The following is a 57,671-nucleotide window of genomic DNA, read 5'->3' on the forward strand; positions in this document are numbered from 1 at the left end:
TATATGAGACACTGCGAGCTTTCGCTCGAGTGTACCATACCTGTTATATGCTGAAGCATGACAGACATGGCTATTGCGGAGGCAGGACTCGAACCTGCGACCTCCGGGTTATGAGCCCGACGAGCTGCCAACTGCTCTACTCCGCGATAATATAAAAACCAGTTAAGGTTAAACTGCAAGCTGACGCTTGAGTGTACCATGTCTGTAATCGCTGAAGCGTCAACAGCCATGGCAATGGACCTTGCAGGACTCGAACCTGCGACCGAACGGTTATGAGCCGTTTGCTCTAACCAACTGAGCTAAAGGTCCTCGGATCCGTTTGTTTATTATAGCGGCGGAGGGGATCGAACCCCCGACCTCACGGGTATGAACCGTACGCTCTAGCCAGCTGAGCTACACCGCCATTTTATTACTAATCGGGAAGACAGGATTCGAACCTGCGACCCCTTGGTCCCAAACCAAGTGCTCTACCAAGCTGAGCTACTTCCCGAATGTAAAAGTGCACCCTAGAGGACTCGAACCTCTAACCGCCTGATTCGTAGTCAGGTACTCTATCCAATTGAGCTAAGGGTGCTTATTGTTGTGAATACCGAGGGCCGGAGTCGAACCGGCACGGAGAAAACTCTCCGCAGGATTTTAAGTCCTGTGCGTCTACCAATTCCGCCACCCCGGCTGAAGTGTACTTTGGTTAACCTGTGTCTATTCACAAGCGGAAGACGGGATTCGAACCCGCGACCCCCACCTTGGCAAGGTGATGTTCTACCACTGAACTACTTCCGCAACAAGGCAGATCAGTCTGCCCGAAAAAAATGCCGGCTAAAGGATTTGAACCCTCGACCCACTGATTACAAATCAGTTGCTCTACCAACTGAGCTAAGCCGGCTTAATGTTATGCGGATGGAGGGACTTGAACCCCCACGCCGTGAAGCGCTAGATCCTAAATCTAGTGCGTCTGCCAATTCCGCCACATCCGCATGTGGTATATATAAGATCACTCTTATATATGAGCCGTACAGGATTCGAACCTGTGACCCACTGATTAAAAGTCAGTTGCTCTACCAACTGAGCTAACGGCTCATGGATCTATGGAGGTTAACGGGCTCGAACCGCTGACCCTCTGCTTGTAAGGCAGATGCTCTCCCAACTGAGCTAAACCTCCAAATATCTCTGAAAATAAAAAAAGAGCTGCACGGCAACGTCCTGCTTTCACAAAGGGAAACCCTTCACTATCCTCGGCGCTGAGAAGCTTAACGGCTGTGTTCGAAATGGGAACAGGTGGATCCTTCTCGCCATCGCCACTATACAGTTTATTGCGTCGTGTTACCGCAGCAACTCTTATATCATACAAAGATATCGACCTAATGTCAACAACTTTTGTAAAAATAATTTAAACTTCTTTTCTCATCACTATTAATTTTCAGCAGGATCCTCATTCCAGTGCTTAGATAAAAAGCCTGCTCTTCCAGATCCAATACTATAACGCTTATAGTGGGCAGACTCTTTTTTGTAAAAGTCCTGATGGTACTCTTCAGCTGGATAAAAAGGTTTTGCTTCTTCGATAGTTGTAACGATTGGATCTTTGAATTTGCCACTTTCCTGCAATTCTTTTTTTGACTGTTCAGCTGCTTCTTTCTGTTCCTGACTATTATAAAAGATGACGGGTCTATAAGAGTCTCCTCTATCTGCAAACTGTCCACCTGCATCTGTCGGGTCGGTCTGTTTCCAGTATATCTGCACCAATTCCCTATAAGGCATTATTTCAGGGTCATATGTGATTTCTACTGCTTCAGTGTGACCGGTCGTGCCGGAAGTGACCATTCGATACGTCGGGTTTTCAACGTGGCCACCTGTATAGCCTGATACAACGGAATGGATACCGGGCTGCGAGTCAAAAGGCTTGACCATACACCAGAAACATCCTCCTGCAAATACTGCTTTTTCTAATTCTGCCATGCTGTTTCCTCCTGATTCTATTCATAGTCTAAGGTCGAAAATGTCTATTATGATTGTATCACACTGCCTCGTGAATCAAAGAAAAAGGGCTTGTCTACTATAAGATGCAGACGAGCCCTTCTATACTATTTAACATCAGTCTCAGATAGTTTTTCAGCTGAAAACCGACTTGATTCTGTAGACTTCAGCCAGTATACTCCTTACTTGATTTCTGTGACGCCGCCCATATACGGCACCAGTACGTCAGGAATTTTGATGCTGCCGTCAGCCTGCTGGTAATTTTCCAGAATTGCGGCTACTGTACGTCCGACTGCTAGTCCTGATCCATTCAGCGTGTGTACATATTCGATCTTATCGTCCTCTTCACGTCTATACCTGATCATCGCCCGTCTAGCCTGGAAAGATTCTGTATTAGAGCATGAGCTGATTTCCCGGTAGGTTTCCTGTGTTGGAATCCACACTTCTAGATCATATGTTTTAGCAGCGGCAAAGCCGGTATCTCCTGTAGATAGTAGAACAACTCGATATGCAAGTCCCAGCTTCTGCAGGATCGCTTCTGCATTTGCAGTCATCTTTTCTAGCTCGTCATAAGAGTTTTCCGGCTTAGCAAATTTGACCATTTCAACCTTATTGAACTGGTGGAGACGAATCAGTCCTCGAGTGTCTCTTCCAGCACTTCCCGCTTCGGAACGGAATGAAGGAGATAGAGCTGTAAAGTAGATCGGCAGATCTTTCTCGTCAAGAATCTCGTTCTGATAATAGTTAGTCAAAGGGACTTCTGCTGTTGGTATCAGCGTCAGTGGATGTCCGTCGATCTGAAAAACATCTTCCTTGAACTTAGGAAACTGACCTGTGCCATACAGAGCATCATCATTTGCAAGATAAGGTGGAATGACTTCTTCATATCCGTGTTCAGTCACATGCAAGTCGATCATAAAGTTGTAAAGGGCACGCTCCAGTCTGGCACCGAGTCCTTTGTAATACAGGAAGCGGCTTCGGGCCACTTTTGCTCCTCTTTCAAAATCAAGAATTTTCAAATCAGCACCTAAATCCCAATGGGCTTTCGGTTCGAAGTCGAATTCAGGCAGATCTCCCCACTTGCGGACTTCTTCGTTTGATTCTTCATCTTCACCGATAGGCAGAGATGGATGAGGTAAGTTAGGCAGTCCTGAAGCGATGGCCTGTGTCTTTTCTTCTAACTCATCCAGTTCAGCATCAATAGCTTTGATATCTGCTCCGACCTGCTTCATAGCCGCAATAGCCTCATCCGCATTTTCCTTGTTGCGTTTTTTCTGTGCGATCTGCTCAGATACATCGTTTCGTTCTTTCTTCAGTTTTTCAGATTTCTGGATCAGTTCTCTGCGACGCTCGTCCAGTTCTTTCAGTTCGTCGAGTTCAGACGGATTCACTCCTCGTGTCTGCAGACGTTCTTTTACTGCATCAAAATCATTTCGGATCAGCTTGATATCGATCATACCGTTTTCCTTCTTTCTTAATTTATTGTCAGATACAAAAAAAGCAGTTCTTCTATCCCTGTTATCAGGGACGAAAGAACTGCTTTTCGCGGTACCACCCAGCTTCAAAAAGACCGGTGTCTTTTTGCACTCTGCCAGGATAACGGTCTGTACCGAAATAACTTCAGCCTAAGCTTCGCTATTTTATATATGACGATGGATTCAGGGACAGTCAGGATCAGTTTCCACCACCCACTGACTCTCTAGACCTGCTGCTGCCCTTACTGATTCGTCTTCTTTCTGTTCATTAAGTTGTGTATCTATTCTACCTCAACAGCAGTTAGAAAATCAACTCCCATTACACGATTAGAAGCGGTCTCTCACTCCACTGAAGAAATCTCTCAGCCAAGTTGAAAAGACAGTGAAGAAACCTGCTCGTTCGACAGATTCAGCAGCAGCCACGTTAACCGTCTGCTGGGTTTCTCCATTCAGGAATTCAAGATCATCTGTATTGTCGATAACCAGTTGTCCTAGACTTTCTCCCACTGATACAGGCGCTTCGACTTCGCCATTCTCATTGACTACGTCGTCATTGGGTACGAAAGTATAAGAGTAGTCTTCCAAATCTGTCCCTTCAGGAAGATAGAAGCCGATAGACTCGGTCGTTACGAGGGAAATGTCTTCTTCCACTCCGTTACGTACAGTTATATTGTGTTCGTCATCCAGGTCCATTTCTGATTCAACGATTGTTGCATATTCATACTCACCGAAACCATAATCGAACAGTTTAGAAGTTTCTTCGAAACGCTGACCACGGTTCGTAAATCCGTCTCCCGCACCCATAACTACAGATACAAGTCGACGTCCATCTGCTTCCGCTGTCCCTGTAAATGTCGCTCCGGCAAAACTGGTCGTTCCAGTCTTCAGTCCGTCAACGTCCATCCGCTCATGTGTCAGGCCTTCCAGCATCCAGTTCCAGTTCAGCATATTGATCGCATCAGATGTGCCTTCTCTGAACGTCATACTTGGGATACTTGATGTTTCCAGAACTTCCGGATAATCAGCAATCAGACGCTGTGAAACAGTAGCGATGCCTTTAGCTGACATCACATTTTCAGCATCTTCATCACTTCCCGGGTAATGGTTGCCTTCAAGAAATGAGTTATTCAATCCAGTTGTATTATATAGCTGATACTCTTCAATTCCCCATGATTCAATCAGTTCTCTTGCACGGTCAACAAATGCCACTTCAGACCCTTCAATTTCTTCTGCCAGAGCAATAGTTGCGCCATTTGCAGAATAGATTGCCAGGGCTTCATACAGTTCCTGAACGGTATAAACGCCATTCTGATGCAGAGGGACATTGGATAATGCATAATTCTGACTGATGGCATGAGCATAATCACTGATTGTGACTTCGTCGTCCCAGTTCAGGTTTCCTGCTTCAATTTCTTCAAATAGAATATATTCAACCAGCATTTTAGTCATGGACGCAATTCCACGCTGGTCTTCCGCATTCTGGTCAAACAGGATCTGCGAAGTTTCAAAGTCGATCAGCAGTGCAGACTCCGCTTCAACAGACAGGTCGTTTTCTTCAGCACTTGCAGTGTAAGTTCCGACAACGGGCATAGCTAACGCAGCAATAAAAGAGGTTTTTAACAGTTTTTTCCAATCGATCATCATTTAAATAACTCCTAATTCATATAGTTTATTTTTGTCGTACTCGAAGTCATATAGGCATTTTTATTCAACATGTTTCATGGTACTCTTTCACTCTTGAAAAAACAACCGTATTTCATGAGAATTCATATTTTAGACATTCAATTGAAAACGAACCGTTAGAAAAGTCCTGGACCCTTCCGTTCATACCTTCCTATCTGCAGGACAATTGCTAAGAGTATTAGCGGTCAAGGTAAAAAAAGCAGTAAGGCAAGCTTACTGCTTTTGGCTCTCCTCATTTTCAAGAGGCAGGACAACCGTAAAGACTGTCCATCCATCTTTGACTTCTGCTGAAATTTTACCTTGATGCAGCTCTACAATGCTCTGGGCGATAGCTAGTCCCAGACCGGTTCCCGCTGTTTCCTGTGACCGCGAAGCTTCAGCCCGGTAGAAGCGTTCGAACAGCTGCTCGATGGCTTCTTCAGGGAGGGTCTCCCCATTGTTACTGACTGTTACCGTTACCGTATCCTCAGACCGGACTGCGTTGATGCAGATAAGGGTCCCGCCTTTCCCGTACTTCAGCGCATTCGATAGTAAATTGTGAAACACTCGGACGATCTTTTCCGTGTCACCGTGCATCATAATTGACTCTTCAGGTGTGCTCGTTCGTATTTCTCTTCCTTTTTTTACAGCTTCCAGCTCAAAATCGATGGCCATCTGTTCAATTAGCTGACCCATATCGAACCTGATGTACTCCAGTGGTGTGGTGGTCTGCCGGACAGTCGTATATTCAAAAAGGTCATCTACGAGAGCCTTCATCTGTTTGGCTTTCTTATAAGCTGTGTGTACATAATCAGTGGCCTGACTGGCTGAGGAAAACCGGCCTTCTTCTATCAGACCTAAATAACCGATAATTGATGTCAGCGGGGTCCGGATGTCATGACTGACATTCGTTATGAGCTCGTCTTTACTTTGTTCAATCCGGCGTTCTTCTTCCATCGCTTCCACTGTTGAGTCAACAAGGACGTGGATACTATCAACGACTTTCCCGATATCTCCGCTATACTTCCCTCTGATTCGATGTGTATAGTTCCCTTGTGCGATGTAATGCAGCTCTTTGATGATATGCTGCAGCTCATACTGATGGTAGCGTCGTTTAAGGCGCCAGTAGATAGCTACACCAGCCACAATGATAAGGAAAATAAAAACAAGTGGAGTCAGACCCCACAACTCCTGAGTCCGTATATCGTCGAACATATTTCCGAACAGCCAGAAATCTCCAAAGACTTCTGGAAGTGAAGTAACCAGCCAGCGGACAATTTCGAACACAGCGAAGTAACAAAGGAAAATAATCCCAGCTGTGACCACTGCTTCAAATGCCAGACGCAGACGTTCTTTGTTTGTTAACTGCACGTTCTTTGACCTCCGTTATCAGTTCTCGATTTTGTATCCTACACCCCAGACAGTCTTGACTACTTTTTCTCCACCGGTCGCTTTCTCGATTTTATCACGCAAATGACTCACGTGGACCATGACCGTCTTGGCAGGGACCAGGCTCTCTTGTTTCCATACCTTTTCAAAAATCTCATCGGCATTAAATACCCTGTTTGGATTCGTTGCCAGTAAGTGCAGGATACCGAATTCCAACGCAGTCAGCTGAACCGGCACACCATCGACCGTTTCGACCTGATGCTGATCTTTCCTGATGATCAGTGGACCAATTTCCAGTTCATCTGCATCTGTTTCTTTTGATCCGTATCCACTCCGCCTCATCAGTGACTTCACTCGGGCGAGCACTTCAAGAGGATTGAACGGTTTGACGACGTAATCATCTGCCCCGTTTGTCAGCCCACGGATCTTATCGATGTCGGCCGTCTTGGCACTCAGCATCAAAATGGGCAGTGACGACTCTTTCCGTATTTCCTTAACGACTTCCAGACCACTTTTCTTAGGCATCATCACATCCAGAATGAGACAGTCGATATCCAGGTGTTCTACCTTATTCAGCACATCCTGACCGTCGTATGCTTTTTCAACTTCAAACCCTTCATTTTTTATATATATTTCAAGCAAATCGCATATTTCTTTATCATCATCTGCCACTAAAATCCGCATAATGCCCACCCTCTCTTCAATCTCTTCTATATTTTATCACGTATTGTCCGGTCAACTCATAAAGAATTGTTTAAGGATTAAGAAAAGCTTCACATGTCGGTCAACCTAAACTAGATGTTAAATATGAATTCCTTCATAAACTAAAAAGCAGAGATTTCTCTCTGCTTTTTCTAGCTATTTCAACGCAGCAATGCGGCAATCGTTTTGGATACAAGTGTCGGCGCTACTTCAAAGCTGTATGTTTTCTCAAGACGCTCTGTAAACTTGTGTGAGTCCTTGCCAAACGGTCCGATGTCGACCACCGGAAGTCCCAGACTCTGCATCGCATCAAGAGGCAACTTATACTTCGTACCAAAACCGGGCATATTTTCTTTCAATGCATCGATTTCTCCCTTATTCTCCGGGGCAGAGGCATAGCTCAGATCCGATATATACGGGAAGAACTTCTTATACACTAGAGTGTAGTCGGATTCCGTTGTATTCACTGCTTCCGCTACAGCATCCAGGAGATTCTTTTCTTTGTCCGTATCGCCTTTGACATAGATATGTGGATAATAAGGCGGCGTAAAGTACACCACGATGACCGGCTCCTGATTCTTCCACATGGTCTGAAGCAGTTCGACTTCCTTCAAAGCGTATTCCCGTTCATCTACCGTATCGTCAATCAGCCATTTTTCTTTCTCACGGTCCAGAGTCTCCATTGCTTCCTGTCCCTGGTCAGCGACTACCTGTTTTTTCAGCTCATTGTACGTCATGACTTTAGGTATATAGGAGTACGGTTCAAACGCCCTGCCAGTCAGATCGCAGTACCGCTCGTACTGTGTGTTCAAGTCATTGATCACTGACTTAAAGGCTTCTTCGGCAACTTCCTTCATTTTTTGAAGGACTACATCCGGCGTCTGGCTATGCGTGGCGAAATTATAAAAGGCGTGAGCTGCTTTTGCAGTCTGAACAGAATACTCCGGCTTGAGATCCTGCTGCTTCAGGCTCATCGGCGGCAGCGTGCTTTCTCCTTCAACTGTATCTGACAGATCTGTATTCAAATTGATCCGTCGGGTCAGTTCAGCGACAAGCTGGTTCGGATCCAGTCCTTTAAATGCTTCACCGACATGCGTTTCCTTTCCGACAACATAAAAGGACGGCATGAGCTTCCCGACTGTTCCAATATACACATATTTATTTTTATCTCCAGGATACTCGGAAGTCATGTAATCTGTATTGATCAGTCCAGTCAGATTCAAGTTGTTTTCATCTCTCAAACGGACGATTTCAGGTACACACGACCGCATACCGGCTGAATTGGCTTCTTCATCACAAACCGCCGCAAACAGGATATTACCGGAAAAATCATCCAGGTTGCTTTCGATTTCTTCCATTAGAGTCATAATGATTGCATCGCCCGTTTTCATATCAAAAAGGCCACGCCCGAACAGGTAATCACCTGATTCCAGATCTTCACGCGCATCTTTCGGCAGAAGGTCTTTGCGTTCATGCAGCAGTTCAGTCAGCTCGTATGGCATGTGTGCGAAATTCTTCAGATCGCCGTAGTCAGAAATACCCACCGTATCTGTATGACCGATCAGTACAACTGTCTTATTATTCTCCGGATCTTTCTTTCCTCGAAGAAGGGCGATCACACTTTTTCTTCCCCACTTGTCGTGCGGAACGGGAACAAAAAAGAGGTCTTCTGGGTTATCTTTAAAATAATCCATCTGCTGGAAAAACAAGTGGACTTTCTCGGTCACTAACTGCTCCTCAATCGTTTCTGTCACACTGCGCTGTCTTGTTAGGTCTACTGCTATTTCTTCAATCCGTTGAGCTCTGCTTGACATTGAACTGCCTCCATTATATTCATTCTCTTTCTCTGGTATTTTCCTAAGTATAGTCCCGAATGTACCTTTACGCAATCCACTCCGCTGAATGTTTTGTGTCAGTTAATTCTCTTCCAGATAGTACACATATTCTTCAGTCTTATACACCTGACTTGTCACTATTCTGTTGCGTTCGTCCATTCCAATAGACACTTTTTCCCTGGACATCTGCTTTCCTCCCGTTGTCTCTTCAATAATTTCAATGGTGTCTTCTGCCACCGTAATTCTGAACAATTTGCCCTCTTCAAGTGCTGCCTTTGGTTTTTTCAACCCAAGCGTCAATACGCTGAGTACAATGTCTTTCACAGAAAAACGCGGGACTCTATATGCTGAATAGGTTTTTACTTCTGTCATGTTCTGATCTCCTCTTTAGCCATAACAACTGTTACATGTGGTAACAAAGTCAGTATCATCTTCGACTGATCAAACTCGAAAGAAGAGCCCAATTCATAATGAATTGAGCTGCCTTCTTTTTTTTCACTTAATTTTTTGTCATGTTCATAGCAACAGCAACCATCATGCCCACTCCGGTGCTGAATGAATCCTCATCTATTCCGAATTTCGGATGATGATGCGGGTATTCCATATCTTTCTCAGCATTCCCTGCTCCTATAAAGGCATAGGTACTGGGCACTAGGTCAGAAAAGGCTGAAAAATCCTCTCCACCCATTGCCAGAGGGAATTCAAAGACTGCTTCCCCGAAATGCTCTGTGGCGATTGCTCTGACCTGATCCGTTTTTTCATCGTCATTGACGACTGAGCTGTACCCTTTAGAATAAGTGTACTCATAGCCGGCTCCGTATACCTCGCAGACATTCTTCACGACTGCTTCGATCCGGTCTTCAACCATTTCTCTCGTTTCAGGAGTGATCGAGCGGACGCTTCCACCTAAAACCGCAGTATCCGGAATTATATTTTTTGCTGATCCAGCATGGAAATTGGTCGTTGAGATGACCAGTGAGTCCAATGGTGATGTCACTCGTGAAACCAGAGCCTGGAGCTGACTAATGATCTGTGCACCGATCAGAACAGGATCCACCGAGTTTTCCGGCTGGGATGCATGTCCCCCTTTTCCTTTGATCAGAATATCAAACTGGTCCGAGTTCGCCGTTACTGGGCCATTCAGAAGACCGATCTGACCTGTGGGAATCGGTGTAAACAGATGCTGGCCATAAATAAAGTCCAGATCATCAAACAGGCCTGTTCTGACCATATCGACCGCTCCCCCGGGCGGCGTTTCTTCAGCATGCTGGAAAATCAGGTAGACTTCGCCATGCAGGTCATCGATCTGATCGACCAGTACCTTAGCCGCGCCTAAAAGGATCGACGCATGTCCGTCGTGCCCACACGCATGCATGATATCTTTGTTTTCAGACACGAAGTCAATATCCGTACGTTCTTCATCTATAGGCAGCGCATCGATATCGGCACGCAGGCCGATCTTCTTACCAGGCTTAGTCCCTTTTATGATTCCCAGTACACTTGTTTCAGTCGGACGCGTCACCTCTATCTGACCGATTGACTGAAGTTCTTCTTCAATATAAGCACTAGTCCAGTACTCTTCAAATGAAAGTTCCGGATGCTTGTGCATCGTGCGTCTCCAGTTAAATACATCTGCCATGACTTTCTCGATTTGTTCGTTCATCATACTCATCCCCAATATTGTATTTCTCCTACTATATCATACATTCGGCCAAGTCGCTTTTGGCCACAAAAATCATTGCTTACTTTTTCCTGTCTACTCACTGACTGGATAAGCATAGAATACGAACCGCTCAGGTGCACTCCCCAGATAATTGAACGGGTAGCAAGTCGACACAACCAGAACTTCCTCCCCCATCTCCCCAACGACCGAGGTATCATCCGCATCGACGATTTTTGTATCTCTTATTTCATATGTGTAGTCGCCATAAGGCATTTCTACTATAAATTCGTCTCCTATTTCAAGCTCTGCAAAATTACGGAAGACGGTATCACGATGGCCCGATAGAACGATCTGCTCGCCTTGTCCTGGAAAGACAGTACTCGACATATGGCCCACACCTAAATCCAGCGCATCCGGATCAGTTCCTTCAACTATCCCGATACTCCGGTCGATCTTAGGGACATGCAGTACGCCGATGGCTTCATGGGTCTGGGCTGAAAAAGACTCGGCCGGGTTCTCGTCATCCGGATCGACTTTTTCACGCATAGTCTGTACCGCCTGTTCAGCTTCCGCCATGGTAACCGACTGCATCTGATTCTGCTGGTAAAGCGAGTAGCCAAACCACATCATCAAAGCCACTCCTACTGCTATCAATCCATTTGCCAGCCATTTCATGATACCCCTCCTTCTTATGTAAAACAGGGAAAAGCGAAGAGAGTCATTTCCTCTTCGCTTCCCTATTAAATTATGCTTATTTTACCTTATTTTTTCTTACGAAGAAAGTGCATACCTAAACCAGAAGCCATTCCAGCCAGTCCGATCAGTCCAATCGTCCAAACTGCAGTAGCTGTCTAGGACAGGCGTTTCCCTTAATCAATTCCGCCCATTTCCCCTACCAGGAGAAGTTGGATTGTTAGGCCCTATATCACCAGGATGGTTTGGAAAAACAGGGTGTTCCTTGTCTTTATTTCCTGGTCTGTTACCTGGATGTTCAGGAAATACTGGATGATTTCCTTTATTCTTCCCAGGATGAACCGGATGGACTGGGTGAGAAGGTTCTTCGTCCACAGTTCCTTGAGTGAACACGCCGTAGATTGAGAATCCTGGAACGATAACTGAAATCGTATTGTCTGTTACCTCTCCACCGACATTTTCCCAGATACTCTCTTCTTCATTGTAATAATAGATAGTGACGTCTTCTTCTACAAAATCATTATCAATGCCTAAAGTCAATACGAAATCACCTTCGTAATCTTCTTCTCCTTCAGGTAGGATCAGCTCAACATCAATAATGTCTCCTGCAGCTGTCAACAGTTGCCCTTCTTCATTTACAAGTTCAGGTACAGTTTCTCCATCAAGGATATTGACAATGATCGACGTTCCTAATGGAAGATCACTAGGCATGGTGATTGAAATTAATTGTCCATCAACAACAATAGTCTGTCCTGGTAAAACTTCTACTTCTTCACCTTCATTAATCACTACCGCATCATCTTCGTGATCTACATCTCCCATATCATTGACCAAAGTAAGATTTCCGAACACTGATGGATCCTGGAAGCCCTGTCCAGTCAGGTCGTTCCAAGCAGCAGCTGCCTGACGAGCACCATCTACTCCATCATTGATCTGCATATCAAAACCAAGCGTGTGTCCTGCTTGGGGGGTGATATATTTCCAAGGAATAGCCATTTCTACAACATAACCGGAACCAAGTACTCGAGCCGCTGAATCGAATCCGTCACTGTATGCACTCGGGTTGAATGTTGCAAAGTTTTCATAGTTGACACGGTACTGACCGACACCATCAATATAGCTCAATGTTGGCTCACCTGTTTCGTTGATAAATGCTTCTACTGAATCCTGTTCCCAAGGATTCTCTGCCGAAACATCTAGATTACCATCTGCAACTTGGAATAAAACATACAAGTTGTTTTCATCCCATAGCGCACGTCCTGTTCCTCTTGCCCCTTGCCATGCTGTCTGGAATCTTGAGATATTCATTACAGGTGCATCATTCCAGATGTCATCAATTTCTGCATTAACAACAGGAGTACCATATACGGCATAACTGCTGTTAGCTTCAATTTCAGCCTCTTCATAATTTTCAAGGAACCCATCTGGATCAACTACTGCATAATAAGCAGGTTTGGCTTGAAGACGCCCGTCAAACAATAACGGGAACCGTTCAGAACGCCAGCTGTTCGCATCGTTCAATCCCCAGAATGTGACGCGGTTTATTGAATCAGAATGTTCTCTAAAAATTTGGAATAGGCGAGCATATACATAGCCTTGGCGATTCCATTCAGATTCAACATACTCGTTTTCTGTTAAAGTCGTTACATCCAACTCAGTAATACCGATTTCGATATCAAGCTGTTCGAAACGTTCGATAGATTGTTTGACAAGATCCGGGTTAAGATTGATGTTATAGTGCCCCTGCATACCGACTCCACTGATCAGCTTACGCTCTTCTTCAGGATTTTCGGCAGCCCATCTGTCATTAATATCTCTAATCATGTAATACATGGTTCGCGCTTTACCTTGAATATGATCGTTATAATCATTGTAGTAAAGAACCATCTCTGGCATTCCGAGTTCGTCAGCTACTTGTCGGGCATAGCTGAAGGCTTCATAAATATAGTCTGGTCCTAATGCACGTAACCAGCCAGTATCTCTTAACTGGGCTTCCCAGTTTTCCGGATTGCCCCAGTCTCCTGCAAGTGCTTCATTTACTACATCCCAACTATATACACTATCTTCAAAATTTGTCATAACTTCTCTGATGTGACGCTGCATGTTCTCGCGTGCTTCCGCTTCCGGTAAAGGAGAACCATTAGCATCACTATGCAGCCACTCCGGAGACTGCTGATGCCATACTAGGACGTGTCCATGAAGAAGGAAACCTTCCTCTGAAATACGTTCAACCAGACGGTTCTGATCAGCGAAATCAAATTCGCGGGCCGAGTCATAAGCATAATCAGGCTTCATAGCATTTTCAGTAGTAACTAAATTATGGTGATGGTCTAGGAGCGTCAGACGATCCCCTTCCATTTCAGCCATATTTATAGCATTACCGATTAGGAAATCATCTGCATAAACATCTTTAATTGGTGCAAGATCAAGCTGAACGTCAGCAGGTTCAGAATCAAGTTCAACGAAATTGACGTCATCGATATAGAAATCTGCAAGGCTTCCTCCACCGGTTTCAACATAAATAGTGACGTAACCACCTCCAAGAGAAGAATAACGATAGGTTCCTTGAAGGTGTACCCAGCCGTCATCAGCACTCATAGTGGTTGAAGCAACCGTATTGTAACTAGCCACATCCCCCTGATTCACTTGGGTTGAGAGTCTGAACGTTGTAGAGGCTTCTGCATCTGTTTTCACACGGGCAGAAATCTGATACTCTTGACCAAGATTGATGTAGTCCTCAACACGAAGGGCTGGACCATTCCAATCTTGTGTACGTCCAGTTGTCAGCAAACTATACTGTCCGCCTTCTGTATAATTATCTGCATCCGTTACAGTCACTGTTTCGTTATCGCCTCTAGCTGTAAATCCATTTAATTCGCCATTCTCAAAGTCAATAAAGGTGAACACTTCAGCCGCTGGAGCATCTGGATCTGGCTCTTCATCTTCCAACGGTGTCTGATTTTCATCCCACTCAACTACAATTTCAGTAATGTAGAATGGTACAGCAGCACCAGCTTCATTAGACTGAGCTCTAAAACGAGTGTAGTCAGGATTGTTAAATACAAATGTATCTTCCAGTACAAATTCTTCTCCTGCTACAAAAGCCGCTTGCGCTAATAATGGATAATCCTCTTCTGGAACCTGAAGCCACGCTTCTGCTCCTGAAGGAACAGCGACTTCTGGATCGACATATCCACGAATGGTTACATTATATTCATAACCGTATTCCATACCCATTTCTGCAAAACTAAAGTCAACGCCGTTCCAGTTAGCTGTACGGTTTTCTACACGAAGCGCGCCTTGATTGTCGTTAAACCCTGGCAGATGCTGGAATGTTGGACCTGCGCTGGCCGCAGCTTGCGTATTTTCTGTGAAATCATTTGAGAAAAGAACAGATAATTCTGATTCTGGGCTCTCTTCATCGGATGAGTTCTCATCCGATGCATCATCGTCATCTTCAACTGGGTCTTCCGGTGTAGTCGGATCGTCTGTATCAGCATCCTCATCATCTTCTACAGGATCTTCATTCTCTGATGGAGCATCGGTTGTGATCAGTACGTTAGTGACCGCAAACTCCATGCCAATTCCAGCTTCATTTGTTTTAATACGAAAAGCCTCATCGTTTTCTCCGAACGCAGTATAACTTGCTTCTAGTTCAAAAACGCCTGTTTCAGCAGTCGGATTGGTCAACCAAGTATATCCGTTAACCGTTTCAATATTCACTGAAGTGTCTTCGGGAATCTCTTCCCCCTCAGCAATATATCCTGAAACTTGGATCGAATATTTCAGTCCTTCTTCCAGACCGATTTCATCAAAGGAGATATCGATTCCATCGTAATCATTAACTCTATTAGTCACCCAAACGCCTGATTCAACTTCTCCATTAATCTCAAAGTCATTAAACCATTCGAGCACGGCATCTCCACTTGAGACAAGTGCCGGGTCGGCATCTGGATTTTCTGAAAAATCATTCTCATAGACGACGACTTGTTCTGGTTCGCTGGTTAGTTCATTGTCTGCTTCCTGTGCCAAAGCTGTTGTGGCTGTAGCAAAGACGGGGGCGACCAGCAGCGCACTCATCATTCCATTTGCTAATTTAAATTTAGTGCTGTTCTCCATACGTGTCCTCCTTATTCTTTCTGACTATTCGACTGTCTGCTCATTATTTATGTAATGAGACAACTAACGAAACAATAATGATTCCTAAGAATCGTCAGACTTTCTCACCGCCTTCTCCTCAATCTCTTAGCGATTAAACACTAAACGCTTACAATAATAATACTTTTACTAGAAACCGTTTACAATAGTTAATTTGTTTAACCAACAAATTAACATGAAAGTCATACTAAAATCGCTTTTTTGTAACATCATTGCAACATTAGAGCGGTTTTTACTACTGTTTGTTTAAAAAGAAGCCGCAGCACTAGGCTACGACTTCTCTTATCCATTTACTAACAGCACTTTTAGTGTGTACTCCGGTCAAACGGTTTGTATTTTTACCTTTATAAAAAAGAAGAACGGTCGGAGTCGACTGAACGGCAAAAGCTTCTGCCCAGTCCGGATTGTCTATGGTTTTAACTTCGGCAATAATAATAGATTCGTCAAATGCCTCTCTGACCTGTTCCAAGCTATGAGCCATTGCCTGACAACTGCCGCAGAAATCACTAGTAAACTGGACCAGGACAACTGTAGCGGACTGAATCGTCTCGTAAAAATTTTCTTCATTTAATGTAATCGGCATAGTCACTCCATCTTCTCTTTCTGCTTCTGTTTAGTCAGGTCACTTTTCTTTACAGTGATTCCTGACCCAAGATACGTTTCATTTTCACTGTCGGGATTTCTTCTGATTGTAAAATGATCGGGTACTTTATCTACTCCGCCTTTTACAAATGGATTGCATCTAAGAATGCGCGCGATTCCCATAACTGATCCTTTAGCGGCTCCATGTTTTTCAAGAGCTTGAACGGTGTAGTGTGAACACGTCGGGTAATAGCGGCAGCTAGGCTGAAATAACGGTGATATGACTTTCTGATAGGTTCTGACCAATGCGAGCAGCAGTTTTTTCATGTGTATGCTCTCCTTTTATCTTTCTACTTTGGTAGTATAGCAAAAACACTTACTTTTTAAAAGTCCACTTATTTATTCCAATATAAAAAAAGCTACCCTGACTAGCTCAGCCAGGGTAGTGAGAGTATAATTATTCTGCTTCCAGAATGTCGTCTACTGTTCGTGTCACGTAACGTGCACCTTTGATTTTAGTATAGAGCGGATCGCCTTTAACGGTGAACATGTCTTGTGCAATAATCTGTTCCATTGCTGCCTGGACCTCTTCCTTAGTCAGTCCTGTTCTCGGCTGATCTACTGCAATGACTCGGTTTTTACCTTCTCCTGTTTCAAAACGCAATTCTAGGTTCATACTCATGGGTGTGCCTCCTGTTTTAGTTTAGTTGATTATAGTGAGTAGCGGTATTCTTCGATGACAAGTGTATGTGAGACCGGCAGATCCGTTACTGAATCAAGTGCCTGAGTGAATGCTGTGACTTGTTCTTCAGATAGAGACTGATGAGCCCCGGCAAAACTTCTGCGGACGAGCTTTTCGTTCTCAACATCTTCCAGAAATACATCGACTTTACTTGCGGACCAAATTTTATTCATTGTTGTTTCCTCCTTAGTTGATTGTGTAAGGTGATCACTGCTTACACTAGTAATAACGAAAGAAGAATCGGAAGTGTTACCTTGAAATTAAAAAAAATCTCAAGTCAGCTGGTGGGCCGGCTCAAGATTTTCAATTCATTCAATTATTATTGAGATCTAGTCGATGACGAGCATATTCTGATCGTCGAACTGCCATGTGTCAGCATAAGCTAGTTCCCAGTAGTAGCCGTCAGGATCAGCAAAGTATCCGCTGTATCCTCCCCATGATACGATCCTGGGAGTTTTGACAATTTCCCCTCCAGCAGCCTCTACTTTATTCATCACTTCGTCCACTTCTTCTTTTGATTTCATGTTACAGGCGAGTGTGATCCCGCTGAACTGACCAGCAGCTGATTCTGGCGGACTTTCTTCATTAATATCTCTAGCCAGCTCATCTATCGGGTAGAGTTCCAGCTTGCTTCCTTCATTATTGAAGAAAACGATCGCAGGCTCTTCGGCGGTCTCTGGCGTGCTGAATCCAATTTCTTTATAAAATGCAAGGGACTTTCTCAAGTCTTTGACTCCTAGGCAAATCAAATTGATACGATTCATCTGAATTCTCCTTTTTCGATTAACTGATTCACTTCCTGGTAACAGAAACACCCGGTCAGATGGTCATTGACCAGTCCGGCTGACTGCATATACGCATAGCAGATGGTCGGACCCACAAAACTGAATCCATCCTTCTTCATCTCCCGGCTCATCATACGGCTTTCTTCTGTTTGTGATGGCACCTCACTAAGGCAAGTCCAGTGATTGATGATCGGCTGATTGTCCACAAAACTCCAGATATAGGAAGAAAAAGAGCCATATTGTTCAACGACAGCCTGATACGCCTTAGCATTTTTCACCACACTTCTTATTTTCAGCCGGTTCCGAATGATTCCTTCGTTCTGAAGCAGCTCCTCGATTTTTTCATCTGAATAGCCGGCAATGGTGGATGGATCGAACTGGTCAAAGGCTTCTTTATACTGTTTGCGTCGTTTCAGGATTGTCAGCCAGCTCAACCCGGCCTGAGCTCCTTCCAGACACAGCAGCTCAAACAACTCCCTGTCATCTTTCATCGGCCGTCCCCACTCATGATCATGGTAGTCGAGGTAGACTTGATCTTCAGTCACCCAGCCACATCTCTCCATGCTTACTCCCCCCGTCAGTCTTATGGTGATACTCATTTTACTGTTCTGTCTTCTTCATTATTATAACGTAAACGCGACCAGCTATGGGACTGAAAATCTCCGTTCCAGTCTGAATTTATTCAACGAACTGGAATATCTATGAGCATTTTCTACCTATTCAGTCGCTGAACTGATAAGAGGTGTCTTCCTGATCTTTTAGTTCGAAATATGAAAAAATCCCAATGAACATCAGGTAGATGATCAGCGTCAGAACATACGCGATAAATGTAAACAGTCTGAACCCTGTCCCAATCATGACTACTTCAACAAGCATCGTCAGGATTAGAGGAATCGTTATTTTAGCTACATCAGCTTTGAATCCATTTTTAATTTCTTCCCAGCTCCGGTCCTCGTCCTCACTCTGGTCACCGAAGTAGTAGTCCGATGCAGCCTCTCCAATTTCCCAGGCACCATAGGCCAACAGAATATAGGCAAACAAGCCGTCGTCATTAATGTGTAAGAAGAGAGATACGACACCTGCTACAAATAAAACTGTACCGGTTACTGCCGTCTTCATTGTCTCTCTATTCATAAAATCCTTCTCCCTTTATATTTTCGTTTCCATTTACTATACTAAAGTATAGAGTAACTCTATAGTCAAGGAGGAGAGATGAAATGGCTAAAAAAACAGCCTACCTCACCACCGGCCGATTTGCTGAGCTGGTTGGAGTATCCAAACACACCCTCTTTTTTTATGATGAAAAAGGATTATTTAAACCAGCCTATATTAAGGAAAATGGTTATCGTTATTATTCATTGAAACAGGTCGAGACATTTTCAGTCATCTCTGCTTTAAAGGAGATTGGGGTACCTTTGGAAAATATCAAAGAATTTTTAGATGCCCGTTCTCCAGAACGCTTTTCCCAGTTGCTTGAGAAGGAAACGGATGCCCTGAAAGCGAAAATAGACCGGTTAAGTCAACTTCAGAGAGCAATGGTGGAAAAGAAACGGGTGACAGACGATACACTTGCCGGGAACAGCACAAGTTATACAATTGAAAATCTGCCAACTAGACATATGCTGATAACAAAACTTGAAAATGTCCTGGATACCCGCGCCTACTATCAGGCATACACCAGACACTATGACTTGCTGGATAAAAAAACGTCTCAGATGACATTCCTGGAAGGACTGATTGTTCCGATTGACGAAATAAGGCAGTTTAAACAAGGATACAGTGGCTTTCTGTACACGGAAGTCAGTAATCAGTCAGACAGTACATTTACTTTGCCTGGAGGGAAATATCTGACGGGCTTTTTCCAGGGTAACGATGATGCTGTGCTGGAAGGCTACTCTCTTATGCTGACCTATGCAGAAAAACAGGACCTGAAACTCGGATGTTATTTTATAGAAGATCTGGCATTGGATGAGCTCTCTTTTAAATCTTATGATGACTATGTCTATAAACTCTCACTTCAGCTTCAATAGCAGTAACCTTTGACGCCAAAAAAGCACTCAGTCCTAAATAGGCTGAGTGCTTTTGACATGTACCCCTTATTCTGGAGATGACTGTGTGTTCATGAAACGTTCCAGGAACTCTTTCAGTCGTGGTGCTTTAGGGTTGTACAGGATTTCTGATGGCGGTCCATCCTCAATGATTTTACCTCCATCGAAGAAGGCAATACGGTCTGCCACTTCTTTGGCGAAGTCCATTTCATGTGTAATCAGAAGCATAGATGTGTCGCCCTGATCCGCGATGTCCTTGATAACGTCCAGCACCTCACCAACGAGTTCCGGGTCTAATGCGGATGTCGGTTCATCGAAAATCAGCACTTTAGGATTCATGACCAGCGCTCTGGCTATCGCCACACGCTGCTTCTGACCACCGGACAGCTGCGCTGGATAGCTGTCCGCTTTATCAAGCAGCCCAACTTTGTCCAGCATTTCTTCCGCAGCTTTCTTTGCTTCTTTTTTATCTCTACCCTGAACAGTCACAGGAGCTTCCATTACATTTTCCAGAACGGTCATGTGAGGGAAAAGATGGAAGTGCTGGAAGACCATTCCAATGTTTGAACGGACCTTTCTCAAATGCTCCGTGCTCGCTGGTTTCAGGTCACCATTATCATCCTGTTCGTGCCACAGGTAATCACCTTCGACTTCGATCGTCCCATCAGTGATTTCCTCCAGTGTCATCAGCAATCGCGCAAAGGTTGTTTTACCTGAACCAGACGGACCGATCAGCGCGACTTTTTCTCCTGGCTGGATTTCAAAATCGATGCCGTCCAGTACCTGAAGATCATCGAAATATTTAGTTACATTGTTATATCTTACAATTGGTTCACTCATTCTCTTTCTCCTTCCATTAATAACGTTCGGTTACTCGTATTTCCAGCTGTCTAAGAGCGACGGATGCTGGATAACTGAGCAGCAGGAAGAGTACCCCTACAATAGTCAGTGGTTCTGTGTATCTGAATGTACCTGCTCCTATATTCTGAGCGGTCTGAAGTATTTCTACCAAGGTAATGGCCGACAGAAGCGGGGTTTCCTTGAACATAGTAATAAAGTAGTTTCCGATAACCGGCAATACAGGCGGTATAGCCTGAGGCAGGATAATACGTGTCCATGTTTTTCTTGTATCAAAGTTAAGTGCAGTCGCCACTTCCCATTGACCTGGACCTACTGATTCTATCCCACTTCTGTAGACTTCTGAAAGGTAAGTACTGTAGTGCAGCCCCAGACCGATAACACCCGCCGTGAACGGCTCAAGTGAAAGTCCAAATTGAGGAAAGACATAAAAGATGAAATACAGCTGAACCAGCAGAGGTGTATTTCTGATGAATTTCACAATTCCATCAGCAACGTTAGAAATAATTTTATTATTCGACCTGATCATGAGTGTCCATATTAGTCCAACAACTAACGCTAATACAAAGCCGACTAGTGTAGCACTGATCGTCACCCATAAGGCAGAAGCGATATCCGGTAAGACCTCGAAGGCATAATTCCAATCCCACATAATCTCTTACATCCTCCCTTCTGTCATTTTGCGCTCCAGCATTTTCATTCCTTTTGTCATAGGCCAAGCTATAACAAAATAGATCACTAGCAGCGCAGTGAATATCTGTGTTGTCTGCAGCGTTGTGGCATTCAGTACATTTGCCTGATACGTCAGATCAGTCAATGTAATCAGCGCCACTAGGGAAGTACTTTTGAACAGCTCGATCAGCTGGTTCCCCAGATTCGGCAGCATCAGGATAAATGCCTGAGGGATAATGATTCGTCTCATGCGCTGTACGCGAGTGAAGTTGAGTGCGATACTTGCTTCCGTCTGACCTTTATCAACTGACTGGATCCCACTTCGTACAACTTCTGATGTGTAGGCTCCGTAGTTAAGTCCAATCGCCAGAACAGCAGCAGTCAGTGCAGACATCGTCAGCCCAAACATAGGTAAAACAAAATAGATCCAGAACAACTGGACCAGCAGCGACGTCCCCCTGAACACTTCGACATAGATTGCTACAATGAATCGTATAAATTTATTCTTTGAAAGTCTCATCAGCCCGCCTATAAACCCAAGCACTAACGCCAGGATAGCAGCCAGAACAGTCGTCAGCAATGTGATGACCAGCCCTTGCCCGAGCAGTGAAACAATCAGCTCCCAAAAACTCATGAATGTCCACTCCCTTTCGTCCTCATCTTGTTTCTTCTACTTTATAGTGCGTCTTCAACCGTTGCATCTCCGGGAAGATCTTCTTCGGTGAAACCGAACTCCTGAATGATTTCCAGCAGTTCACCAGATTCTTTCAAGTTTTCCAGCTCTTCATTGAAGGCATTAATAAAATCTTCATCTGTATCTCTGAATACAGTTGCACCATAGTTGATGACTTCTTCTCCATCAATGATCGGCTGGGTAAAGTCATCTACACGCTCAATGGAGTCATCGGCTGCTGTATCCAAGATCGATTGCAGAGACGGTCCAGTCGCCGTAATGACATCGGCACGACCAGCCTGAAGAGCAGCAAGTGCTGATGGCATATCCGGTACTGTTACGATACGTCCCTCAGGTACCCCGACATCCAGCAGAAAGTCGTACTCTACCGTCCCTGAAGGCACGGCAACAACAGCATCATCATTTTCAGCAATGTCTTCATATGAATGTAAATCTAACGGATTTCCAGCTTCCACTGCAATGGCCTGTCCGATCGTATATTCCGGATTGGCAAACTGAATGTGATCAGCTGAAGCACGTCCGGGGGTAATGAACATACCTGCTGTTACCATGTCAAAGCGCTCAGCCTGAAGTCCTGGTATCAATGAAGCAAATTCTGTCAGTACCCCGTTCATTTCTGTGACACCAAGGTTTTCCATAATCTGTCGGGCAATTTCTACTGAGGAACCCGTCAACTCTCCTTCAGCTGTCTGGTAAGCATAAGGCTGTTCATTTGCAAATCCTACCGTAACTTCTCCTTCGCGCTGCACACGCTCAAGAGTTGTTTCGTCTTCTCCTGCTCCGAACAGCTGACATCCGCTCAGTATTGTTACGGTAGAAAGAGCTACTAATGACAGCAAACCTTTTCTTTTAATTCCTTTCATTCCCTCTTTCCTCCTATTCTTTAATCACTCTTTTCAATTCTCGTTGTAAACAGTACTGATTTCTTATCAGTAGCCTTGTCTGTTTTTGCCTGATATATAAAGATGTAATAAGTAAAGTAATGATTAATATTCCAGACACAGATTTAGCCATTTTTACATGAGACACACATCTACAGTAACAAAGATAATTTATAAAGGTCAAATCAAACGCATAGTGACAAGTCAAAACTGAAAACAAGGGAAATACTTTCAAAAAACGGCTCGTTTTAAAACAATATTGTCAATTCTAATCAAATTCTTAGAAAACACTAGACTCAATATAAGTAACCGATAACATTACCTTAGATATAACACTGTAAAGGTGAATGGTTTTACACTACTTAAATGTTTTGGTACATTGAATAGTGGAGCGTAGGCAGAAGACAACAGTTGTTTTCTGACCAGCGACGTATTGTCGTCAAACTTTAAAACAAATTAAAATACAAGGAGGACAACTTGTTGACTACTAAGGTAGAAATACAAAATCTGACGAAAATTTTCGGAAAGAAAGAACGTCAGGCACTTGAATTAGTAAAGAAAGGTCATTCAAAAGAGGACATTCTTGAAAAGACAGGCGCAACCGTTGGTGTAAACAAAGCCAGCTTTAAAGTAGAACAAGGTGAAATATTTGTCATTATGGGATTATCCGGTAGTGGTAAATCGACACTGGTTCGTATGCTGAACAGACTGATCGAACCGACTGAAGGGAACATCCTGATCGATGGGGATGACATTGCCAAGATGGACAAAGAGCAATTGAGAAAAGTCCGTCGTGAAAAAGTATCCATGGTATTCCAGAATTTCGGATTATTCCCGCACCGCACGATACTGGAAAATACTGAGTATGGACTGGAAGTTCAAGGGGTGGACAAGGCAGAACGTCAGGAGAAAGCTGAACGTGCACTGGATAATGCCGGTCTTCTCCCATATAAAGACCAGCGCCCTAATCAGCTGTCCGGTGGAATGCAACAGCGTGTCGGACTGGCACGTGCCCTTGCAAATGATCCTGAAATCCTGCTGATGGACGAAGCGTTCTCAGCACTTGACCCGCTGATCCGACGTGACATGCAGGATGAACTGCTGGAAATGCAGGATACCATGCATAAGACGATTATCTTTATTACACATGACTTGAACGAATCTCTCCGCATCGGTGACCGTATCGCCATCATGAAAGACGGAGAAGTCGTACAGGTAGGGACAGGTGAAGAGATCCTGACAAATCCTGCCAATGAATACGTGGAACGTTTCGTTGAAGATGTCGACCGTTCTAAAGTACTGACAGCAGAAAACATCATGGAACGTCCACAAACTCTTCGTATTAAGCAAAGCGGCCCGCGTGTGGCTATGCAGCGTATGAAGGCCGATAATTTATCCAGCATGCTTGTTGTCGATAAAGACCACGTGCTGAAAGGCTACGTTACTGATGAAGATATCCTGGAAGCAGTGAAACAGGACAAGAAAGATCTTCAGGAAATCGTCCGCACAGATATTCCTAAAGTGCACAAAGAAACATTGATTCATGAATTGTACGATGTCATTCACAATAGTCAGACTCCAGTAGCCATTGTTGATGGAGAAGACAAGTTGCTTGGTATCGTTGTCCGAGGACTCGTCCTTGGCGCACTCGTAAAAGACCGAGAGGAGGAACCAGTAGATGAACAGTAGTATATTAGATCAGATCCCCCGCTTACCCGTATCGGAATGGATGTCCGATATCATAACCTGGCTGACACAGAACCTGTCGTGGTTCTTTGGAGCTATACGTGATGGTGGCGCATGGCTGATGGATGGCATAACAGATTTGCTTCTATTTATTCCGCCTGTCCTATTCATCCTTCTGCTTGTGGCTCTTGCATTCTTTGCCGGCCGTAAGAAATTCGGCCTGCCCGTCTTTACTCTTCTAGGGCTGCTTTACATCCATAACCAGGGATTGTGGGAACCATTGATGTACACGATCACACTAGTACTCGTTGCCAGTCTGTTATCCATACTGATTGGTGTGCCTGTTGGAATCTGGATGGCTAAAAGCCGCACAGCCAATTGGATCATTACACCAATTCTTGATTTTATGCAGACAATGCCGGCATTCGTATACCTCATTCCAGCCGTAGCCTTTTTCGGAATCGGTATGGTACCAGGTGTATTCTCAGCTGTCATTTTCGCCCTGCCACCAACTGTCCGCTTCACGAACCTGGGTATCCGTCAGGTTCCGGATGAAATGATTGAAGCGTCAGAATCTTTTGGTAGTACCGGCTCACAGCGTCTGTTCAAAGTTGAACTACCGCTGGCTAAACCGACTATTATGGCAGGTATAAACCAGACTGTGCTTCTTGCACTCTCAATGGTTGTTATTGCCTCAATGATCGGAGCACCTGGATTAGGTGAACGCGTCATCAACGCCCTACAGCGTGCTCAAGTTGGACCTGGTTTCGTAGCCGGATTCGCATTAGTGGTACTGGCAATCATTCTCGACCGCGTCCTGCAAGGGTTCAACAAATCAGATAATTAATTATAAGCAATATAATTGATATACTCACAAATATGAAGGAGAGATTTATTTTGGATATGACATGGAAAAAGTTTGGACTTACAGCAGCATCTGCATCAGTATTATTTTTAGCAGCATGTGAAACTGACGGAGACACTGCAGACAACGGTGAAGAAATCGAAACAGTTGTCGATGGCGATGAAATAACTTTATCTTATGTAAGCTGGGATTCAGAAATCGCTTCAACACACGTCGTTGGAGAAGTACTTGAAGATTTAGGATACGACGTTACTTTGACTGCTCTTGACAATGCAATCATGTGGGAAGCAGTCGCTTCTGGAGACGCAGACGGAATGGTTGCTGCATGGCTGCCTGGTACTCACGAAGCACAATTTGATGAGTATTCAGACAGAATGGAACACCTAGGAACAAACCTTGAAGGGGCCGTAATTGGATTAGTCGTTCCTGAATATATGGATGTTGATTCTATTGCTGATCTTTCAGATGAAGCGGGTCAGACAATTACAGGAATCGAAGCAGGTGCTGGTGTTGTCGCTGCAGCTGAACAAGCTTTAGAGGATTACGAAAATCTTGACGGATGGAACGTACAGACATCTTCTTCAGGTGCAATGGTCCAGGAACTGACTACTGCATACCAGAACGAGGATGAAATTATCGTAACTGGATGGTCTCCTCACTGGAAGTTCTCTTCTTATGACTTGAAATATCTTGAAGATCCAGAAGGTTCTTTCGGAGAAGCTGAAACAATCGATACTTTTGTACGTGAAGGGCTATCTGAAGACCTACCAGAAGCTTATCAGTTACTTGATAATTTCTACTGGGAAACAGACCACATGGAAGAAGTCATGCTTGAAATCCAGGAAGGTGCAGAACCTGAAGATGCTGCCCGCAACTGGGTCGACAACAATTCGGATCTTGTATCTGAATGGATTGAAGGAATCGGCGAATAATCTGATCCTTTAACCTTGTATCTGATGTAATGCGCAATTAAAGGCAGGTAATAAACGGGCTGACCGTTTATTACCTGCCTTTTTCCTTTCTTTAATTCGTTTCTAAATAATTCAGTGCATAACGGACGTGCAGTTCAGTCGCATAAGCCAGACCTCTTTCATCTATATCGAATTGCTCATGATGATGGCCGTACCAGGTATCCGGATCATCCAGATTCCTGGTCCCTACCCTGGCATAGACCCCTGGTGCTTCTGCAAGGAAATCAGCGAAGTCATCTGCACCCAGACTTTTCGGCTGACTGGTGATGACCTGATCTGCTCCAACGATATCTGCTGCCACCCTTGCCGCACGTGCTGCCGGTTCTTCAGCATTGATCAGCGGCGCTGCGGCATCATAGTTTTCAAACGTTATCGAGGCCCTGTGGGATTCAGCCACATGCTTTGCAACGCGCTCAACTGCTTCCAGTACAAACTGTCTCGTCTCATGACTGAATGTACGCACAGTTCCTTCCAGTTCAGCGTGATTGGCTACAATATTATAACGTGTCCCTGCATTCAATACCCCGACCGCGACGACCGCATTATCCAGAGGGCTGATCTCCCTTCCTACGATACTCTGGAGCTCAACGGTTATGGCAGCCGCAGCCAGCAAGGCATCCACCCCTTTGTCCGGCTGAGCAGCATGTGCACTTTTTCCCTGAACATTGATTTTGAAAATATCGCATGACGCATTCGTCGCTCCAGGAACGGATACGATCCTTCCGACCGGCACACTGGAATCCAAATGGAGACCGAATACCTGATCAGTGTTTTCAACGAATCCCCCTTTAACAAACTGACGGGCACCTGCCCCTATTTCTTCAGCCTGCTGAAAAGCCAATTTGACTGTGCCTGAAAAGTGAGCTGCCTGTTTTTTAAGGATTTTCGCTGCACCAAGAAGGGCTGCCGTATGTCCGTCATGACCACATGCATGATGCAGTCCAGAATTTTTCGATTTATATGGCTTGTCTTTGGCATCTTCCAGCTCCAGCGCATCAATGTCTGCACGGAGAAGAATCGTTTTCCCTGGCCCTTTCTGCCCTACAATCGTTCCGATCGCACCCGTTTCTCCTACTGATTCGTATGGGATGCCAAGTTTATCCAGCTCTTCTTTGATTCGTCTGATTGTTTCGTACTCTTTTAAGCTCGCCTCAGGATACTGGTGGAAGTAGCGTCTCAGTGCGATGACCTCATCTGCTCCGGCCTGCACGTCTTCTCTGATTGATGTTTCCGTTAATACACTGCTCATTTTATCCTTCCTTTCAATTAGTAAGGCAACGATCTTCAATACGCTCGTTATCTATTGTGATTAATCCCATGCCGGTACGGATGACCCTTTGGACGTTTCTTCAATGACTTCTTTTGTATCTTCTGCCTGATACGCTTCAACTACTTTCTGATAGGCTTCATTATCGGCATCTTCTTCTCTTGCAACAATGATATTGACGTAAGGATCGGACTGCTCATTAACCGGCTCCAAGAAGATGGCATCCTCTGTCGGTACAAATCCTGCATCCACAGCCATTCCTGAATTGATAATCGATGCGGTCACGTCCTGCAGCGCTCTGGCTGTCTGAGCTGCATCAAGTTCCTGTATATCCAGATTCAGCGGATTGTCTGTGATGTCACTGACAGTAGGTGTCGTTCCGGCTTCCGGATCAACAGTGATGAACCCAGCTGTCTGAAGCAGCAGGAGTGCTCGTCCACCATTAGTCACGTCATTTGGAATTGCAACTGTATCGTTTTCGCTAAGGTCATCTACATCAGTCAGCTTGTCGGAATAAATACCTAAAGGTGCGATCACTGTGTCTCCAATCGGTACCAGCGTTGTGCCACTGTCTTCGTTGAACGATTCAAGAAACAACTTATGCTGGAAAGCATTCAGATCGATTTCTCCTTGTGCAAGGGCTGTATTCGGCTGGGCATAATCTGTGAATCTTACCAGTTCGACAGTCAGTCCTTCTTCCCTTTCCAGTTTTTCAATCACGAAATCCCAGACATCATTATTCTCTCCGACGACACCGATCGATACTGTTTCAGATTCTGTTTCTCCTGTAACAGCTCCACATGCTGATAAAACAGCAACGATAAGTCCTAAACCTAAAGTGATGATTGATTTTTTAAATGTTTGCATTGTTGTTATCCCCTTTTTCTATTGTTTTTTAATGGCTTGTTTTCTTGACGAGATAATTCCCTATGACCTGACTGATCATGACAATAACCAGAATCGCTAATGTGGCTACGATCGTGACATCCGTCTGGAATCGATTGTACCCTCTGGCTATAGCCAGGTTGCCTAAGCCCCCGGCTCCGATTGCCCCAGCCATAGCGGTCAGTCCAATCAGATTAATAATCGTTACTGAAGAAACGCGGATGATCGATGGCAGGCCTTCTTTCAGATAAACACGGATGATGATCTCAAATGGCGAAGACCCCATGGCTTCCGCTGCTTCAACAACTCCCGGATCAACTTCCAGCAAAGCGTTCTGCACCTGTCTGGAATAGAACGGAACAGTCCCCACAACTAAAGGAACAATGGCTGCAGTGGTACCAATCGATGTGCCTACCAGCAGTCGGGTAAATGGAGCGATTAATGCCAGCATGATGATGAACGGCACAGACCTGAAAGCATTGACTCCTCTTTCAAGAAAGTCATAGAGTTTTATGTTTTCCAGAATTCCCCCTGTTTCAGTCACCACTAAGATAATTCCCAGCACTACTCCGAGTAGTCCTGCAATAAGGGCTGTCACTCCAACCATGTAGAGCGTCTCCCAGATACTGTCGATGATTTCTGACTGGATACTGAGGGAGTGGGCAAAAAAAGTTTCAAACCAGTTGATCATTTGTCTTCCTCCTTAACTTATTTTCGTTCTTCTGAGTGGAATGACTGTATGCGATGTATCAATCAGATCCACTTTGACCTGCTTGGACTCCAGATAGGCAATCGCTTTGTCACGCTGATGCTTATCTCCATTCAGTACAACAATCAGATTACCGATCGGTGTCTCCTGAAGGATCTCGACATTTCCGAACAGGATATTTGTTGTCACACCAAACTGAGCATATAGACTGGCAATCAGCGGTGTGCTGGTGCTCTCTCCAACATAAGTAATTCGAGCCAGACTGTCATTGGCATGCAGGTCAAGCAGAGACGGATGCTTCCTGATTTTCTCCAGCGCCTGGTCGGCATGAGTCGCGGTATTGATGAATTCATTTGTCAGCTTGGCTTTAGGAGCAGTGAAGACCGATACCAGATCACCACTTTCAATGACCCGTCCGTCATCCATAACAGCTACCTTGTTACATATTTCTTTGACTACCTGCATTTCGTGTGTGATGATCACAATCGTCAGGTCCAGCTTCTTATTCAATCGTTTAAGCAGCTCCAGGATCGAGCCAGTTGTTTTAGGATCCAGTGCGCTGGTGGCTTCATCACACAGGAGAACTTCAGGATCATTAGCCAGAGCACGCGCAATGGCTACGCGCTGTTTCTGTCCCCCAGACAGCTGAGAAGGATACGCCTGCTTTTTATCTGCCAGACCGACCAGTTCAAGCAGTTCATCGACTCTCTGTCCTATTTCCTCCTTGGTCAATTCTGATCCTTTCAGTGGGTAAGCCACATTTCCTGCAACCGTTCTGGCCCGCATCAAGTTAAAATGCTGAAAGATCATACCAATCTTTTTCCGCGCTGTCCTCAATTCTTTAGGACTAAGCACCGACAATTCCTGATTTTTGACGATTACTTGACCGGCAGTTGGCCGCTGCAGTAAATTGATGGTCCGTACCAGAGTACTTTTTCCAGCCCCACTGTATCCGACGATGCCATAAATATCCCCCTTTTCGACAGTCAGCGATACCTCCTGAACCGCCTTTACGGTCTGTTCTTTATCCTCAAAAGTCACATCTATATTTTTCAGCTCAATCATCTGTCTCCCCCTCTTTATTTCAAAAAAAACGTCCGTCCCCAAGACCAGGTTAAACTGATCTTAAGGACGGACGAAAAGCCCGTGTTACCACCTTGATTCAAACCAGCCTTACGACTGATTCCTTTAAAAGCACCCCATGAAGGCGATGCTTCGGCGCTGTAGTGGGCGCACCCATGGCAGCCTTATGTCTGATGTTCTGCTCATCCGACACTCGGTACCCTGCTTCGAGTCCATTTTCCACTTGCTCAAGCAAACCTGCTCTCACCTGCCCAGGCTCTCTGTTGTTGCTGTCTTGTAAGTGTACTTTACTCTTCATTGCAGTATATAGCTATTTAATTGTATAAAAAAACGTCCTTAAAAAAATCTTTATCCAAAGACTCTTTTAAGGACGACTCATAATTAATGATTATCGTGTTACCACCTTATTTTGCATGACCGTCTCCAGTCATGCCTCTGCCAGTGCACAGGGCATTTTCATTGATTCACTACTCCTGTAGACTGCGTCACTGTAACGGGTGAACCCGTAGCACGCTTACCCGACCGGGATCACCTGCTCCAATTCCAAGACCATTTTCCATTTATTCTTTCTTACCTGCTCCCACCACTACAGGCTCTCTGAGAAGACGTCCTAAATGTACTTTTCTTTTCACACTGTTTTCTTCTGTTATTCTCATTTTCAAGAACTTGATTATTACTATACTTACTTCATAATCCTTTGTCAAATCTTTTTTGAACTTTTATTTTTTTCCTTGAGTCAGCAGTTTCGGAGCCGTTGCATAAATCGCCGCTGCTCCAAGTGGCGCTGTGACGATGATAGAAAGGACAGCCAAAGCAAGGATCGTTGCACCCTGGCTTGCACCCATAGCCAATGGAATACCACCCATAGCAGCCTGAACAGTAGCTTTAGGTGTATAGGCGATCATGCAGAATAGTCTTTCTTTGTTGTTCAGTTCTGTATTCATTGTGGCAATCCAGACGCCGATACTCCGTCCAATTAGTCCCAACGCAATGATCATCAGCCCTATTATCCCCGCTTCCAGCGCTACCTCGATATTCACTTCTGCTCCGACTAGTGCAAACAGTAGGATCTGAAGGAATATCCATAAGCCAGCCAGAGACTGAGTAAAGTGAGCCGTGTGCTCTGGAATACGTTCCAGCAGGATAAAGCCAAGTGTCATGACTCCCAGCAGACTAGCAATGCCGACATACTCGCCCAATTCAACAAACAAGATAGCTGCAGCCAAGAGCAGCAGCAACTTTTCAACGTATTTCTTATCGAACTGTTTGAACAGGAAAGTAGCTAGAAAGGCGATTACTACCCCACCCAGTACACCAGCAATAATACTGAACGGAATGGAGGCCAGTTCAAAAGCAATTGAGGTACCCTGGCTGCTTGTGCCTAACCCCAGAAAAAAAGTGAACAGAGTAATCGCAAATACATCATCAATTGATGTCCCGGCAAGAAGCAGGGTCGGGACCTGTTTGTCTTCCCCGTATTCTTTTTCCTTCAGATCCAGCATGCTCGGGACAACCACTGCCGGTGAAACAGCAGCAATAATAAACCCCAGCATGCCTGCTTCAGCAAATGAGAAGTTGAGCAGATAATAGGCAAGGGCAGTAATCGTGATTCCTTCGAGAATACAGGGAATACTGCCGATCTTCAAGGCGATCATGCCGACTTGTCTGATCTGGTTTTTCTTGATCCCCAGTCCCGCTCTGAGCAGGATAATGATCAGAGCAAAGGTTCTTATATCTTGAGAAACGGTCAGCAGATCACCGTCCAGCCAGTTCAGGACATATGGCCCAAGTGCCACTCCAACGAGGAGCATCCCAATTAATGGCGGAAGTTTAGCCTTAGAAACCAACTTCCCTCCGATGTATCCAAATAACAGCAGTAGTCCAATTCCAGTCAGCATGTTTTGTTACTCCTTCTTATGTACGAGAAGAGAGTGATCTCTTCCCTTTCTTCGCTTCAGTGGATCGTTCCACCAATTTCTTTAATATCTTCTTTACCTTGATACATGACGATCGCTTCGATCCCCGCCGTCAGTGCCCGGATAATATCTTCCAGATGCATAGAGGGCAGATTTGGCTTGTCTACGACCTGCTCCGGTATAAACGGCACATGAACAAACCCACCCGTTTTATCAGGAAAGTACCGATCTAGAGTGAAGAGCACCTGATACATGATGTGATTGCATACAAATGTTCCAGCGCTATTTGATACACTCGCCGGGACACCGGCCTGCCTCATTTTCTCCACCATGGCTTTGACAGGAAGCGTGCTGAAATACGCTGCCGGTCCATCTGACTGAATCGGTTCGTCGATCGGCTGATTGCTCTTATTATCTGGAATTCGGGCGTCGTCTATATTGATTGCTACACGTTCGGGTGTGACACTGGAACGTCCTCCAGCCTGTCCGACACAGAGTATCACATCCGGATCAGCTTCTTTAATTTTCTCTTTCAATGCTTCTGCAGAGTTGTGAAACACCGTCGGCAGTTCCATTGTGATGATTTCAGCTCCAGCAATTTCGGAACTCAATCGCCAGACTGCTTCGTATGCCGGATTTATATTCTCTCCTCCAAAAGGGTCAAAACCCGTCACTAAAATTTTCATATCATCATTCCTCTCAAATCTGACTATTCTGATACCTATTTTTAATATTTTAAAAGCCGGTAATGCCATTTATCTGGACTATAACCTTTTATCTCTTATTGATATGCTGAAGTGATAGTCGTCTACCGATATTTTACCATGCCTAAGTTGGCTCCGATAGGCATATTGCCCAGGCTTTCCTGCTCTAGTTAACCCAAGGGAATTAATAATACCAGTAGTACTATATGGTCTTTTTAGTTTATATAAGATGAAAAGCCAATTCTTCGGCATTTTTTGTCTTAGTGTGTCTATACTGTTCAAACTCGCCGACCGGCACAATTGTTCCTACTTAAAACTTTAGAAATATCAAAAAAGACAGCCGGCAATCGTGTCGGCTGTCTCCGCTTTTTATCTAATTAATAGCGCGTGCGTCTATCCGGATCGATACGTTTCCATTGAACCGTTGTATCCATATTTTCCAATTTGACTACTTGTGTACACTGATACGTGCGGTACCATGACTTGATGTTAGGGGTCATGCTGTTGATGACTCGCTCAATGTTTGCCCCTTTAGGTGTATTCCAGTTTTCCGGAAAAGATAAGTTGATAACTGCTTTACCCTGCTGATGGACTACATTGTACTTCCCTTTCAAGGACCCGGCTTCTCCTGAAGGAACGATCTCGAACTCACCATAAATCGGTCGGCCTTCTTTGACTTCCTGATGATTAGGGAATGCCGGCTCGAAGGTTACTTCTACAGGATTCGTTTCATGTTCAACTGTAATGCGTTTAAGTTTATACAAATCATTTTTCGTTGTTTCATAAAGATAGGTGTTATGCTCACCTCTAGCGATGCCATCCTCATCGATTTCTACCTGCTCCAAAGTATAACTTCCAGCTTCATTAAAGTTCGTCACGACCGAATCAGTCGAGAATTCGACATAATAACGCGCCTGAAAGTCTTTTGGAAAGGCAAACGGATCAATTTCAACTACCTGCCCATCGATCGACAGGAATATTTCAGTGTCTCTCTTTCGGGCGAAATCAAAATTATACAGGAAAAAGAGCGGCATGGAATGAGGCTCCTGGATGTGATTCCCTACAGACGGCAGCCAGGTCAATGGTTTAGTTTCCTTGTCAACTCTTTCATCGACATAGAGTACGATGCGGCGGCCCAGCTTGTCATTGAATACAAAGCCGGCATCCAGCTGACCGTTGGCATGTTCAAAATAGCCTTCATCAAACTCCACTGTGTACCGTTCCTTCAGACCCTTTCCACCGATAGACAAAATCTCTTCTTCCTCTGAGATAGTCAACGTGTCCTGTACATAAGAATCTCTGTAGCCATCTGTACGCCAGGCAAGGACTCGGAAACCTTCCCCGTATGGTTCTCCGTTAATATAATGCAGTTCAAACGCCTCATATTCACTATCCGGATTTTTATGAAAATGAATCATAGCCATTTTTTTAATGGGTGATAATCTGAATCTAAATGGTACATATGCTTTGCCTTTTTTCATTCTTTCACCTTCTTTAAAATTTTCTAGTTTCAGTTCAGCTTATAGTTTTCCACTTATCAATCTATAGAGATAATTCAATGATACACTATTTTTTCATATCTGTAAGCAATTTTGACTGAAAGAACAACATTTTTGAAAGTGTTCTCATATTATATAAAGAAACAGGCTGCCCACATTGAAGCTTTATGGACAGCCTTCAGACTAAATTTTATTAAGAGGTAACAGAAACTACCGTGTATGTGGTATCAGCTAAAGCTTCTTTGAGCTTCTCTTCAGATACTTCTGTGTGGGAAACGATTTCTGCTTCTTTGGCATCCAGATTTACTTGCACTTCCTGAACCCCTTCTACCTGTGTGAATGCAGCTTTTACTGAATTCGCACAGCCATTGCAGTTCATGCCTTCTACTATTGCTGTATATTTCATAAATAATCTCTCCTTCAAATTTATACGATTTACTGATTAATTAGCCTGTGTCGCCTGAGTCCAAGTTGGTGCAAACTTTTTAAGTCTCAAGGCGTTCAGCAGAACTGAAACAGAACTGAAACTCATAGCAGCTGCCGCAAATACCGGATTGAGAAGTGGACCACCCAGCAGGAACAACAGACCCATAGCAATCGGAATACCAATTACGTTATAGGCGAAAGCCCAGAACAAGTTCTGCTTGATATTCTTCAATGTTTCCTTACTTAGTTCAATAGCCGTCAGCACTTCTTTTACATCGCTTCTCATCAGAACGACATCGGCAGACTCTACAGCAACATCCGTTCCAGAACCGATTGCAATACCGATATCGGCCTGAGCCAGCGCCGGTGCATCATTGATACCATCCCCGACCATGGCTACTTTCTTTCCTTCATCCTGAAGTTTTTTCACCTCATTGGCTTTGTCTTCCGGAAGCACATCACTCAGTACACGGTCGATACCGGCAAGTTGAGCCACTGCATTAGCGGTACGGGTATTGTCACCTGTGATCATCGCTACTTCGATTCCTTGCTTCTGAAGTAACTGGACTGTTTTAACACTATTTTCTTTTAGTGTATCTGCGACAGCGATAATCCCTGCAATCTTTCCGTTGACTGCCAGATACATCGGTGTTTTTCCTTCATCCGCAAAAGTATCTGCCTGTGCTTCAATCTGATTATACTCGAAAGACTGTTCCGTCATCAATTTTTTGTTCCCGAAATAAAGGCGTATACCGTCCACTTCAGCTGTCAGTCCCTGACCCGGAATGGCTTCAAAATCAGTCGCCTCCTGCAGCTTCAAGTTCTTTTCTTTTGCTTCCTTAACTATTGCTTCACCTAATGGATGCTCACTGCCTTTTTCTGCAGAAGCTGCCAAAGCTAACAGGTCTTCTTCTGACCAGTCAGTGCCTTCAGTAACGAAGACATCCGTCACAACAGGTTTCCCTTCAGTTAGTGTCCCCGTCTTGTCGAAGACGATGGTCTGGACATTATGAATCGTTTCCAGTGCATCCCCGCTTTTGATCAGTACCCCGTGTTCTGCTCCTTTACCTGTACCGACCATGATGGCAGTCGGTGTCGCCAGACCCAAAGCACATGGACAGGCAATAACCAGAACGGAAATCAGAATAGTCAGAGCAAAAATGAAGCTCTGGCCAGCTACAAGCCATACCAACCCGGAAATGAGAGCCAGGACCATAACGATCGGTACAAAATAGCCCGTAATAACGTCAGCAAGTTTGGCAATAGGCGCTTTTGACCCTTGAGCTTCTTCGACCAGCTGTATGATCTGGGACAAGGTGGTATCTTTTCCGACTTTAGTTGCACGGTAATCAATCGATCCGTTCTTATTCATGCTGGCACCGATGATGTCGTCCCCTTCACTCTTTTCAACTGGCATGCTCTCCCCTGTCAGCATGGATTCATCTACGGCTGTCCGCCCTTTTATGATCACACCATCTACAGGCATTTTCTCTCCCGGACGAACGCGGACAATATCTCCTGGAGAGACGCTTTCGACCGCCACTTCCTCTTCTTCGCCATTATGAACGATGCGGGCTGTCTTCGGTGCCAGATCCATCAGCTTCTGGATTGCCTCAGACATTCTCCCTTTGGAACGCTCTTCCAGATACTTGCCTAGTGTATGAAAAGCCAGAATCACAGCGGCTGTTTCATAGTACAGCATCATCGCCAGATCTGCTCCATCCACTATGATTGCATAAGTGGCAGCTACACTATATACGAAGGCAGCTACCGTCCCAAGCGAGATCAGGGAGTTCATGTTAGGGTGTCCTTTAGATAAGGTTTTGAACCCTTGCTCAAAATACGAACGACCCAGCCACATCACAGGAATCGTCAAGATCAGTTGAAGCAGAGCGTAAGGAATCGGATTAGCCATGTGATCGATCGGTCCTGGAAGCATGATGCCGATCATCGGAGCCATTGATACGTAAAAAAGTGGCACGGTAAAAATAGCAGTCCAGATGACTCGACGCTTGAGCACCTCTTCTTTCGACTCGCTCGCTTCTTCTGTAGGTCCGTCTACCTCTACTTCATCCTCTTCTTTCGGGATAGCTTTGTATCCCGTCTGATTGATCGCATCTGCTATGTCTCTCACAGAAAGTCTAAGTGGATTGTATGTGACATTCAATTTTTCTGAGGCAAGATTGACTGATGCTGAAGCCATCCCTTCAAGTTTTGATGCCGTTTTTTCTACGGTCGCAGAACATGAGGCACAGGTCATCCCTTCGATATTAAAGGTTGCGTTGACAGCCTGAGGCATGACTACAGTATAACCCGATGCATCAATCTCCCGCTCCAGTTCTTTCGGATCAAAGCTTGTTTCATCTACTTTAACAGTCAGTTTTTCGGAAGCCAGATTGACTGATGCTTCGACGACGCCTGAGACCTTTCCAGCCGTCTTCTCTACAGTCGAGGCACATGATGCACAAGTCATGCCTTCGACCGGATATGATTTTGAATCCATTATTTTCTCCTCCTGATTCGGTTGTGTGCTTAATGAAACGAGTGCAACTATCCAGTTGACTGATTTCTCGCTCACTCTTTTAACTGCATGTACACTGGCCGGGAATGCATCCACAGGCTACCACTTCAGGAGCATTCTCTTTTTTCATTTGAATAATATTTTCCAGCGATTCCAGGTCCCCAATGCTAAGTGTACTGCTCTCAATCATCATTTCGATAAGTTCGCCTACTTTTCTAGTACAGACCTGATTCAATAGATGCCCTGATGCTTCCTTCAGACTTTCATCTTCTGTAACAGCTGGCGAGTAGTCGTATTGACGACCGTTCTGCGCCGTTGTCAGCATCCCTTTTTTCACCAGACGTCCAATAAGAGTCTTTGTAGTGGCCAGTTTCCAGTCTTTCTTTTCATTGAGGATACGGCTGATTTCCTTGCTTGTAATGGGATGCGTCGTCCAGACGACTCTCATTACTTCCCATTCTGACGGGGAAATTTGTGTGTCCTTCATCTTATCCCTCCTATGATTACAATTGTAAACGTCGGTTTATATAAATAGTTTACATCTGTAATCGGTAGATGTCAAGATATATTTTTCCTCTATTATTATCTCCAGCAGCTGATCTGTTTTCAGATATATAATGTCCAGAGATTAGTTACTTTTAGGATTACTCTGTTTCATTAATTAGCCCAGAAAAGCATAGAAAAAAAGTTTATCTTACCCTGGTCAACTGACCTATGAGGGAAAGATAAACTTTCTGTTTAAGATGAATAATAGTCTACAAAGTAGTCGATTGTCTCCTTATCTGAATGAGTGGTGAGGTTAAAGGTGTTTGTGTACTTTTCATGTCCTTTTCCTGTAAGAATAATAAGCGTCTTTTCTTCTGCTTCGTCAATCACTTGCTTGACGGCCATAGTCCGGTCCATTACTACATTCACCTTATTTTCAGGGTGCTTCAGTGCCAGCTTCATATAGCTGTTTTTCATGATCTCTTCCGGTTCTTCATTTAGATCATCCAGTGTCAGAAGAGTGCAGTCGCTTCCTGAAACAGATGCATCGAACATTTTTTCGCGTTTGGAATGATCACGACTGCCTCTGAATCCAAAAATATGGCATATTCTATGATCAGGATACAAGCTTCTGCATGTCGACAAGACTGCCTCCAGCGCTTCAGCAGTGTGCGCATAGTCAATGATCGCCTTCACGTCATCATTTATTTTATAGACTTCAAACCGTCCTGGAATAGGCTCTAGGTCTTTGATCATTTCCTGAAGGTTACTGATATCATGTCCTACATCTTTCACTACAGTTCCTGCCATGGCCAAATTGAGCAGATTATGCTTGCCTGGTAACGGCGCATCCACTTTAACTGTCTTCCCATCCATCAGGAGTTCGCTCTCTCCTTCATCACGGAATGTAAAATGAGTATTCTCCTCATCGGACTCTCCTACTGTCAGAACCTCTATGTCCTCTTCCAGAAGAAGGTCTTTCAGAGTTTTCCCCCATGTGTCCTCGATATTGATGACAGCTTTGCCTCCGGGTTTAAGCAGTGAAAACAGCTTCTTTTTTGCTGAAAAGTACTCTTCGATCGTTTTATGGTAGTCCAGATGGTCATGCTGGAGATTGGTGAACAGACCATAATCGAAGAGCATTCCTTCCATCCGGTGCTGCTGCAGACCTTGGGAAGACACCTCGATTACGACTGCTTCATCATCTGATTCAGCCAGAAATTTCTGAATTTCCGAAGCACTTGGAGTAGTTAATGAACTGTCCACCCGTCTGCCGTTCATTTCATTAAATACTGTTCCAAAGAAGGAGACCGTATACCCAGCTTTTCTCAACAGGTGAGTAGTGAAGAGACCCGTCGTAGTCTTCCCATTTGTTCCGGTCACTCCAATTACTAATTTACTTTTTGAAGGATAGCCATAATAACTTGCAGCCAGTGTTCCAAGCATTTTTCTGGAATCTTCCACCTGAACATACGGAACAGATAACCCCTTTATAGGTCTCTGTCCGATGATCATAGCTGCCCCATTATCAATAGCCTGGTCAATGAAATCATGCCCATCTTTCTTAAATCCTTTGATGGCGACAAAAATTTCTCCTTCATCTATTCTGTCTGCCCGTTCATTGATTCCTGCTATGTCAATAGTATTCAGATTATCATCTGTTTCGATACCATCAATCTGATGTATTATTTCTCTCCATTTCACTTTAAGATCTCCTTAATTTACCTATACTCTTACGCAGAGAGGTATTGCCTGTCCCCCGCATACTGCGTTTTATTCTTATCCTCCTGTCAGCATCCTCGCTGCTGCTCTCATCGGATCGATGAAAGGCACACTTAAATCATCTGATCCTAAGACCAATTCCACCTCAGTGCATCCCCCAATGATCAGCTCGCAGCCCTGCTCATCGATCAGCTGTTCCGCTGCTTCTTTAAGCAAATGCTTTGGATATTCTCCGCTGTTTCCTTGTTTGATTCCGTTCTCGCCGAAAATTGCCCGCATGACTTTCTCTTCCTGTACAGTCTGATCCGGGAACAGGACAGTTTTTCGTTTAATGTACGTTTGAAACAGATTCGTTTCTTTAGTTGCTGTTGTAGAAAGTACGCCTATTTTAGTAACAGATGCAAAGTTTTCCGCTAAATACTCATCTAATCCTTGAAGGACATGATAAAAGGGAATGGACACATGCTTCTGTATTTCTTCATGAAAGTAGTGCGCTGTAATGCAAGGCATAGCCAGTACAGTGGCCCCAGATTTTTCAAGATTCTGTGCCGTTTTTATCATTTCAGATAGAGGAGATTCTCCCCCGTACAGAATGGCTTTTGTTCGGTCAGGTATTTTCGGATTACTGTCAATAATCACACGATAATGATCCTGATCTTTAGTGACCTCGGTTTCTTCAATGATTTTTCTAAAGAAACTGGCTGTAGCAAGCGGGCCCATCCCTCCCAGCACACCGATTATATTTGCTTCCATATAATTAGTTTCACTCTTTTCATTAACTAGTATTTGGGAACTGACTTCAGGTTTTCATTTCACCTGTTTTTACTGGCCTTCTAAATTGTTTGTACTCAAAACCAGCAGTCTCAGTCGATATTTTCCTGCACATCCTGCCATTCAGGCTGACTATTGATTGTCCGACTGATGTCGAAGTCTCCTGTACTGGCATCCGGACCTAGTAGTTCAAGAATATCCAGGTCATTGAAATGCCACCATTCTGATGCAAGAGGAGTGAATCCTCCTCCAACCATATATTCCTGCAGCCTAACAGCATGCTCAGACGCATCAGGATGAATGTCCAGTTCACGCCATCCGTCCCGATCCATCGAGCTGATCGGTTCCTCAAAAATAGCTGAATCGACACTCAACTCGTGCATCGGGGTGTGCATCTCGTACTCAGTATAATCAGTCACTTCCATAAACAGGTAATCCCCAACTACACTTTCAACTACCTCATTTACCTGAGCCAGACTGATATCTACAGCTGCTCCCCGGTTATGATTGGAGATACCTGAATGAATGAACCAGCCGATACTCCAAGGTGCCTCTGTCACACCCTCTTCTACTTCTTCATTTTCTTCAATAAGTTCTACCAGAGATTCTCTGACCAGAACACTGTTTTCCTGCGAGCGAAATGACTCATAAAGGACGAGTGTTTCTCCATTCAGCATAGCAAGCTGCTGAGCCTGAAACAGTTTCTGCGCCGTACTGTATAAAATTGGAAATATAAATTCTTCTCTGTTCAGACGGTCGTTGAAGTCGATCATATTACTGATCGACTCTCCAGTGACATCCGGGATCTCAGTATAGGAAGACATGAATAGCGAGGAATAGCTGTTTGCATGATCATAAACAATCGAGGGAGCAATATCAGGCATATTGACAAATGCAGCCTGGTGTCGGATCCACCCTTCCTGATTCTCCGTTCTGATCATCCACCATTCTCCATACTCTGCTCTGATTTCAAAAGGTGTTCCCGGCAGCAGAACAGTCAGGACTTCTGACCCAGGATCCGGTGAACCATATAGATCTTCTTCAACGGATGTATATCCGGCTGCTCCAATCAGCGGCAGTTCAAACACATCATTATAGAATATAGGAAGTGAAGGGGGTGTGTCCACAGGATCTTCTACAACTTGTTCTCCCTGTCTTTCCTGTTCTTCCTCCTCAACATCGTTCGTACTAAGTGTTCTGCTTATCAGGAAAACTATTCCGGCTACTATCAGCAAGCTTAGAAGTGCGATAACAGTTTTCAATACGGTTTCTTTTCTGTTCAAATTCTAAACTCCTATTTCGCGTTTTTAGGCATCAGGTCCAGCTCGTCCTGACTATAGACATTGACTTTGGTCATCCCATCAGCAGTCTGACTGCAAAAAGCAGCAGCAGATGAAGGGGATAGAACCAGTAGAATCCCCATTTAGTAAAGGCATTACGCATGCCAGGTTTATTGTTGTACCACCAAAAAAAAGGAATGGTCAGCAGTACCCCGAACCGGTAGCTGGCATAGAGACCCATGTCCTGCAGTCCGGGTAGAATGTAAAAAACTAGTGCAACTAGCACAAAGATAACAACTTTCAGTTTAGGATACTCCCTGAAGAGACCAAAAACAATGATCCACAAAACCCCGATATAGTGCCAGTTGGCAGGCATCGAGAAAATAAAGACTATGCCCAGAAGAGTCATTCTCACTAATACATTCCAATCCTCTTTTGTTATCACGGCTAGAGCAATGACACCCAGCATGAGAGTCCAGATCACACTTGTAGCGCTGAACATTCCAAGTCCAAAGTACAAGTTATATGGCACATGAGAAACGATTGCAAAAATAAACAGCCTGAAAATGTATCTCTTTTTGTTTGATGTATAATGATGCCCCTCCGCTATTAAAAAACAGATCAAGGGTGCAGCCAGCCTTCCCGCTAGATGGGCAATCCAGCGTTCGGAGCTGCCGAATTCAGTGACAAGGCGAGAAAAATGGTCAACGAACATAGCGACTATTGCTATAATTTTTAATGTATTGGCATTAACCTCTATATTCTGAAGAGGCAGATAAATCGATTTTTCACTCATTTTAAACACTCCAGACCTGAAACTGTGCAATAATATAATAAATTTACAAAAATATACAACTAAAAACGTAATATAATTATAGTAGTATTATAAAACGATAGAAAGCGATATGTCCCAAAAAAAGTCAAACTGTAATCTGTTTGTCAATAAATTTTAAGTCTAGTCAGTTCACACAAGCTAGACGAAAAATCGCTTCTGAATAAATATCCATGGAAGTATAGAAGTCGTCCAGAGTAATATGCTCATTTTCCTGATGGGCCAGACTTTCCTGCCCCGGGAAATGAGCGCCGAAAGCAACCATGTTAGGCATCGCTCTTGCATAAGTCGCTCCTCCAGTTGTCATCGGTTCTGAATCATCACCTGTTTTGTCTTTATAAAGGTCGAGCAAGGTCTGAACCAGGTCACTTTCAACTGGGACATGGAGAGACGGCAAATAATCGAATTCCTTGTATTCCAGGCCGTATAATTCTACGGCTTCCTTCAACGCTGTTTCGATTCTCTGCTTATCGTGCGTGACGGGGATACGAATATCCAGCACCACTTCAGAATAATTATCATTGATTTCAAGCTTACCGACGTTGAGCGTGAGCTCGCCGGAGATATCATCTCTAACTTCTCCGAACAGAGTGAAGCCGTTTGTTTCCACTCCTATTTTTTCTCCGATGAATGAGACTGCCGGGTGAGGCTGGAAACCTACCAGTCCTTTTGCGAGAAGGGCGATCGCGTTTTTTCCATCCTGAGCCTGACTCGCGTGCACACTTTTCCCATGTACAATGATTCTATTATCTTCTACTGTGTAAGGCACATCCATCTGATCAAATACTCCAGAAAGCTGGTCGACTTGACCATCCGAATACTCAGCAGTATCCGGTACAACATTTGGTGATTCTCCGCAGTGGACCTCCATTTTTGCTGCACCGGGTCCAGTCAGAGTGACTTGAAGCAGCGCTTTTTCCGCATAAGTAAGAGGAAAGGTCCCGTCAGGCACAAATCCAAGGTCCGGCATCGTTTCATGCGCTTTGTACATTTTCATGCATCGCCACAAGGTTTCTTCATCCGTTCCGAAAATAAAGCGGACTTTTCTGCTGAAGGTCTCTTCAGCATCGATAAGAGCTTTCAGCCCATATAAAGCAGCAATCGTCGGACCTTTATCGTCCTGAGTTCCCCTGCCGTAGACCGCACCATCCCGCTCCGTTGCTGTAAACGGATCACTGTCCCATTTTTCTTTGTCTCCTTCAGGCACGACATCCAGATGGCAGAGAATACCTAACGTCTCTTCACCGTCTCCATAATCTGCATAGCCGTAGAAGCCCTCAGGATCATAGAAGGTATCCATCCCCAGCTTGTCACAAATGTTGAGCGTTTCTTTCAAAGCTGAGTCGATGCCTTTTCCAAAAGGAGGAAAAGATCGTTCATTCCCGTTGGATGTATTGACAGACGGAATATTTATGAGTTTTTTCAGTGCTCGCAGGCTATCTGCTTTTATCGATTTAGTTATTCGTTCATTCATTGACGGATCCCTCTTCTTCTATAATATACTTGCTTCTTGCAGTTCTTAAGTTAGTTGTGCTGCCACTTCTGTGATCCTATGTACCGTGACTGTATGGTCATACAGATATCATCAGCTTACTAATTATATGGTCAAAACGAGTATAGCAAAATCTTTCATACATTCATACCCAAGTTGCTTTATCCGCTTAACTTTAAAGGTCCGTACATATTTTAAATTATTTTGTCGCTTTCTATTGTAATTATATTTTTTACGGCTATAATTACTGGGTACTTAATTTAATTTATTGGAACCAATGACGCGTAAAAGTGACACTTTGTCATGCGCTGTTCATTTACAGCTAGGAGGATGACATGTGAAAAAAGACATGACCCAGGGAAATCCGGTGAAACTGATTATTGGATTTATGATCCCTTTATTAATTGGTAATTTATTTCAGCAGCTCTATAATATGGCGGATGCCTTCATCGTGAGTCAGACGATCGGAGTCACGGCATTTTCTGCCATTGGCTCAACTCTCAGTCTCCAGTTTCTGATACTTGGACTGGCCATCGGGATTACAGCCGGGCTGGCGGTGATCACCGCTCAACGTTTCGGTCGTAAAGATGAAAAAAGCCTGAGACAGAATCTGGCAACCAGCCTGATAATCAGTGTAACTATCGCTGTGGTACTGACTATACTGACGACGACTTTTACTGAAGAAATACTTACGATCATGCAGACGCCTGAAGAAACCTATGCGTATGCCTACGATTATCTGAATGTCCTGTTCAGAGGAATCGGTGCAGTGATCATGTTCAACTATCTGGCCAATCTTCTGCGTGCCATTGGTGACAGCCGAACACCGCTTTATTTTCTGATCATTACTTCTCTTCTGAACATCATTCTGGATTATACCTATATCCTGGTGTTCGATCTCGGTATCAGAGGGGCTGCTCTGGCGACGGTAACTGCTCAGATCACCTCAAGTGTGCTATGTCTGCTTTATATATGGAAGAAAGTGCCCATTCTCAGAATTCATAAGGAAGACTGGAAACTCAGTGCCGCCGAATTTAAAGAGCATCTGCGAATCGGTCTGCCTTACGGTTTTCAGTATTCGATTATCGCAATCGGTTCTGTGGCAATCACCATCACATTGAACCAGCTGGGAGCTACTGCAGTGGCTGCCTATACAGCTGCTCAGAAAATCGATGCTGTTGCTGTCCTTCCCCTGCAGTCTTTCGGGGTGACGATGTCCACCTATGCCGCTCAGAACTACGGTGCCAGAAAACTGAATCGTGTCTGGTACGGTGTCGATAAAGCTGTAAAAATGAGTGTCGTCTACAGTATCGTGATCGGTATTCTACTGATGCTATGGGGACGAAATCTGGCAACCTTGTTCGTCGGTGCTGATGCCCCTGCGGAAGTTTTACGCATGATTCAGTTCTATTTCCTGTCGAATTCTACATTGTATGCTGTCCTGTCTGTTCTCTTCGTATACAGACACACGCTTCAAGGGCTTGGAAACAGCCTGGCTCCTACTGTTGCCGGTATAGGTGAACTGCTGGCGCGTATAGGTGCCGCAGCCTTCCTGTCCATCCCGTTAGGTTTCATGGGTGCTGCCATTGCCAATCCGCTGGCCTGGTTTGCGGCCTTCGTTCCTCTGGTAATGGCATACCGCTCAACTAAACGAACCTTGTCCGGACGCATGGCCATCACTCTGGAAGAAGAAAACGACATGTCAGATCTGGAAACGACTTTCGCTTCCTCAAAATTAAAATAATACACCAGCAGGAATTAATCTCCAGTGTATAAAGCAAAACCGAAAGATCTTTTGTCCAATGTACAAAGATTCTTTCGGTTTTTTGTATGCTCCTGATGAAGGGATTCATTAACCCTCAATGCTTTACTATTTTCCTTCCTTATCAAGGAAGGATTCATCTATTCCAGCTACTCTTTGAGTCAAGGGCTTCAGCACCGATTCTTTATCGAGTTCCGGTCTCATTTCAACCAGCTGATGAAGAATATATTTGGCTCCAAAGTCCATTCCCTGTGCCCCGCCAAGAAGGATGACATCCCCTTTCTGTACTTGCTTCAGACTGGACTGGAGCGCATCCGGCATTTCCTTGTGCAGTTCGATTTCCACACCAACTTTGTCCATTTCTTCTTTAAAGGCTTCAAGCTCTTCAGGAAGTACATCATCTTTATCAATGACATGGGATTCGCTCAGAGATACAATAACTTTTTCAAGACCTAATTTAGGCGCCCACTTAGCTAACGCCTCAGCATTTTCACGGTTAGTTGTCACACCGCGGCTTCCTCTGATCGCATAAACAATGTGAAGTGTCTTGTAATCCATCTTGGTCAAAGTCTCAAGGGTAACATCGATGTTCCCTGCATTTGCAAAATGATCATCCACGATCTTAAAATCATTTTCATATATGAACTGGAATCGACGTTCAACACCTTTGAAATTGCTTATTCCGGACTGTATTGTCTCAATGTCCACGCCGCTGATCAGCCCGATAGTTACCGCCGCCATTGCATTATACACAGAGTGATAGCCTGCTACAGACAAGTCTATTCTGAAACTGGTCTGTTCAATCGTCCTGCCCGTGATCGTCTTGAACGGTTTTCTGACTTCTACTGTAAAGGAGCCTCGCCCGCTCGCAATATCCAGATCTGAGCAGTATAAATGCCCGGAATCATCTTTCAAGCCGTAAGTCACTACGTTGGCCTCTGTCTGACTGATTAAGGATGCCGAATAGTCATCATCAAGATTTAAAACAGCAAACTGACCTGCTCCGGCTTCTCTGATCAGACTTGCTTTGGCATTGTAATATTCCTCAAAAGACCCATGAAGATCAATATGCTCCCGACTGATATTGTTCAGAGCCACGATATCAAAATCCACATTCCCTACTCGACTTAGGTCCAGCGCCGAAGAAGATACTTCCATAGTGACATGAGAAATGTTTTCCTGTCTCATTTTTGCAAAATAGCCATGAAGATCCAGAGACTCAGGAGTCGTCAGCACACTCGGTACAACAGTTTTTCCGTACTTGACCATTACTGTCCCGATAAGCCCAGTATTCAGCTTGTTCTCTTCCAGAATAGCATTGGTCATGAACGAAGTAGAGGTTTTTCCATTCGTTGCGGTTATTCCGATCACTGTGAAATCTTTCGATGGGTGATCATAGTAACGGTCTCCTAGTGCAGCCAGAGCCTGACGGCTGCTTTCTACCTTATATTGAGGGACATTAAGATCAGGAATAAAACGCTCGACAACTAAAGCCGCAGCCCCCTGCTCCACAGCTTTTGCAGCATATTCATGTCCATCAGTCTGATACCCTCTGATGCAGACAAACAGTGTGCCGGACTCGACCTCTCCAGAGTGATAAGCTACTTTAGCAATCTCAACATCGTTTTGATTTTTAGAATCGATGAGTGTTATCGATTCAAGTAATTCTGATAAGCGCATGTATTGTTTCTCCTTTTTAATGAGCTGGTCCTTGACAGCTCATTCACTTTTCTTAAAACAGCTTCTTTTTCACCTTGCCGAAAAGAACACCTAGATAAGCGAAACCTGGTTTTGGATCTTTACGATCCCATATTGCTCCCACTCGTTTATCTGTGTACGTTTTAGCAATTTGACCGACTGACAGCTGCTTGGACGCCAGATATGCTCGTGTGGCATGTAAGTCTTCATACATGTAGTGGAAGCCGTATCCTGTCGTTTCCTCCAGAGTCTGCTCTCCTATCGGTTGTCCTGTCAGTTCTTTGTATGCCAGCAGCGGCATATTGAAGCCCAGTTCTGCAAGCATCTGATTGAAGTTCGTGGTCCGGGCATTGATTTCAATCAGGTAATATTCGCCTGTCTGCTCGTCTTTCTTGAACTCAATTTCCGCAAAGCCTTTATAGCCGATGCCTTCGAGGAACGGAATGCCTATTTCTGCCAGTTCCGGTACATGAGTCTGCTTGATGTAAACAGACGCACCGAAGTTGATCGGGTACTGCCTCTGCTTTTGGGCTGTCAGCCAGTGTGTCACTTTTGCATCCTGGTTCAGGTAAGCATCAAAGGTATACATATGATCGTCGAACCCCTGAATGAGCTGCTGGACAGCGACATCGATATTTTTTTCCTTCACTGCTTCCAGCTTTTCAAGAAGCTCTTCTCTATTATTGATTTTAAACAGCTTGCGTCTGAATGTAGAAACGAAGGTCGACGAATCGAACGGCTTGATGATGCACGGGTATCCCAGTTCGCTTTCGACTTTTTCAACGAGGTGTTCATCATCTGTGCTGAAGCTTTTCGGTACACGTACATTATGCTCAGCTGCCAGCAGGTACAGTTTATCCTTGTCGATGATATCGCTCCAGAAGCCCTGCTGGGTCTGGTTAAACAAGTAGTATTCTTTCAGTTCATCAAAATATTTATCGATCAGCAGAACAAACGGGTCAGCCGTGGGATACAAAACTGGCTTGTGTGTCTGCTTTTTAGCATATGCAATCAGAAAGTTCTTGAACTGTTCTGCCTCTTTTTCATGGTGAGGGGCAATCACTCGCTCAGATAAATACTTTGATTTAAATGCATAGGCGCCTTCTTCCTGATAGTGGACCCCGGTTACGTGAATCCCCTGCTGTCCGAGACATCTGATGATACTTAATCCGATATAATAATTACATCCTAAAACGACCGCTTTATGATCAGTCTTCATTCCTATTCACTCTTTTCATTAATGTCATGTCTTTTCAATTCTATTTTTAGTATGTGTGACTTGAAAGTCATTCTATTTCACTGTGTTATTCAGTTATCTTACCAGGCTATCGAGGCTTTTACCCAGCCTCATATACCAAAATTCATCAGTTCCTATTATATCATACTGAAAATCATTTAAAAAAGAGAGTGTTTTTCTAATTTACTCTGCTTTATTCCCATTTATTTATCCGAAGTCCACCTGGTTCTTTATTGAGTCGTCAATTTTTATACCTGACAGATTAATCGCAAGGCCTGTTCATAATTCGTCTATATTTGACCCAGATTCCCGAACCCTTTCGTGAAAGCGATGAAAACGCAGTCAACATAAGCTTTCACAGGTGTTCAACAAACTGTCACAACTATCTCGCCGAATCACTTGCTTATTTTTTATAAGTACTTATACTAGTCAAAAGACTCATCAATTGAAAACAGATGAAAACAAATTATATAAGCACTTTTAAATAAGTTCTGCCATTATACAGGAGGAATCATTATATGAACAAAGACATGACTAAAGGGAGCCCGCTGAAACTGATTTTACTTTTCACGCTTCCATTAATAATAGGAAATTTACTGCAGCAGCTGTATCAGATGGCGGACACGTACATCGTCAGCCAGACGATCGGTGTCAATGCCTTTGCGGCTGTCGGTTCAACCAACAGCATCAACATCCTGGTACTGGGACTGGCAATCGGGTTAACTTCCGGACTGGCCGTTCTGACTGCCCAGCGTTTTGGTAAAAAAGATGAACAAGCGATCAGAGAGAACCTTGCAGCCAGCGTGATCATCGCAGGTACGGTAAGTGTCCTGCTGACCATTCTGTCACTTGTTTTCCGACGCAATATTCTTGAATTCATGAATACACCACAGGAACTGTTCGGGTACGCTAATGATTATCTGACTATGATGTTCGCGGGACTAAGCGGAGTTGTTCTATTCAACCTGGTATCCAACCTGCTTAGAGCAATCGGAAATACAAAAGCGCCACTTGTCTTTCTAGCCATTTCATCAGTGCTGAATGTTATTTTAGACCTTGTTTTCATCCTGGTCTTCGATATGGGCGTCGCAGGTGCCGGACTGGCAACAGTTATTTCACAGTTCGTTTCAGGCGTGATCGGTCTCGTTTATATTCGAAAAAATGTACCTATGTTAAGAATTCATAAAGAAGACTGGACTGCCGGATTCAGACAGATCAAAGAACATGCTGCTATTGCCTTCCCGATGGGCTTCCAGACATCACTGATTGCCATCGGTATGATAGCTGTTACTATGACACTGAACACACTCGGGCCTGAAGCTGTTGCCGCTACAACTGCAGCTCAAAAAATCGATGCGCTGGCTACCAAGCCTCTTATGGCTGTCGGTGTCACAATGGCCACTTATACCGCACAGAACTATGGTGCCGGAAATCTGGACCGTGTATGGGAAGGCGTACAGAAAATAATGAAAGTGACACTAGGCTACAGTGTTGTAGTCGGTGCGCTGCTGGTCATTTTCGGACGACAGATCGCTATGCTGTTCGTCGGACCTGAGAATATTGAGATTTTGAACATGTCTCGCTTGTACTTCCTGACGAACTCTACTTTCTACGTTTTCCTGGCTATCCTGATCGTTCACCGTTATACGCTTCAAGGACTGGGTAAAAGCACTGCCCCTACCCTTGCCGGACTGTTCGAGCTATTTGCACGTGTCGGAGCTGCTCTAATTCTGTCACAGTCACTGGGCTTTGTCGGTGTTGGGCTGTCAAACCCTCTGGCATGGGTCGCAGCACTGTTCCCGCTACTGGGATCCTACTACGCATTCAAACGTCAGCTGACAGGTGCGTCAAAAAAACCGATTCTATCCGGAAAATTAGCACGGTCAAGTAAATAATACCTTCACCGGTCCCTGTTACTCCTTTGAGTGACGGGGACTTTTTTCTACATCAAAAGTGGGAGATGACGAACAAGATTAGGCATTGTAAATAAATGCAAAAAAAGAGTTGACACCTGAATTGTATTAAGCATATAATACACAATGAACAGTGAGCCAGAACTGACGGCTCCAATTTTTTTACACCTAGTGTATTACCTGCTTAGTACACATGGTCCACCACCCTCATGCCGTCTATTCCAGAACTACGGATCGATTCATGAATACCAGTCGAAAGGAGTCCTGAGTTTGAGTGTAACGTTTAATAAGCGTGATCCTATTTATCTTCAGGTCATGACCCATCTAAAGAAACAGATTGTCTCAGGTGAGCTGAAACCTGGGGTTGAGATGCCGTCTAGGCGCCAGCTGGCCAATCAGCTGAAAATCAATCCGAATACCGTTCAGCGGGCCTACAGCGAAATGGAGGAACAGAGATTGATCTTTACAGAACCGAATAAACCCAGCCGGATCAGTGAAGATCCGAATGTGCTGAATCAGTTGAAAAAAGAATGGCTGAATCAGGCGATCACTCGCTTTGTTTCCGCTATAGACCCTATCGACATGGATCTTGAAGATTTGATGCCCATGATCGAACAGGAACTTGCAAATAGAAAGAAGGCTCAAAAATGATCGAAGTTAAAGATATCCATAAACAGTTCGGACGGAAAAAAGTCCTGAACGGCGTGTCCTTTACGATCGAAAAAGGAGAAATCAGCTGTCTGGTCGGCGTGAACGGGGTCGGTAAAACGACGATCCTGAATGCCATCATGAACCTGACCCCTGTCAAGAAAGGGTCTGTGACCATCGATGGCGAAACCCTGGTACCAGCTCTGTATAACAAAATCGCGTTTATCCCTGACGCATCCATCTCCCTGCCTCACTTTACGATTCAGGAGAGCATGGATTTCATGAATGACTATTATGATACCTGGAATGCAAGACGGGCCAAGGACATTCTTAAGTTCTTCAGGCTGAATGCTTATGATAAGTTGCGTGATCTGTCGAAAGGTAACCAGGCCAAGGTCAATCTGCTTCTCGGTCTGGCTCTCGATGTCGAATATATTCTGATGGATGAACCGTTCTCCGGCATCGATATTTTTACCCGTGAACAGATCACCGAAGTATTCAGCAGCTATCTGGTGGAAGACAGAGGCGTGCTGATTACAACACACGAAATCAATGACATTGAACACCTTCTGGATAAAGTCATTCTGCTTGATGAAGGAAAAATTTATAAAGAATTCAATGCGGAACACATGCGCGAAACAGAAGGAAAATCTGTGATCGATGTCATGAGGGAGGTTTACACAGGATGAAACAATATATGAAATCATTACTTAACCTGACGGCGTTCGAGCTGGATCGTATCTCAAAGTTTCTCTATACTCTGCTGGGTGTGACCCTGCTGCTTAACCTGATCGGTTACATATACACACCTATGCGTTATGTCGGCCGGATGAATGAATACATGCAGACAGAATCAGTCACTGCCCAGCAGGCAATCGAGCGATTCGGCAGTTTCTCTTTTTACGACGTCACCAGTACACTGTGGCTCCTGGCACCCGCGACTCTTGGTATCAGCGGACTGCTTCTCTATTCCCTTTTTATCTGGTATAGAGAATGGATGGGCAAGAACACCTTTGCCTACCGTCTTTTGATGCTCCCAGTCCCTCGGATGCAGATTTTCTATTCGAAACTGTTCGTCATCTATATTGCCATTTTCAGCCTGATTGCTGTTCAGATCATTTCCTTGACTATCGGCTTTCAGATTGTTTCTGCCATCGTTCCTGACGACTGGCTGTCCGGCATGACTTTAGTCCAGGCTCTTAACATCCATCCATTGTTCACAGTGATCCTGCCGGTCTCTTCATTTTATTTCCTGTCAGCGAATGGAATCGGACTGACATTCATGCTTGTGCTTTTTACAGTGATTCTGCTGGAAAGAAGTTATTCGTTCAAAGGACTGGGATTAGGAATCGCCTACGGAGTCGTTACGGTTCTGATAGCGGCATTTCCAGTCTTCCTGCCTGATCTCGTGCAGAATTATTACTTTTTCTACGATTCCGAAATTATGGCACTCATTATTGTTCTGATGACAGTAATCGGGGTAACCTCCCTTCTCATCAGCCGTCATCTGCTAAATAAAAAAATTACGATTTAGAAAGGAGCAGACACATGACAAAATACTCTAAACTGATCAGCTTTGTGCTCCTCTGTGTTCTGACCCTGTCAGCTTTTGGGATCTACCAGACACAGGCGGGTACGCCCTTACCGGAAATTGAACTGGTCACTGAAGAAGGAAATGTTGATGAACTGGATGCTCTGTACTTTATAGGCAATATCTACAGCACTCAGTCCTCTGGAAGAAGCAGTACCTTCGAATTCAAGGATGGAGACTTCTCCTATCTTAATAACCGCTCCGTATTCAGACATCTGGATTTTGAATACAATCCCATCGCCAACAGATATGTCAGTGACTACCGGTCCTTCATGCGAGGAAAGGCGAGAAACACAAGCAACTTCACTGAAACAGACGATGAGATCATCTACACGGCTATGACCAGTGACGTCAACTGGCGTAGAATGTACGACGACAATATGCTCGATATCTCGCTGCTTGATAAAGAATCAGAAGACGAGCAGTCTTATGAAGTCAGACTGGAAGGCGCTTCTTATCACGGTGTCGTTGCCAGTTACTATCATGCACCTGAACTGACGATCGTAACTCAAGCTGCTGACGAACAGATGGAGAATAATTGGTACATCTACTCCTTTAATTTCGATGAGCCCGAAGACACATTGTCTCCCGAAGTGAATGTCGGTCAGGCTCTTGACTCAAGCAGCATTCAGATTTCTTTCTCTCCAACAGGAACCGAACGGTACATCCCCTTCAAATCCCTTCAGCCTGGCGAAGAAGACGAATATGGAGAAATCACTAATTACACGACAGACGCCTTTCATGTCTATGATACTCAGAACGGTGACTTTCAGGAGATTCCTTTATTCGAAGAGGGAGAGACCCTTGTTCTAAGTGAGGATGAACAAGTCGTCGTCGGCCAGGACCTTGGAGAAACGATTAACTGGCACGCCTGGAATGTGACTGACGAATCATTAAACGAACTTGGTTCAACAGACATGATCACGCCTTCTATCGGCAGACTGCCTGTGTATTACTACAATCATTCATTTAATCAAGGCATGCAGCTGGTCAATGGACACGTCTATGCTTATGAAGACCATTACTCAGAGGACGGATATGGTCGACCGATGTTCCAGATCATTGACCTTGACTCGGTCAGTACTGACTTTTCCGGCTACTTCGGACTTGAAGACCGGGAAAATGACCGGTCGACCGAAATGATGCTCTTCGACTTCACGATTAATCCTTTATAAGTATTCCCTATCTCTTAAAGATAAACCGGTGGCCCCCCTTCACCCGGTTTATCTTTTTTATATGGAAGCGAATTGCATTCGCGTCCTTCTGAAGCTTTTCGGTTTTCAGTTTTTCTTCTTTTCGGCTGGTTTCGGCTGGTTATTTCTCTGGGACAGGAGTATGTGATGCCGAGCTGCTGTCTAAATGGAGCTGGGACGGCTGTGCTATAGCTAAGCTGCAGCTAGACCTGCTTCTATTTCCAGTTTAGAATAGTTTGATCCTGGTAAAATAGAAGTAGACGCAATTTAATCGCATTTCAGCCTGCTTCATCTGAGTGATAATCAAGCTAGGAGGCGTCTACTTACATTTTGAGAACTTATTGCGACGCTAACTGCCGCTAAACCCGTCCTGATGACACTTTTGCCGGAAATATTTCGAGGAACTATAATTACAGCCCGTCTAGTTACACTTCCTTGAAGTAAATTGGATAAGACATCCAGTTAATCGTCTTGTAACGGTAGTTCTTCCATTATTAGATCTCTGAACTGTAGTAAAATCCGCAAATAAGGTAAAACAGCTTGCGCACAGTTGATCCAATTCCAGATTAATCCTAGTTCGGCCTTATAGTAAACGCATCCAAGTCTCAAACCATCTGGCATTTTCAAACATAACTTGTTATACTATTTTAAAGTTAGCAAATGACTTTTACTCTGTATCAGATTGGATGAAAAAAATAATTATGACAGAACATATACGTGAATCAATTAAACAAAGCAAGCGGATCGTGATCAAGGTAGGAACCAGTACCATCATGTACCCGAATGGCGCAATCAACCTTCAGCAGATGGAGAAACTGTCCTTTGTCCTGAGCGACTTGAAGAATCAGGGCAAGGAGATCATTCTTGTCTCGTCTGGAGCGATCGGTGTCGGCCTGGCGCGCATGAATCTGACTGAACGTCCGGTCACGATTCCCGAGCAGCAGGCCATTGCCTCGATTGGTCAGACGGAACTGATGAGTCTGTACAGTCAGTTCTTCTATAATTACGGCCACCAGGTCGGCCAGATTCTTCTGACAAAAGACGTGACCGACTTCCCGGTCAGCCGTCAGAACACGGTCAATACTTTCGAGCAGCTTCTTCTGAAACACGTGATTCCGATCGTCAATGAAAACGATACGGTTTCCGTTGAGGAACTGGATCACCTGACGCGCTTCGGGGACAACGACACCCTGTCTGCAATCGTTCTGGAACTGACCGATGCCGATCTGCTGGTCATGCTCTCAGATATCGACGGTTTCTACGACAAGAACCCGATGAAATACAAAGATGCCAGTCGATTCGATACAATCAGCGAAATAAACGATACCATTCTTTCACTGGCACAGGACTCTTCAACTAAGTTCGGGACTGGTGGAATGATCACCAAATTGAATGCAGCTCAAATCGTACTGGAAGCACAGAAGAATATGATTCTTGCTAACGGAGAAGATTTATCTATTCTGTTCCGCATCTTGTCAGGAGAGAAAATAGGGACCCTATTTTCTCCATTTAATTAAGAAAAAATTGCATCAGGAAGGATGACATGATTTGACCACCCTTATTGAACTGGGTCACCGAGCTAAGAAAGCCGAACGCCAGCTTGCCCAGGCTACAACGACAGAAAAAAATGAGGCCCTATCCCTTATGGCAGAGGCTTTACTCAACTCAACTGACTTTATAATAGAAGAAAATAAAAAAGACACCGATCGGGCTAGAGGTGCCGGCATCAGTGATTCGTTACTGGACCGTCTGACACTGACTGCTGACCGCATTGCCGCTATGGCTCAGGGACTGAAAGATATCGTGGCACTGCCAGACCCAGTAGGATTAGTGGACAGCATGTGGACCAACGATGCTGGTCTGAAGATCGGCAAGCAGTCGGTCCCGCTTGGCGTAATCGGGATTATTTACGAAGCCCGCCCCAACGTGACTTCGGACGCAGCCGGACTCTGCTTTAAATCGGGAAACGTTGTGATTCTTCGCGGAGGAAAAGAAGCATTTAACTCGAACAAAGCCATCGTGAAAAGTCTGCGTCAGGCACTGGACCAGAGCACACTTCCGACCGACTCGATTCAGCTTCTTGAAGACACATCTCGTGAAACGGCTAGAGAGATGATGCAGCTGAACCGCTACCTTGATGTTCTAATTCCACGTGGAGGAGCTAATCTGATTAAGGCAGTCGTCGAAAATGCCACTGTCCCAGTGATCGAGACTGGTACTGGAAACGTCCACGTCTACATCGATCAGACGGCTGCTCGTGATATGGCCAGAGACATTATCGTCAACGCTAAAACAGATCGTCCATCAGTATGTAATTCTGCAGAAACCCTGCTGATCCACAAAGATGTGGCAGAAGATTATCTTCCAGTCATTGAAGACGCCTTGGCTGAATGGAATGTTGAACTGCGAGCCGATGACCGGGCAGCCGCTATTTTAAGTGAGTCTGTTCCGGCTACTGAAGAAGACTGGGCAACGGAATTTCTGGATTATATCCTGGCTGTAAAAGTGGTCGACTCATTGGATGAAGCCATTACGCATATCAATCAGTACAGTACGGGGCACTCAGAAGCCATCGTGACGTCTGATTACTTTGCCGGCCAGCGCTTCCACCGTGAAGTTGATTCCGCAGCAGTCTATGTCAATGCATCGACTCGATTTACAGACGGATTCGAGTACGGTTTCGGTGCCGAGATCGGGATCAGCACTCAGAAACTGCATGCCCGCGGCCCAATGGGACTTCCCGAACTGACCTCTTCAAAATACATTATTTTTGGCGAAGGACAAATTAGATAAGTAGAAAAAGACAAGCGCAATCCCTGAATGGGGATTCTGCTTGTCTTTTTATGTGTTTAGTCTTCCGATTCGTCCATCAGCCTCTGCTGCGTCTCTTTAGTAATAACCATCAGTGCCTGGTAGAAGTCTGATAGCTCGCGTTTGAAAGCTGGATTACTGAGCCGTTCGATGTTTTTCTTGATCACGGCTTCTTCTCTTCCTGCGTCCAGAATAGGCAGATTATGTGCCTTTTTGTATTCGCCGACTTTCAGCACTGTTTCCATCCGTTTTTCAAACAAAGCCGTCAGCTGCTGATCGATCAGGTCAATCTCCTCGCGGCATTGGTCCAGTTCAGTCATTTAGTTTCCTCCCAGAATCAGATCGGTCAGTGCAATAGCCGTCACTGCTTCAAGGACGGGTAGGACACGGGGAACGATACAAGGATCGTGGCGCCCTTCCACTTCAAGTTCGGCTGCTTTTCCTTCTCTGACGTTGATCGTCTGCTGTTTCTTCTTGATCGATGCCGGTGGTTTGACTGCGGAACGGAACACGATCGGCATGCCGTATGTGATGCCTCCGATGATGCCTCCGTTATTGTTCGAGCGCGTCTTCACCTGACCATTTTCATCGTAGTAGTATTCATCATTGGCTTCGGAGCCTTTCATTCTGGTGATATCGAAGCCGGTACCGAATTCGATTCCCTTGATTGCCGGGACGGAGAATACGAGGTGCGCCAGTGTAGATTCCACTGAATCGAAGAACGGATTCCCGTATCCAGCCGGGATGCCCAGCACAAAGGTTTCAACAACGCCTCCAACAGAATCTCCTTCTTCTTTCGCTTCAAGGATAAGGTCCCGGATCGCTTCTTTCTTTTCACCATCGAATAGAGGCAGCTGATCTTTCTTGAACGCTTCCGCCTGCTCGTGGGTGAC

Annotated in this window: 51 protein-coding genes, 11 tRNA genes, 1 rRNA gene, 1 pseudogene and 2 other annotated features (1 of these 66 only partly in view); of the genes and pseudogenes, 11 read left to right on the plus strand and 53 right to left on the minus strand. The window is 44.6% G+C overall.

Going from position 1 to position 57,671, the window contains the following annotated elements:
• Nucleotides 1-73 precede the first annotated feature (73 nt).
• The 29 genes from BMX79_RS06680 to BMX79_RS06820 form a co-directional block, all read right to left on the minus strand.
• Nucleotides 74-146, minus strand: a tRNA-Met gene (locus BMX79_RS06680).
• 89 nt (nt 147-235) lie between these two features.
• A tRNA-Ile gene (locus BMX79_RS06685) sits at nt 236-309 on the minus strand.
• Nucleotides 310-329: 20 nt separating this feature from the next.
• Nucleotides 330-403, minus strand: a tRNA-Met gene (locus tag BMX79_RS06690).
• Between the two features lie 13 nt (nt 404-416).
• Nucleotides 417-490: transfer RNA gene (locus BMX79_RS06695), tRNA-Pro, on the minus strand.
• 10 nt (nt 491-500) lie between these two features.
• A tRNA-Arg gene (locus BMX79_RS06700) sits at nt 501-574 on the minus strand.
• Nucleotides 575-587: 13 nt separating this feature from the next.
• Nucleotides 588-673 (minus strand) — tRNA-Leu (locus BMX79_RS06705).
• A gap of 35 nt (nt 674-708) precedes the next feature.
• Nucleotides 709-780 (minus strand) — tRNA-Gly (locus tag BMX79_RS06710).
• A 30-nt stretch (nt 781-810) separates the two neighbouring features.
• A tRNA-Thr gene (locus tag BMX79_RS06715) sits at nt 811-883 on the minus strand.
• 9 nt (nt 884-892) lie between these two features.
• A tRNA-Leu gene (locus BMX79_RS06720) sits at nt 893-974 on the minus strand.
• 30 nt (nt 975-1,004) lie between these two features.
• Nucleotides 1,005-1,077: transfer RNA gene (locus tag BMX79_RS06725), tRNA-Lys, on the minus strand.
• Between the two features lie 9 nt (nt 1,078-1,086).
• Nucleotides 1,087-1,159: transfer RNA gene (locus BMX79_RS06730), tRNA-Val, on the minus strand.
• A gap of 28 nt (nt 1,160-1,187) precedes the next feature.
• Nucleotides 1,188-1,303, minus strand: a 5S ribosomal RNA gene (gene rrf / locus BMX79_RS06735).
• 107 nt (nt 1,304-1,410) lie between these two features.
• Entirely contained in the window at nt 1,411-1,953 is a 543-nt protein-coding gene (gene msrA, locus BMX79_RS06740; protein WP_091480626.1) for a peptide-methionine (S)-S-oxide reductase MsrA, read from the minus strand.
• Nucleotides 1,954-2,153: 200 nt separating this feature from the next.
• A complete protein-coding gene (gene serS / locus BMX79_RS06745) occupies nt 2,154-3,428 on the minus strand; it encodes a serine--tRNA ligase (RefSeq protein ID WP_091480628.1) in 1,275 nt (424 codons plus the stop codon).
• Between the two features lie 63 nt (nt 3,429-3,491).
• Nucleotides 3,492-3,715: a binding site (T-box leader), on the minus strand.
• 58 nt (nt 3,716-3,773) lie between these two features.
• Complete coding sequence (locus BMX79_RS06750) at nt 3,774-5,090, minus strand: serine hydrolase (RefSeq protein WP_091480631.1); 1,317 nt, start codon at nt 5,088-5,090, stop codon at nt 3,774-3,776.
• A gap of 252 nt (nt 5,091-5,342) precedes the next feature.
• Complete coding sequence (locus tag BMX79_RS06755) at nt 5,343-6,479, minus strand: sensor histidine kinase (RefSeq protein ID WP_246117666.1); 1,137 nt, start codon at nt 6,477-6,479, stop codon at nt 5,343-5,345.
• 18 nt (nt 6,480-6,497) lie between these two features.
• Nucleotides 6,498-7,181 carry a response regulator transcription factor gene (locus tag BMX79_RS06760; protein WP_091480632.1) on the minus strand — a complete coding sequence of 228 codons (684 nt, stop codon included), beginning with the start codon at nt 7,179-7,181 and terminating at the stop codon, nt 6,498-6,500.
• 179 nt (nt 7,182-7,360) lie between these two features.
• The gene (locus tag BMX79_RS06765; protein WP_091480633.1) at nt 7,361-9,013 is read right to left on the minus strand and encodes a M20/M25/M40 family metallo-hydrolase; all 1,653 of its coding nucleotides are present in this window, start codon (nt 9,011-9,013) and stop codon (nt 7,361-7,363) included.
• A 102-nt stretch (nt 9,014-9,115) separates the two neighbouring features.
• Nucleotides 9,116-9,406 carry a hypothetical protein gene (locus tag BMX79_RS06770; RefSeq protein ID WP_091480636.1) on the minus strand — a complete coding sequence of 97 codons (291 nt, stop codon included), beginning with the start codon at nt 9,404-9,406 and terminating at the stop codon, nt 9,116-9,118.
• Nucleotides 9,407-9,533: 127 nt separating this feature from the next.
• On the minus strand, nt 9,534-10,700 hold the full coding sequence (locus BMX79_RS06775; protein WP_218025368.1) for a M20 metallopeptidase family protein: 1,167 nt from the start codon (nt 10,698-10,700) through the stop codon (nt 9,534-9,536).
• Nucleotides 10,701-10,790: 90 nt separating this feature from the next.
• Nucleotides 10,791-11,372 carry a class D sortase, LPxTATN-specific gene (srtD, locus tag BMX79_RS06780; RefSeq protein WP_091480638.1) on the minus strand — a complete coding sequence of 194 codons (582 nt, stop codon included), beginning with the start codon at nt 11,370-11,372 and terminating at the stop codon, nt 10,791-10,793.
• 198 nt (nt 11,373-11,570) lie between these two features.
• Nucleotides 11,571-15,509 (minus strand): endo-1,4-beta-xylanase, encoded by a 3,939-nt coding sequence (locus BMX79_RS06785; RefSeq protein ID WP_091480641.1) that lies wholly within the window; start codon nt 15,507-15,509, stop codon nt 11,571-11,573.
• Between the two features lie 304 nt (nt 15,510-15,813).
• Nucleotides 15,814-16,131 carry a thioredoxin family protein gene (locus tag BMX79_RS06790; protein ID WP_091480644.1) on the minus strand — a complete coding sequence of 106 codons (318 nt, stop codon included), beginning with the start codon at nt 16,129-16,131 and terminating at the stop codon, nt 15,814-15,816.
• A gap of 2 nt (nt 16,132-16,133) precedes the next feature.
• Nucleotides 16,134-16,457: a membrane protein insertion efficiency factor YidD gene (yidD, locus tag BMX79_RS06795; RefSeq protein ID WP_091480650.1), complete on the minus strand. Its 324-nt coding sequence runs from the start codon at nt 16,455-16,457 to the stop codon at nt 16,134-16,136.
• A 130-nt stretch (nt 16,458-16,587) separates the two neighbouring features.
• Entirely contained in the window at nt 16,588-16,812 is a 225-nt protein-coding gene (locus BMX79_RS06800) for a DUF2922 domain-containing protein (RefSeq protein WP_091480653.1), read from the minus strand.
• A gap of 29 nt (nt 16,813-16,841) precedes the next feature.
• A complete protein-coding gene (locus BMX79_RS06805; RefSeq protein WP_091480655.1) occupies nt 16,842-17,045 on the minus strand; it encodes a DUF1659 domain-containing protein in 204 nt (67 codons plus the stop codon).
• 156 nt (nt 17,046-17,201) lie between these two features.
• On the minus strand, nt 17,202-17,636 hold the full coding sequence (locus tag BMX79_RS06810; protein ID WP_091480658.1) for a VOC family protein: 435 nt from the start codon (nt 17,634-17,636) through the stop codon (nt 17,202-17,204).
• A complete protein-coding gene (locus BMX79_RS06815; RefSeq protein WP_091480661.1) occupies nt 17,633-18,220 on the minus strand; it encodes a DNA-3-methyladenine glycosylase I in 588 nt (195 codons plus the stop codon). Before BMX79_RS06815 ends, BMX79_RS06810 begins: the two co-directional genes overlap by 4 nt.
• Nucleotides 18,221-18,377: 157 nt before the next feature.
• Complete coding sequence (locus tag BMX79_RS06820) at nt 18,378-18,791, minus strand: hypothetical protein (RefSeq protein ID WP_091480663.1); 414 nt, start codon at nt 18,789-18,791, stop codon at nt 18,378-18,380.
• An 83-nt stretch (nt 18,792-18,874) separates the two neighbouring features.
• On the opposite strand from BMX79_RS06820, the gene BMX79_RS06825 reads away from it, so the two are divergent.
• Nucleotides 18,875-19,687 (plus strand): MerR family transcriptional regulator, encoded by an 813-nt coding sequence (locus BMX79_RS06825; protein ID WP_091480665.1) that lies wholly within the window; start codon nt 18,875-18,877, stop codon nt 19,685-19,687.
• Between the two features lie 66 nt (nt 19,688-19,753).
• Here the strand turns inward: BMX79_RS06825 and ehuA are convergent, their stop codons facing one another.
• From ehuA to ehuB, 4 genes are read right to left on the minus strand one after another with little or no spacing between them, the layout of a single operon-like run.
• Nucleotides 19,754-20,545, minus strand: coding sequence for an ectoine/hydroxyectoine ABC transporter ATP-binding protein EhuA (ehuA, locus tag BMX79_RS06830; protein WP_091480668.1), 792 nt, complete (start codon nt 20,543-20,545; stop codon nt 19,754-19,756).
• A 16-nt stretch (nt 20,546-20,561) separates the two neighbouring features.
• Nucleotides 20,562-21,215: an ectoine/hydroxyectoine ABC transporter permease subunit EhuD gene (gene ehuD, locus BMX79_RS06835; RefSeq protein WP_091480670.1), complete on the minus strand. Its 654-nt coding sequence runs from the start codon at nt 21,213-21,215 to the stop codon at nt 20,562-20,564.
• A 6-nt stretch (nt 21,216-21,221) separates the two neighbouring features.
• A complete protein-coding gene (ehuC, locus tag BMX79_RS06840; protein WP_091480673.1) occupies nt 21,222-21,869 on the minus strand; it encodes an ectoine/hydroxyectoine ABC transporter permease subunit EhuC in 648 nt (215 codons plus the stop codon).
• Between the two features lie 41 nt (nt 21,870-21,910).
• A complete protein-coding gene (gene ehuB, locus BMX79_RS06845; RefSeq protein WP_091480676.1) occupies nt 21,911-22,792 on the minus strand; it encodes an ectoine/hydroxyectoine ABC transporter substrate-binding protein EhuB in 882 nt (293 codons plus the stop codon).
• A 498-nt stretch (nt 22,793-23,290) separates the two neighbouring features.
• On the opposite strand from ehuB, the gene BMX79_RS06850 reads away from it, so the two are divergent.
• Nucleotides 23,291-24,499, plus strand: coding sequence for a quaternary amine ABC transporter ATP-binding protein (locus BMX79_RS06850; protein ID WP_091480678.1), 1,209 nt, complete (start codon nt 23,291-23,293; stop codon nt 24,497-24,499).
• A pseudogene (locus BMX79_RS12705) lies at nt 24,489-26,293 on the plus strand (ABC transporter permease/substrate binding protein). Before BMX79_RS06850 ends, BMX79_RS12705 begins: the two are co-directional and overlap by 11 nt.
• A 91-nt stretch (nt 26,294-26,384) precedes the next feature.
• On the opposite strand, the gene BMX79_RS06865 reads toward BMX79_RS12705, so the two are convergent.
• The 16 genes from BMX79_RS06865 to BMX79_RS06940 all read right to left on the minus strand — a co-directional run bounded on the left by BMX79_RS06865 (nt 26,385) and on the right by BMX79_RS06940 (nt 43,907).
• Complete coding sequence (locus BMX79_RS06865) at nt 26,385-27,581, minus strand: amidohydrolase (RefSeq protein WP_091480683.1); 1,197 nt, start codon at nt 27,579-27,581, stop codon at nt 26,385-26,387.
• 60 nt (nt 27,582-27,641) lie between these two features.
• The gene (locus BMX79_RS06870) at nt 27,642-28,466 is read right to left on the minus strand and encodes a MetQ/NlpA family ABC transporter substrate-binding protein (protein WP_091480687.1); all 825 of its coding nucleotides are present in this window, start codon (nt 28,464-28,466) and stop codon (nt 27,642-27,644) included.
• A 28-nt stretch (nt 28,467-28,494) separates the two neighbouring features.
• Complete coding sequence (locus BMX79_RS06875) at nt 28,495-29,175, minus strand: methionine ABC transporter permease (protein WP_091480690.1); 681 nt, start codon at nt 29,173-29,175, stop codon at nt 28,495-28,497.
• Between the two features lie 12 nt (nt 29,176-29,187).
• Nucleotides 29,188-30,258 (minus strand): methionine ABC transporter ATP-binding protein, encoded by a 1,071-nt coding sequence (locus BMX79_RS06880; protein ID WP_091480692.1) that lies wholly within the window; start codon nt 30,256-30,258, stop codon nt 29,188-29,190.
• A 97-nt stretch (nt 30,259-30,355) separates the two neighbouring features.
• On the minus strand, nt 30,356-30,511 hold the full coding sequence (locus tag BMX79_RS06885) for a hypothetical protein (RefSeq protein WP_177165389.1): 156 nt from the start codon (nt 30,509-30,511) through the stop codon (nt 30,356-30,358).
• 128 nt (nt 30,512-30,639) lie between these two features.
• Nucleotides 30,640-30,916: a binding site (T-box leader), on the minus strand.
• A gap of 79 nt (nt 30,917-30,995) precedes the next feature.
• Nucleotides 30,996-32,174 carry a cation:proton antiporter gene (locus BMX79_RS06890; RefSeq protein ID WP_091480698.1) on the minus strand — a complete coding sequence of 393 codons (1,179 nt, stop codon included), beginning with the start codon at nt 32,172-32,174 and terminating at the stop codon, nt 30,996-30,998.
• A 56-nt stretch (nt 32,175-32,230) separates the two neighbouring features.
• Nucleotides 32,231-32,878, minus strand: coding sequence for a pyroglutamyl-peptidase I (pcp, locus tag BMX79_RS06895; protein ID WP_091480911.1), 648 nt, complete (start codon nt 32,876-32,878; stop codon nt 32,231-32,233).
• Between the two features lie 395 nt (nt 32,879-33,273).
• The gene (locus BMX79_RS06900; RefSeq protein WP_091480701.1) at nt 33,274-34,377 is read right to left on the minus strand and encodes a hypothetical protein; all 1,104 of its coding nucleotides are present in this window, start codon (nt 34,375-34,377) and stop codon (nt 33,274-33,276) included.
• A 211-nt stretch (nt 34,378-34,588) separates the two neighbouring features.
• A complete protein-coding gene (locus tag BMX79_RS06905) occupies nt 34,589-34,801 on the minus strand; it encodes a heavy-metal-associated domain-containing protein (protein ID WP_091480704.1) in 213 nt (70 codons plus the stop codon).
• 36 nt (nt 34,802-34,837) lie between these two features.
• A complete protein-coding gene (locus BMX79_RS06910; RefSeq protein ID WP_091480707.1) occupies nt 34,838-37,324 on the minus strand; it encodes a heavy metal translocating P-type ATPase in 2,487 nt (828 codons plus the stop codon).
• A gap of 79 nt (nt 37,325-37,403) precedes the next feature.
• On the minus strand, nt 37,404-37,829 hold the full coding sequence (locus tag BMX79_RS06915) for a CopY/TcrY family copper transport repressor (protein WP_091480710.1): 426 nt from the start codon (nt 37,827-37,829) through the stop codon (nt 37,404-37,406).
• 251 nt (nt 37,830-38,080) lie between these two features.
• Nucleotides 38,081-39,532: a UDP-N-acetylmuramoyl-L-alanyl-D-glutamate--2,6-diaminopimelate ligase gene (locus BMX79_RS06920; protein ID WP_091480712.1), complete on the minus strand. Its 1,452-nt coding sequence runs from the start codon at nt 39,530-39,532 to the stop codon at nt 38,081-38,083.
• A gap of 75 nt (nt 39,533-39,607) precedes the next feature.
• Nucleotides 39,608-40,303, minus strand: a complete 696-nt coding sequence (gene cuyB, locus BMX79_RS06925; RefSeq protein ID WP_091480715.1) for a cysteate racemase — start codon at nt 40,301-40,303, stop codon at nt 39,608-39,610.
• A 110-nt stretch (nt 40,304-40,413) separates the two neighbouring features.
• A complete protein-coding gene (locus BMX79_RS06930; protein WP_091480717.1) occupies nt 40,414-41,604 on the minus strand; it encodes an SH3 domain-containing protein in 1,191 nt (396 codons plus the stop codon).
• 70 nt (nt 41,605-41,674) lie between these two features.
• On the minus strand, nt 41,675-42,397 hold the full coding sequence (locus BMX79_RS06935) for a TraX family protein (protein ID WP_091480720.1): 723 nt from the start codon (nt 42,395-42,397) through the stop codon (nt 41,675-41,677).
• Between the two features lie 163 nt (nt 42,398-42,560).
• A complete protein-coding gene (locus tag BMX79_RS06940; protein WP_091480723.1) occupies nt 42,561-43,907 on the minus strand; it encodes a Sapep family Mn(2+)-dependent dipeptidase in 1,347 nt (448 codons plus the stop codon).
• Nucleotides 43,908-44,262: 355 nt separating this feature from the next.
• On the opposite strand from BMX79_RS06940, the gene BMX79_RS06945 reads away from it, so the two are divergent.
• Nucleotides 44,263-45,669 (plus strand): MATE family efflux transporter, encoded by a 1,407-nt coding sequence (locus BMX79_RS06945; protein WP_246117665.1) that lies wholly within the window; start codon nt 44,263-44,265, stop codon nt 45,667-45,669.
• Nucleotides 45,670-45,795: 126 nt separating this feature from the next.
• On the opposite strand, the gene BMX79_RS06950 is transcribed toward BMX79_RS06945, so the two are convergent.
• On the minus strand, nt 45,796-47,367 hold the full coding sequence (locus BMX79_RS06950) for a Mur ligase family protein (RefSeq protein WP_091480726.1): 1,572 nt from the start codon (nt 47,365-47,367) through the stop codon (nt 45,796-45,798).
• A 52-nt stretch (nt 47,368-47,419) separates the two neighbouring features.
• Entirely contained in the window at nt 47,420-48,604 is a 1,185-nt protein-coding gene (locus BMX79_RS06955) for a carboxylate--amine ligase (protein ID WP_091480729.1), read from the minus strand.
• 536 nt (nt 48,605-49,140) lie between these two features.
• On the opposite strand from BMX79_RS06955, the gene BMX79_RS06960 reads away from it, so the two are divergent.
• From BMX79_RS06960 to BMX79_RS06990, 7 genes are all read left to right on the plus strand, one after another.
• Nucleotides 49,141-50,517 carry an MATE family efflux transporter gene (locus BMX79_RS06960; protein ID WP_091480731.1) on the plus strand — a complete coding sequence of 459 codons (1,377 nt, stop codon included), beginning with the start codon at nt 49,141-49,143 and terminating at the stop codon, nt 50,515-50,517.
• 288 nt (nt 50,518-50,805) lie between these two features.
• Nucleotides 50,806-51,186: a GntR family transcriptional regulator gene (locus BMX79_RS06965; RefSeq protein WP_091267504.1), complete on the plus strand. Its 381-nt coding sequence runs from the start codon at nt 50,806-50,808 to the stop codon at nt 51,184-51,186.
• Nucleotides 51,183-51,872, plus strand: coding sequence for an ATP-binding cassette domain-containing protein (locus tag BMX79_RS06970; protein WP_091480734.1), 690 nt, complete (start codon nt 51,183-51,185; stop codon nt 51,870-51,872). The genes BMX79_RS06965 and BMX79_RS06970 overlap by 4 nt, the downstream gene beginning before the upstream one ends.
• A complete protein-coding gene (locus BMX79_RS06975) occupies nt 51,869-52,717 on the plus strand; it encodes a hypothetical protein (RefSeq protein ID WP_091480736.1) in 849 nt (282 codons plus the stop codon). Before BMX79_RS06970 ends, BMX79_RS06975 begins: the two co-directional genes overlap by 4 nt.
• Before the next feature lie 14 nt (nt 52,718-52,731).
• Nucleotides 52,732-53,949: a hypothetical protein gene (locus tag BMX79_RS06980; RefSeq protein WP_091480738.1), complete on the plus strand. Its 1,218-nt coding sequence runs from the start codon at nt 52,732-52,734 to the stop codon at nt 53,947-53,949.
• 719 nt (nt 53,950-54,668) lie between these two features.
• Complete coding sequence (gene proB, locus BMX79_RS06985; protein WP_091480740.1) at nt 54,669-55,484, plus strand: glutamate 5-kinase; 816 nt, start codon at nt 54,669-54,671, stop codon at nt 55,482-55,484.
• Between the two features lie 31 nt (nt 55,485-55,515).
• Entirely contained in the window at nt 55,516-56,760 is a 1,245-nt protein-coding gene (locus BMX79_RS06990; RefSeq protein ID WP_091480743.1) for a glutamate-5-semialdehyde dehydrogenase, read from the plus strand.
• Between the two features lie 56 nt (nt 56,761-56,816).
• On the opposite strand, the gene BMX79_RS06995 is transcribed toward BMX79_RS06990, so the two are convergent.
• Together BMX79_RS06995 and aroC are read right to left on the minus strand one after the other, a co-directional pair.
• Entirely contained in the window at nt 56,817-57,098 is a 282-nt protein-coding gene (locus BMX79_RS06995; protein ID WP_091480747.1) for a chorismate mutase, read from the minus strand.
• On the minus strand, nt 57,099-57,671 hold the 3' portion of the coding sequence (aroC, locus tag BMX79_RS07000; RefSeq protein ID WP_091480749.1) for a chorismate synthase. 516 nt of this gene lie beyond the right edge of the window; only the last 573 of its 1,089 coding nucleotides appear in the window; its start codon lies off the right edge, out of view — the gene reads right to left on this strand; the stop codon is at nt 57,099-57,101.

It is taken from the genome of Alkalibacterium pelagium, from assembly GCF_900109325.1.
In the GTDB taxonomy this organism is placed as follows: Bacteria; Bacillota; Bacilli; order Lactobacillales; family Carnobacteriaceae_A; genus Alkalibacterium; species Alkalibacterium pelagium.

Bases quoted from the DNA above. Each gene is read 5' to 3' on its own strand.
- BMX79_RS06750 (WP_091480631.1), bottom strand. From the start codon at position 5,090: ATGATGATCGATTGGAAAAAACTGTTAAAAACCTCTTTTATTGCTGCG.
- BMX79_RS06810 (WP_091480658.1), bottom strand. From the start codon at position 17,636: ATGAATCGTATCAATTTGATTTGCCTAGGAGTCAAAGACTTGAGAAAG.
- BMX79_RS06800 (WP_091480653.1), bottom strand. From the start codon at position 16,812: ATGAGTATGAACCTAGAATTGCGTTTTGAAACAGGAGAAGGTAAAAAC.
- yidD (WP_091480650.1), bottom strand. From the start codon at position 16,457: ATGAAAAAACTGCTGCTCGCATTGGTCAGAACCTATCAGAAAGTCATA.
- BMX79_RS06805 (WP_091480655.1), bottom strand. From the start codon at position 17,045: ATGAATAAAATTTGGTCCGCAAGTAAAGTCGATGTATTTCTGGAAGAT.
- ehuA (WP_091480668.1), bottom strand. From the start codon at position 20,545: ATGAGTGAACCAATTGTAAGATATAACAATGTAACTAAATATTTCGAT.
- BMX79_RS06910 (WP_091480707.1), bottom strand. From the start codon at position 37,324: ATGGATTCAAAATCATATCCGGTCGAAGGCATGACTTGTGCATCATGT.
- BMX79_RS06785 (WP_091480641.1), bottom strand. From the start codon at position 15,509: ATGGAGAACAGCACTAAATTTAAATTAGCAAATGGAATGATGAGTGCG.
- pcp (WP_091480911.1), bottom strand. From the start codon at position 32,878: ATGAAAATTTTAGTGACGGGTTTTGACCCTTTTGGAGGAGAGAATATA.
- BMX79_RS06775 (WP_218025368.1), bottom strand. From the start codon at position 10,700: ATGATGAACGAACAAATCGAGAAAGTCATGGCAGATGTATTTAACTGG.
- BMX79_RS06950 (WP_091480726.1), bottom strand. From the start codon at position 47,367: ATGCGCTTATCAGAATTACTTGAATCGATAACACTCATCGATTCTAAA.
- ehuC (WP_091480673.1), bottom strand. From the start codon at position 21,869: ATGAGTTTTTGGGAGCTGATTGTTTCACTGCTCGGGCAAGGGCTGGTC.
- BMX79_RS06960 (WP_091480731.1), top strand. From the start codon at position 49,141: ATGAACAAAGACATGACTAAAGGGAGCCCGCTGAAACTGATTTTACTT.
- BMX79_RS06900 (WP_091480701.1), bottom strand. From the start codon at position 34,377: ATGAAAAAAGGCAAAGCATATGTACCATTTAGATTCAGATTATCACCC.
- BMX79_RS06890 (WP_091480698.1), bottom strand. From the start codon at position 32,174: ATGCTGACTGGAATTGGACTACTGCTGTTATTTGGATACATCGGAGGG.
- BMX79_RS06825 (WP_091480665.1), top strand. From the start codon at position 18,875: ATGGCTAAAAAAACAGCCTACCTCACCACCGGCCGATTTGCTGAGCTG.
- BMX79_RS06870 (WP_091480687.1), bottom strand. From the start codon at position 28,466: ATGCAAACATTTAAAAAATCAATCATCACTTTAGGTTTAGGACTTATC.
- cuyB (WP_091480715.1), bottom strand. From the start codon at position 40,303: ATGGAAGCAAATATAATCGGTGTGCTGGGAGGGATGGGCCCGCTTGCT.
- BMX79_RS06770 (WP_091480636.1), bottom strand. From the start codon at position 9,406: ATGACAGAAGTAAAAACCTATTCAGCATATAGAGTCCCGCGTTTTTCT.
- BMX79_RS06940 (WP_091480723.1), bottom strand. From the start codon at position 43,907: ATGAATGAACGAATAACTAAATCGATAAAAGCAGATAGCCTGCGAGCA.
- BMX79_RS06975 (WP_091480736.1), top strand. From the start codon at position 51,869: ATGAAACAATATATGAAATCATTACTTAACCTGACGGCGTTCGAGCTG.
- BMX79_RS06880 (WP_091480692.1), bottom strand. From the start codon at position 30,258: ATGATTGAGCTGAAAAATATAGATGTGACTTTTGAGGATAAAGAACAG.
- BMX79_RS06815 (WP_091480661.1), bottom strand. From the start codon at position 18,220: ATGGAGAGATGTGGCTGGGTGACTGAAGATCAAGTCTACCTCGACTAC.
- BMX79_RS06820 (WP_091480663.1), bottom strand. From the start codon at position 18,791: ATGAATAGAGAGACAATGAAGACGGCAGTAACCGGTACAGTTTTATTT.
- ehuB (WP_091480676.1), bottom strand. From the start codon at position 22,792: ATGAAAGGAATTAAAAGAAAAGGTTTGCTGTCATTAGTAGCTCTTTCT.
- BMX79_RS06790 (WP_091480644.1), bottom strand. From the start codon at position 16,131: ATGCCGATTACATTAAATGAAGAAAATTTTTACGAGACGATTCAGTCC.
- msrA (WP_091480626.1), bottom strand. From the start codon at position 1,953: ATGGCAGAATTAGAAAAAGCAGTATTTGCAGGAGGATGTTTCTGGTGT.
- BMX79_RS06765 (WP_091480633.1), bottom strand. From the start codon at position 9,013: ATGTCAAGCAGAGCTCAACGGATTGAAGAAATAGCAGTAGACCTAACA.
- BMX79_RS06955 (WP_091480729.1), bottom strand. From the start codon at position 48,604: ATGAAGACTGATCATAAAGCGGTCGTTTTAGGATGTAATTATTATATC.
- BMX79_RS06915 (WP_091480710.1), bottom strand. From the start codon at position 37,829: ATGAAGGACACACAAATTTCCCCGTCAGAATGGGAAGTAATGAGAGTC.
- BMX79_RS06760 (WP_091480632.1), bottom strand. From the start codon at position 7,181: ATGCGGATTTTAGTGGCAGATGATGATAAAGAAATATGCGATTTGCTT.
- BMX79_RS06995 (WP_091480747.1), bottom strand. From the start codon at position 57,098: ATGACTGAACTGGACCAATGCCGCGAGGAGATTGACCTGATCGATCAG.
- BMX79_RS06875 (WP_091480690.1), bottom strand. From the start codon at position 29,175: ATGATCAACTGGTTTGAAACTTTTTTTGCCCACTCCCTCAGTATCCAG.
- BMX79_RS06905 (WP_091480704.1), bottom strand. From the start codon at position 34,801: ATGAAATATACAGCAATAGTAGAAGGCATGAACTGCAATGGCTGTGCG.
- ehuD (WP_091480670.1), bottom strand. From the start codon at position 21,215: ATGTGGGATTGGAATTATGCCTTCGAGGTCTTACCGGATATCGCTTCT.
- BMX79_RS06980 (WP_091480738.1), top strand. From the start codon at position 52,732: ATGACAAAATACTCTAAACTGATCAGCTTTGTGCTCCTCTGTGTTCTG.
- proB (WP_091480740.1), top strand. From the start codon at position 54,669: ATGACAGAACATATACGTGAATCAATTAAACAAAGCAAGCGGATCGTG.
- BMX79_RS06865 (WP_091480683.1), bottom strand. From the start codon at position 27,581: ATGAGCAGTGTATTAACGGAAACATCAATCAGAGAAGACGTGCAGGCC.
- srtD (WP_091480638.1), bottom strand. From the start codon at position 11,372: ATGAAATGGCTGGCAAATGGATTGATAGCAGTAGGAGTGGCTTTGATG.
- serS (WP_091480628.1), bottom strand. From the start codon at position 3,428: ATGATCGATATCAAGCTGATCCGAAATGATTTTGATGCAGTAAAAGAA.
- BMX79_RS06970 (WP_091480734.1), top strand. From the start codon at position 51,183: ATGATCGAAGTTAAAGATATCCATAAACAGTTCGGACGGAAAAAAGTC.
- BMX79_RS06935 (WP_091480720.1), bottom strand. From the start codon at position 42,397: ATGAGTGAAAAATCGATTTATCTGCCTCTTCAGAATATAGAGGTTAAT.